The sequence below is a fragment of the Paraburkholderia sp. MM6662-R1 genome (genome assembly GCF_050436245.1).
GTDB lineage: Bacteria > Pseudomonadota > Gammaproteobacteria > Burkholderiales > Burkholderiaceae > Paraburkholderia > Paraburkholderia tuberum.
On sequence record NZ_JBNDLV010000001.1, the window covers coordinates 57,672 to 115,342 of the forward strand.

General features: G+C 62.6%; 44 protein-coding genes and 5 pseudogenes (2 of these 49 cut by a window edge). 31 read left to right on the top strand and 18 right to left on the bottom strand.

Annotation, left to right across the window (positions count from 1 at the left end; translation table 11 throughout):
* From OKW39_RS00240 to OKW39_RS00255, 4 genes are all read right to left on the bottom strand, one after another.
* Positions 1-632, bottom strand: the 5' portion of a protein-coding gene (locus OKW39_RS00240) for an MFS transporter (RefSeq protein WP_429561778.1). The gene continues 673 nt to the left of window position 1, outside the view; only the first 632 of its 1,305 coding nucleotides appear in the window; it begins with the start codon at positions 630-632; the stop codon falls past the left edge of the window.
* A 67-nt stretch (positions 633-699) separates the two neighbouring features.
* Positions 700-1,839 (bottom strand): CaiB/BaiF CoA transferase family protein, encoded by a 1,140-nt coding sequence (locus tag OKW39_RS00245; protein WP_429561779.1) that lies wholly within the window; start codon positions 1,837-1,839, stop codon positions 700-702.
* A gap of 14 nt (positions 1,840-1,853) precedes the next feature.
* Entirely contained in the window at positions 1,854-3,035 is a 1,182-nt protein-coding gene (locus OKW39_RS00250) for an acyl-CoA dehydrogenase family protein (protein WP_429561780.1), read from the bottom strand.
* A gap of 11 nt (positions 3,036-3,046) precedes the next feature.
* Positions 3,047-4,600: an AMP-binding protein gene (locus tag OKW39_RS00255; RefSeq protein WP_429561781.1), complete on the bottom strand. Its 1,554-nt coding sequence runs from the start codon at positions 4,598-4,600 to the stop codon at positions 3,047-3,049.
* Positions 4,601-4,699: 99 nt separating this feature from the next.
* On the opposite strand from OKW39_RS00255, the pseudogene OKW39_RS00260 reads away from it, so the two are divergent.
* Positions 4,700-5,591, top strand: a pseudogene (locus tag OKW39_RS00260) (LysR family transcriptional regulator).
* Positions 5,592-6,111: 520 nt separating this feature from the next.
* Here OKW39_RS00260 and OKW39_RS00265 read toward each other — a convergent pair.
* Positions 6,112-6,885, bottom strand: a complete 774-nt coding sequence (locus tag OKW39_RS00265) for an SDR family oxidoreductase (protein ID WP_429561782.1) — start codon at positions 6,883-6,885, stop codon at positions 6,112-6,114.
* A gap of 92 nt (positions 6,886-6,977) precedes the next feature.
* Between OKW39_RS00265 and OKW39_RS00270 the strand changes: the two genes are divergently transcribed.
* Both OKW39_RS00270 and OKW39_RS00275 read left to right on the top strand, forming a co-directional pair.
* Positions 6,978-7,613 carry a TetR/AcrR family transcriptional regulator gene (locus OKW39_RS00270; protein ID WP_429561783.1) on the top strand — a complete coding sequence of 212 codons (636 nt, stop codon included), beginning with the start codon at positions 6,978-6,980 and terminating at the stop codon, positions 7,611-7,613.
* 1,191 nt (positions 7,614-8,804) lie between these two features.
* A pseudogene (locus tag OKW39_RS00275) lies at positions 8,805-10,077 on the top strand (tyrosine-type recombinase/integrase).
* 14 nt (positions 10,078-10,091) lie between these two features.
* On the opposite strand, the gene OKW39_RS00280 reads toward OKW39_RS00275, so the two are convergent.
* The gene (locus OKW39_RS00280) at positions 10,092-13,067 is read right to left on the bottom strand and encodes a TrlF family AAA-like ATPase (protein ID WP_429563432.1); all 2,976 of its coding nucleotides are present in this window, start codon (positions 13,065-13,067) and stop codon (positions 10,092-10,094) included.
* A gap of 240 nt (positions 13,068-13,307) precedes the next feature.
* Between OKW39_RS00280 and OKW39_RS00285 the strand changes: the two genes are divergently transcribed.
* The 7 genes from OKW39_RS00285 to qatD all read left to right on the top strand — a co-directional run bounded on the left by OKW39_RS00285 (position 13,308) and on the right by qatD (position 20,569).
* Positions 13,308-13,625, top strand: a complete 318-nt coding sequence (locus tag OKW39_RS00285; RefSeq protein WP_184066133.1) for a helix-turn-helix transcriptional regulator — start codon at positions 13,308-13,310, stop codon at positions 13,623-13,625.
* On the top strand, positions 13,615-14,877 hold the full coding sequence (locus OKW39_RS00290) for a type II toxin-antitoxin system HipA family toxin (RefSeq protein ID WP_429561784.1): 1,263 nt from the start codon (positions 13,615-13,617) through the stop codon (positions 14,875-14,877). Before OKW39_RS00285 ends, OKW39_RS00290 begins: the two co-directional genes overlap by 11 nt.
* 74 nt (positions 14,878-14,951) lie before the next feature.
* Positions 14,952-15,536, top strand: coding sequence for a poly-gamma-glutamate hydrolase family protein (locus OKW39_RS00295; RefSeq protein WP_429561785.1), 585 nt, complete (start codon positions 14,952-14,954; stop codon positions 15,534-15,536).
* A gap of 20 nt (positions 15,537-15,556) precedes the next feature.
* Positions 15,557-17,521, top strand: coding sequence for a Qat anti-phage system ATPase QatA (gene qatA / locus OKW39_RS00300; protein WP_429561786.1), 1,965 nt, complete (start codon positions 15,557-15,559; stop codon positions 17,519-17,521).
* A complete protein-coding gene (gene qatB / locus OKW39_RS00305; RefSeq protein WP_429561787.1) occupies positions 17,521-18,411 on the top strand; it encodes a Qat anti-phage system associated protein QatB in 891 nt (296 codons plus the stop codon). The genes qatA and qatB overlap by 1 nt, the downstream gene beginning before the upstream one ends.
* On the top strand, positions 18,408-19,775 hold the full coding sequence (gene qatC, locus OKW39_RS00310; RefSeq protein WP_429561788.1) for a Qat anti-phage system QueC-like protein QatC: 1,368 nt from the start codon (positions 18,408-18,410) through the stop codon (positions 19,773-19,775). The genes qatB and qatC overlap by 4 nt, the downstream gene beginning before the upstream one ends.
* Before the next feature lie 14 nt (positions 19,776-19,789).
* Positions 19,790-20,569, top strand: coding sequence for a Qat anti-phage system TatD family nuclease QatD (gene qatD / locus OKW39_RS00315; protein WP_429561789.1), 780 nt, complete (start codon positions 19,790-19,792; stop codon positions 20,567-20,569).
* Positions 20,570-20,796: 227 nt separating this feature from the next.
* On the opposite strand, the gene OKW39_RS00320 is transcribed toward qatD, so the two are convergent.
* A complete protein-coding gene (locus tag OKW39_RS00320) occupies positions 20,797-21,372 on the bottom strand; it encodes a DUF1778 domain-containing protein (RefSeq protein WP_429561790.1) in 576 nt (191 codons plus the stop codon).
* 268 nt (positions 21,373-21,640) lie between these two features.
* Here OKW39_RS00320 and OKW39_RS00325 point away from each other — a divergent pair.
* Positions 21,641-22,983, top strand: a pseudogene (locus OKW39_RS00325) (IS4 family transposase).
* 315 nt (positions 22,984-23,298) lie between these two features.
* Positions 23,299-25,770 (top strand): DEAD/DEAH box helicase, encoded by a 2,472-nt coding sequence (locus tag OKW39_RS00330; RefSeq protein WP_429561791.1) that lies wholly within the window; start codon positions 23,299-23,301, stop codon positions 25,768-25,770.
* Between the two features lie 91 nt (positions 25,771-25,861).
* Here the strand turns inward: OKW39_RS00330 and OKW39_RS00335 are convergent, their stop codons facing one another.
* From OKW39_RS00335 to OKW39_RS00355, 5 genes are all read right to left on the bottom strand, one after another.
* Complete coding sequence (locus OKW39_RS00335) at positions 25,862-27,046, bottom strand: Wadjet anti-phage system protein JetD domain-containing protein (protein WP_090800543.1); 1,185 nt, start codon at positions 27,044-27,046, stop codon at positions 25,862-25,864.
* Positions 27,043-30,414: an ATP-binding protein gene (locus OKW39_RS00340; protein ID WP_429561792.1), complete on the bottom strand. Its 3,372-nt coding sequence runs from the start codon at positions 30,412-30,414 to the stop codon at positions 27,043-27,045. Before OKW39_RS00340 ends, OKW39_RS00335 begins: the two co-directional genes overlap by 4 nt.
* Positions 30,407-31,063, bottom strand: a complete 657-nt coding sequence (locus OKW39_RS00345) for a DUF4194 domain-containing protein (RefSeq protein WP_090800540.1) — start codon at positions 31,061-31,063, stop codon at positions 30,407-30,409. Before OKW39_RS00345 ends, OKW39_RS00340 begins: the two co-directional genes overlap by 8 nt.
* Before the next feature lie 2 nt (positions 31,064-31,065).
* The gene (locus OKW39_RS00350; protein ID WP_429561793.1) at positions 31,066-32,526 is read right to left on the bottom strand and encodes a DUF3375 domain-containing protein; all 1,461 of its coding nucleotides are present in this window, start codon (positions 32,524-32,526) and stop codon (positions 31,066-31,068) included.
* A 581-nt stretch (positions 32,527-33,107) separates the two neighbouring features.
* Positions 33,108-33,656: an amidohydrolase family protein gene (locus OKW39_RS00355; protein ID WP_429561794.1), complete on the bottom strand. Its 549-nt coding sequence runs from the start codon at positions 33,654-33,656 to the stop codon at positions 33,108-33,110.
* Between the two features lie 90 nt (positions 33,657-33,746).
* Here OKW39_RS00355 and OKW39_RS00360 point away from each other — a divergent pair.
* From OKW39_RS00360 to OKW39_RS00415, 12 genes and pseudogenes are all read left to right on the top strand, one after another.
* Positions 33,747-34,433: pseudogene (locus tag OKW39_RS00360) on the top strand (LysR substrate-binding domain-containing protein).
* Positions 34,434-34,553: 120 nt separating this feature from the next.
* Positions 34,554-35,153 carry a 2'-5' RNA ligase family protein gene (locus OKW39_RS00365; protein WP_429561795.1) on the top strand — a complete coding sequence of 200 codons (600 nt, stop codon included), beginning with the start codon at positions 34,554-34,556 and terminating at the stop codon, positions 35,151-35,153.
* Between the two features lie 508 nt (positions 35,154-35,661).
* Positions 35,662-36,063: a DnaJ family domain-containing protein gene (locus tag OKW39_RS00370; protein ID WP_187630389.1), complete on the top strand. Its 402-nt coding sequence runs from the start codon at positions 35,662-35,664 to the stop codon at positions 36,061-36,063.
* Entirely contained in the window at positions 36,060-36,779 is a 720-nt protein-coding gene (gene tadA, locus OKW39_RS00375) for a tRNA adenosine(34) deaminase TadA (RefSeq protein WP_429561796.1), read from the top strand. Before OKW39_RS00370 ends, tadA begins: the two co-directional genes overlap by 4 nt.
* A 26-nt stretch (positions 36,780-36,805) precedes the next feature.
* The gene (ldcA, locus tag OKW39_RS00380) at positions 36,806-37,732 is read left to right on the top strand and encodes a muramoyltetrapeptide carboxypeptidase (RefSeq protein ID WP_187610496.1); all 927 of its coding nucleotides are present in this window, start codon (positions 36,806-36,808) and stop codon (positions 37,730-37,732) included.
* Between the two features lie 320 nt (positions 37,733-38,052).
* Complete coding sequence (locus OKW39_RS00385) at positions 38,053-38,766, top strand: GntR family transcriptional regulator (protein ID WP_429334753.1); 714 nt, start codon at positions 38,053-38,055, stop codon at positions 38,764-38,766.
* A gap of 367 nt (positions 38,767-39,133) precedes the next feature.
* The gene (locus OKW39_RS00390; RefSeq protein ID WP_090800526.1) at positions 39,134-40,615 is read left to right on the top strand and encodes an NCS1 family nucleobase:cation symporter-1; all 1,482 of its coding nucleotides are present in this window, start codon (positions 39,134-39,136) and stop codon (positions 40,613-40,615) included.
* 48 nt (positions 40,616-40,663) lie between these two features.
* The gene (locus tag OKW39_RS00395) at positions 40,664-41,446 is read left to right on the top strand and encodes an aspartate/glutamate racemase family protein (RefSeq protein ID WP_429334751.1); all 783 of its coding nucleotides are present in this window, start codon (positions 40,664-40,666) and stop codon (positions 41,444-41,446) included.
* Positions 41,447-41,640: 194 nt separating this feature from the next.
* Positions 41,641-42,591, top strand: coding sequence for an allantoinase PuuE (gene puuE / locus OKW39_RS00400; protein ID WP_429561797.1), 951 nt, complete (start codon positions 41,641-41,643; stop codon positions 42,589-42,591).
* A complete protein-coding gene (uraD, locus tag OKW39_RS00405) occupies positions 42,588-43,109 on the top strand; it encodes a 2-oxo-4-hydroxy-4-carboxy-5-ureidoimidazoline decarboxylase (RefSeq protein ID WP_429561798.1) in 522 nt (173 codons plus the stop codon). The genes puuE and uraD overlap by 4 nt, the downstream gene beginning before the upstream one ends.
* A 67-nt stretch (positions 43,110-43,176) precedes the next feature.
* A complete protein-coding gene (alc, locus tag OKW39_RS00410; RefSeq protein WP_429334748.1) occupies positions 43,177-44,187 on the top strand; it encodes an allantoicase in 1,011 nt (336 codons plus the stop codon).
* On the top strand, positions 44,184-44,696 hold the full coding sequence (locus tag OKW39_RS00415; protein ID WP_429360909.1) for an ureidoglycolate lyase: 513 nt from the start codon (positions 44,184-44,186) through the stop codon (positions 44,694-44,696). Before alc ends, OKW39_RS00415 begins: the two co-directional genes overlap by 4 nt.
* A gap of 95 nt (positions 44,697-44,791) precedes the next feature.
* Here the strand turns inward: OKW39_RS00415 and OKW39_RS00420 are convergent, their stop codons facing one another.
* The 4 genes from OKW39_RS00420 to uraH all read right to left on the bottom strand — a co-directional run bounded on the left by OKW39_RS00420 (position 44,792) and on the right by uraH (position 48,367).
* Complete coding sequence (locus tag OKW39_RS00420; protein WP_429360910.1) at positions 44,792-46,138, bottom strand: type II toxin-antitoxin system HipA family toxin; 1,347 nt, start codon at positions 46,136-46,138, stop codon at positions 44,792-44,794.
* Positions 46,135-46,401 carry a helix-turn-helix domain-containing protein gene (locus OKW39_RS00425; RefSeq protein ID WP_090800516.1) on the bottom strand — a complete coding sequence of 89 codons (267 nt, stop codon included), beginning with the start codon at positions 46,399-46,401 and terminating at the stop codon, positions 46,135-46,137. The genes OKW39_RS00420 and OKW39_RS00425 overlap by 4 nt, the downstream gene beginning before the upstream one ends.
* Before the next feature lie 248 nt (positions 46,402-46,649).
* Positions 46,650-47,843, bottom strand: a complete 1,194-nt coding sequence (locus OKW39_RS00430; RefSeq protein ID WP_090800514.1) for a urate hydroxylase PuuD — start codon at positions 47,841-47,843, stop codon at positions 46,650-46,652.
* A gap of 170 nt (positions 47,844-48,013) precedes the next feature.
* Positions 48,014-48,367 carry a hydroxyisourate hydrolase gene (gene uraH, locus OKW39_RS00435; protein WP_090800513.1) on the bottom strand — a complete coding sequence of 118 codons (354 nt, stop codon included), beginning with the start codon at positions 48,365-48,367 and terminating at the stop codon, positions 48,014-48,016.
* Between the two features lie 504 nt (positions 48,368-48,871).
* Between uraH and OKW39_RS00440 the strand changes: the two genes are divergently transcribed.
* Positions 48,872-50,260 carry an 8-oxoguanine deaminase gene (locus OKW39_RS00440; protein ID WP_429561799.1) on the top strand — a complete coding sequence of 463 codons (1,389 nt, stop codon included), beginning with the start codon at positions 48,872-48,874 and terminating at the stop codon, positions 50,258-50,260.
* Positions 50,261-50,360: 100 nt separating this feature from the next.
* Here the strand turns inward: OKW39_RS00440 and OKW39_RS00445 are convergent, their stop codons facing one another.
* On the bottom strand, positions 50,361-51,293 hold the full coding sequence (locus tag OKW39_RS00445; RefSeq protein WP_090800510.1) for a LysR substrate-binding domain-containing protein: 933 nt from the start codon (positions 51,291-51,293) through the stop codon (positions 50,361-50,363).
* Between the two features lie 281 nt (positions 51,294-51,574).
* On the opposite strand from OKW39_RS00445, the gene OKW39_RS00450 reads away from it, so the two are divergent.
* From OKW39_RS00450 to OKW39_RS00465, 4 genes are all read left to right on the top strand, one after another.
* The gene (locus tag OKW39_RS00450) at positions 51,575-53,173 is read left to right on the top strand and encodes an ABC transporter ATP-binding protein (protein WP_429561800.1); all 1,599 of its coding nucleotides are present in this window, start codon (positions 51,575-51,577) and stop codon (positions 53,171-53,173) included.
* Positions 53,174-53,266: 93 nt separating this feature from the next.
* Positions 53,267-54,373 (top strand): ABC transporter permease, encoded by a 1,107-nt coding sequence (locus tag OKW39_RS00455; protein WP_090805345.1) that lies wholly within the window; start codon positions 53,267-53,269, stop codon positions 54,371-54,373.
* A 40-nt stretch (positions 54,374-54,413) separates the two neighbouring features.
* Positions 54,414-55,343, top strand: a complete 930-nt coding sequence (locus tag OKW39_RS00460; protein WP_018417701.1) for an ABC transporter permease — start codon at positions 54,414-54,416, stop codon at positions 55,341-55,343.
* A gap of 63 nt (positions 55,344-55,406) precedes the next feature.
* Positions 55,407-56,501, top strand: coding sequence for a BMP family ABC transporter substrate-binding protein (locus OKW39_RS00465; protein ID WP_090800506.1), 1,095 nt, complete (start codon positions 55,407-55,409; stop codon positions 56,499-56,501).
* Positions 56,502-56,610: 109 nt separating this feature from the next.
* On the opposite strand, the gene OKW39_RS00470 is transcribed toward OKW39_RS00465, so the two are convergent.
* A complete protein-coding gene (locus OKW39_RS00470) occupies positions 56,611-56,820 on the bottom strand; it encodes a dodecin (RefSeq protein ID WP_090800504.1) in 210 nt (69 codons plus the stop codon).
* 448 nt (positions 56,821-57,268) lie between these two features.
* Here OKW39_RS00470 and OKW39_RS00475 point away from each other — a divergent pair.
* A pseudogene (locus OKW39_RS00475) lies at positions 57,269-57,415 on the top strand (NAD(P)-dependent oxidoreductase); the annotation flags it as partial.
* Positions 57,416-57,508: 93 nt separating this feature from the next.
* Positions 57,509-57,671, top strand: partial view of an ABC-F family ATPase gene (locus OKW39_RS00480; RefSeq protein ID WP_090800503.1) — the 5' end (the start) only. The gene runs 1,430 nt beyond the window's last position; 163 of the gene's 1,593 nt are visible here — the first part of the coding sequence; its start codon is at positions 57,509-57,511; the stop codon falls past the right edge of the window.

Below are 57,671 nucleotides of genomic sequence, written 5' to 3' on the forward strand. Positions count from 1 at the left end.
AGAGCGTACGGGACGCGCGCCGTGCGACCGGGACGCACGGGACTCGACAAACGACCTTCCGCGCCGAACACGAGCCACGCGATGCACCAGAGGCAGCCTAGCGCGGACAGCACGAGAAAGTTTGCCCGCCAGCCCCAGTGTGCGGTGATGGCCGGAATGCTCAGTCCGGCGACCAGCAGACCGAGCGCGCTCCCCTGATGCAGCACGGCGACAGGCAGGTTGCGCCTGGCGTCCGGAAACCACTTGTAGAGCGCATGCACGGCGACCGGCGAGGTCGGTCCTTCGCCGGCGCCGAGCAGCACACGGCACGCGATGATGCTCCAGATCGAACTGGCGACCAGCATCGGCAATTGCAGCATGGCCCATGAGCCAGCCATCAGCAGCAGCAGCCATTTTGTCGAAGCGCGATTCGCCGCGAGGCCGCCCAGCACAGCGGAAATCGAAAACAACCAGTTGAGGCTGCCGCCAATCAGCCCGAACTGCGTGGGGGACAGGTGAAGCTCACGCATCATCGGGATGGATACGAGGCCGAGCACGACCTTGTCCAGAAAGTTTACGAGCATCATCAGCGCAAGCATGATCGCGATAAACCACGCCCGTGCCGGCCGGTACCGGTTATGTTGAATGGTCATTCGGGTTGTCTCCGTTATGGTGGGGACGTCTTTCGCGTCCCTGCGGTTGGTGTTGCTGAGGGCGGATCTAGCAGTCGTGCTGACCAAGCAGCGGGACGGTGTCGCTGGCGTCGGGCAGACCCGCTGAAAACTTCACGGGAAAGCGCACCGCCATGGTTGCGCCGTTAGCGAGTTCACGGACCATGCCGCGTTCGCGCACATGCGGATCGTGAAACAGCTCATGCGCATCGAGCAGCGGCGACACCGGCAGATCGAAAGACGCGAGCGAGTCGAGCCATTCGGCAAGCGTGCGCTGCAAGAACATCTGCGTGAGCAGCGAGTTGACCTCGCGCTTGAACTGCTGCCTGCCGAGGCGCGACGCGAAGCGATAGTCAGTCAACGCGGGATAGTCGGCTCCGAGCGCTTCGCACAGGTTCAGCCAGAACTTGTTTTCCAGGATTCCCAGCGCGAGATGCCGCCCGTCCCGCGTCTCGAAGATATCGTTCTCGGGCAGCACATTCGGCGATGCCAGCGGACGGTCCGCATATTCGCGTGACGTCCATGCGGCGGATGCGGTCCACGCCATCACACAGTCGTGTATCGACACGTCGAGATGCTGGCCGCGACCGCTCTGGCGCGCGCTCATGACCGCCACGGCCAGCGCGAGCGCGGCGTGACTCGATGCGGCATAGTCCGCAAGCCGCACCCGCGGGCGCGTAACCTGGTCGTCGACCTGAACCGGGATCGACCAGAAACCGCCGAGCGCCAGGTAATTGAGATCATGGCCAGGTCGAGCTGCGTACGGGCCGGTCTGCCCGAATCCGGAAATCGAGCACATGACGATGCGCGGATTCACTTCGGCGAGGGTCGCATAGTCGAGTCCAAGCCGTTTCATGACGCCTGGCCGGAAACCTTCGACCACCGCATCCGCATCGCGCACGAGCTCGAGCATGCTCGCCGTGCCGGCGGGACTCTTCAGGTCGAGGGCGACAGACCGTTTGCCCCGGTTGAGCTGGGCGAATATCTCGCGTCCGAGTTGACGTGCCGGATCGCCAGTGCCCGGCGGCTCGACCTTGACCACGTCCGCCCCCAGATGCATCAGCATCGACGTGGCGTGCGGTCCGGGTAGCAGTCGGCTTAAATCGACAATCCTGACGCCGTTCAGACAGGACCATTCTGGTTTGATCGGGGTCGTTTCCTCTTCCAGGCCGCCAGCATTCGTGCGCATGTTGCCTCCCTCTTTCAGGCCGGCGAGCCGGCCGGGTCGAGAATGACGCGGGCGATCGTATTGCGCTGGATCTCGCTCGTGCCCGTGAAAACGCGGAACATGCGCAGTTTCCGGAACGTCTGCTCGATCGGATGATGGCGCGTCACACCGACGTTGCCGTGGATCTGCACGGCCTTGTCCGCGATCTCGAAGCAGCGTTCCGACACGAACAGCTTGCAGGCCGCGGCCTTCATCCGCAGATCGGCGCCGGCCTCGGCGAGCGCCGCTGTATGCGTGATCATGCTTTCGCAGGCCCACAGCGCGGCGGCCATGTCGGCGAGCATGTGCTGGATCGCCTGAAAGCGCGCGATCGGACCGCCGAACTGCCGGCGCGTACGCGCATAGTCTAGCGACGCCTCGTAGGCCGCCGTGGCGAGGCCGAGCATCGTCGGGCAATGCAGCAGGCGGTTCACGTTGATACGCGACATGCCCAGCTTGAAACCATTGCCCTCGCCGCCGAACACGTTTGCGCGAGGCACGCGCACGTCGACGAAGCGGATGTCCGCGTCGATGTGCTGTCCCGACATCGGCACGTACTGCTGTTCGACCGTCACGCCAGGCAGGGCGAGATCGACGAGTACTGCGGTAATAGCGGGTGGCGTAGTGCTGGTATCCGTCACGCACATGACGATCGCGAAATCGGCAAACGGCGCGCCGCTGATGTAGTGCTTGATGCCATTGATCACGAGGTCGTCGCCGTCCACCACGGCCGAGGTGGTGATGCTTTGCGCATCCGAGCCCGAATGGGGTTCGGTCAGTGCGAAGCAGGTCGATTTCTCCCCGCGGATCACCGGCTCGAAATAGCGCACGAGCTGATCCGGCGTCGCGTACTTGAGCATGTTGCCGACGCGCGGTGGGCCACCCAGGTCACCGAGGACATGAGGCGCGAGCGCAGAACCGGATGCGGCCAGATCCGCCTTGAGTGCGCATTGTTCGGTGATCGACAACCCGCGGCCACCGAGCTTGACGGGCAGACAAGACGCGTAGAAGCCGAGTTGAGCGGAGCGGCGCCAGACACGGCGCAGCGTGTCGCGCGGCCAGACGTCTTCGCTGCCGAGGCCGAGTTCCTGCTCCAGCGGCAGCAATTCTTCCGCGATGAAACGGCGAATGCCCTCACGCGTTTCAATAAATGCCGGATTGTTCAGGTGATCGAACATGGTTGTCCCCTTCAGTTGACACGACGCGAGATGCCTTGCCAGTACTGCTCGCGAACCAGCTTGCGGGCGACCTTGCCGCTCGCATTCTTGGGCAGATCGGCGACGAAGCTCACGCTTCGCGGTAGTTTGTAGTCGGCCAGCCGGGCGCGGCAATGCGCGATGATTTCTTCGGCAGACGTATTGCGTCCGGACTTCAGCACGACGACCGCCTTGACGCTTTCGCCCCACTTCTCGTCGGGCACGCCGACCACGCATACTTCCATCACATCGGAATGCTGATACAGCGAGGCTTCGATTTCGGTGGGATACACGTTGAAGCCGCCGGAAATGATCATGTCTTTCTGGCGATCGACGAGGTAGATAAAGCCCTCTTCGTCGACGCGCGCGAGATCGCCGGTGCGCAGCCAGCCGTCGACGAGCACTTCACGCGTGAGTTCCTGCTCGCCCCAGTAGCCTTGGAACACGTCGGCGCCGCGAATGACGATCTCACCGATCGCATCGCCCATGACCTCGCGGCCGTGTTCGTCAACCACCAGGACTTCAGTCTCGCCGGTCGGCCGGCCGCACGATGCCAGCCTTTCGGGACGGTGCGCGATTGCGTCGGCATGATCGGCGATGCTCAGGCGCGTGACGCCCGAGGTCGACTCGCTCGCGCCGTAGCCTTGCGACAGCACCGGCCCGATCCGCGTCCATGCTTCCTCGATGCGCGCTGGCGCCATTGGCGCGGCGCCGTAGCCGAGCATCTTCAGGCTCTTGAGATTGGCGGTGTCCAGCGCAGCATCGTTGAGCAGCATGTTGATCATCGTGGGCACCATGAACACGTGCGTAATGCGGAGTCGTTCGATTTCCGCAAGAAAGTGCGCTGGCTCGAATGTGTCGAACAGCACGAGTGTGGCGCCCGAACAGAGGTACGGCTGCATCAACATGCCCGACGCGTGCGTGACCGGTCCGATGAGCGCCAGGCGGTCGCCGGGTTTCGCGGGACGGTCCATGCCCAACAGGATTTTGCGCAGCGACGCGAGGCGATTGCCGTAGGTCTGCATGGCCGCCTTGATCTTGCCGGTCGAACCGGACGAGAAGTGCAGCACGGCGAGGTCGTCGGACGACAGGGTGACATCGAGCAGGTTCGCGCTGGCCCGCGAAATCAGTGTTTCGTAGTCGGCATAGCCGTTCGCCGCTTCGCCAACAGAAATGAATGTTTCGACTGAACGGAAACCTGGCGAGCTGCGATCGTAAGTCGTGTATCCCGCTCCCGCGATCATCACGCGCGGTGCGCAATTCTCGACCACGTCGGCGGCTTCGTGCACCGTGAAGCGAGGATTCAACGCGGCCTTGACGAGCCCCGCCTTATAAAGCGCGCATTCGATCTCCACCAATTCCGTGCAGTTGCGGGCCTGAACCGCGACCCGGTCGCCTTTCGTCAGTCCAAGACCGAGTAATGCATTCGCGAGCCGGCTTGAGCGTTCGTCGAGTTGGCGGTACGTCAGCTCGCGCTCGCGATGCATGACCGCTACGGTGTCGCCCCAATAACGCGCGGCGCGGCGCAGAAAATAAGCAAAGGCCAATCGGTGTCTCCCGTTATCGATCTGGCTCTTAGTCTGTAAGATGCAGGGGATCACCACAATGAGGCGTTGGCTATAAAGTCATAGCCATCAGGAATGACGATGGAGACACGGGACCTGGAATATCTGCTTGCCGTCGAGAAGCACGGCGGCATTGGCCGTGCCGCCGAGGCACTAGGCATGAGCCAGCCGGCTTTGACCAAGGCGATTCAACGCGTGGAGGCGCAGGTTGGGCTGGGACTGTTCGAGCGCACGGCCAGCGGTATCGTGCCGACCCAGGCAGGGGCGCTGTTCATCGTACGTGCCCAGCGCATTGCGCTCGAATACGAAGACGCGCTGAAGGAAATGCATGCGATCCGGAGCGGCGAACAGGGCGTGCTTCGCATCGGTTATTCGCCAACGGTGCCAAACGCGCTGGTACTGGGCGCGTGCCGACAGTTGTTGAACGAACGCCCGGCCGCGCGTCTGCGACTGCGGCGCCGGCTCGCACGCGATCTGGTCGACCTCCTCATGGCGGGCGAACTCGATCTGGTCGTGGCGCCCGAGCCGACTCGCAGCGTAGGCGACGTTACCTTCGTCGAGCTCTTTCGCGACTCGCTCTCCGTGTTAGCCGATGAGGCGCATGCACTACATCGCAAGCGCAATCTACGGCTTGCGGATCTGGCAGGTCAGGAATGGTTGCTGCCTGGACCGAACATTCTGCTGCGGCAGCAAGTCGACGCGGCCTTCGAGGCGGCAGGGGCTCGGGCCGCCGAAGCTTCGCGTGGAAACCGATTTCGGTAGCACCTCGCTACTACATCTGCTGCGCGGCACGACGATGCTCTGCATAGCAGGCACCGAATCGTTCGAGAGTCTCGAGGGGCTGCGCGCGCTCAATCTCGACATGAACGAACTCGACTTGCGTCGACGTATTGGCGTGGTGTTCCGGACCGGGGCTTACCTCTCTCCGCTTGCCCAACGCATGGTGGCACTGCTACAGGAGCGGAGCAGCTGAACCGGCTAGAGGCGCATGTCATATTAAAATGGGCGAAGTTGCAGTGTTTTTGTGCCATCGTCCGCTCCCTGGACAAGAACGGACCGCCAAACGCGCTTTCCGAACGGCAGAAATTGGCCGACAGTACTCATCCACAGAAGCCGCCCGAAAGCGGCCGTCGATGATTTTCAACGGTCGCTCTACAGGACTTTCATTGAACTGGTGCTCTCGGCCACAAACGGACAGTGCCGCGCATGAAGCCAATGTCCGCAGCCCGCGCGGTTCCGGTCACAGGATCACTCGATCGCCACCGAGCAACTGTAGCTGACGCGGCTGTTTGCCATCAGGTGACGAGCCGATGGCCTGGAGATGAAATAGGACTCGCATCGGCCATTGCACACCACCAGAAGGCTTCGCCCATGGTGGGGGCTTGGAGTCGCGAGCGAGTCGCGCCATTTCTCTCGTTTAGTAGTGCACGTACGCATACGTCCACCACCCTTTATGCGCTGGCGCGACCTTTAATATCTAGCGGACGCAATGGTTAGAGGCGGGCACCGCCCGTCGCGTCGATCACCTGTCCCGTAGTCCAGCGTGCCTCATTCGATGCAAGGAAGGCGATGACGTCAGCCACATCGGCAGGTTGACCCACTCGCGAGAACACCGACATGGCCTCCGCGCCGGCGCGCGCCTCCGGTACCGTTATCCACGCCGCATTCATATCAGTCTCCGTCACGCCCGGCATGACCGTATTCACCGTGATGCCGCGAGGACCGAACTCAGGGGCAAGCGCCAGTGTGAGGGTTTCAAGGGCACCTTTCGACGCGGCGTAGGCAGGATGCGTTGGAGCCGCGACACGCGTAAAGCCCGTCGAAACGTTGATGATTCGTCCATTGTCTCGGATGTGATCTGCAACAGCCTGAATCAGGAAGAACGGTGCCTTGAAGTTGACGGTCATGACCTCGTCGAAGACGGACTCACTGGTCTGAGACAGGCGAATCGCCGGTGCTACGCCAGCATTGTTGACGAGAATGTCAAGCCGAGGTTCGCCCGTGGCGGCGATCGCGGCTGCCCTGAACTGCTCCCAGATACTGTCCGTTGCTTCTTTCCCGCGACCCAAGTCCGCATTGATGGCGACGGCTTTTGATCCGAGCGCCTCGATCTCGCGGATGGTGGCGTGAGCAGCATCCGCGTTGCTGGCGTAGTGCACACCGATGAGCGCGGCCCCTTCTCTCGCAAAGGCCAGTGCTACAGCACGGCCGATACCACGCGAGCTTCCTGTTATAAGGGCCACCTTGCTTGAAAGTTTTTCAGACATCGACCACTCCTTCTCGATAAAATTTATAGTGATCACTAGCATATTTATACTGGAAGCCACCGTCAACGATTTTTGTAGGACTCGATATAAAAATGAGCGAACCCGCCCGGAAACGTGGCAGACCGAGGTTGCTGGACCGCGATGTGGGGCTCGATGTCGCCGCGCGGCTGTTCTGGGAGCGTGGATACGAGGGCACGTCGATCGCCGACCTGACCCAGGCCATGGGTATTCCGCCGCCGTCCCTCTATGCAACGTTCGGTTCGAAGGAGGACCTTTACAGACAGGCGCTCGACCATATCAGCGAGCGTGAGAACAAGCAGTGTCTGGAAGCGCTGCAAGGGAAGATGCCGGCCTACGATGCGATAGCGTTCTACCTGCACGACGCCGCGGCACGCTTTACTGACCCGGGAAGGCCGCGCGGTTGCATGATTTCGAATGCTGTTCTTCAACATGCCGAAAAGAGCGAGTCTGTCGCCCAGACGGTCGCCGCGCGGCGGGAGCTTGCGCTACAGGCCATCAAGGTACGCTTCGACCGTGCCGTCGCCGAGGGCGAACTTGCCCCTGAGACCGACACCGAAGCTCTCGCACGCTTTTATTGCGCCGTTGTGCAAGGCATGTCGGCGCAAGCCTGTGACCGCGCATGCAGGGCAACACTGAAGCGGCTGGCTGATATTGCGTTGTCGGCATGGCCTTGGCCCCAAGGTCATCGCCGGAACCCGGTCCCGTGAGTGCATTGGTTTTCACCAAAGACGACACGGCTGTACCGCAGGGGTTCGGCTACAAGGAGTCAAGCGAGATCGATACGCGAACGACTACCTTCGCGCGCATGCCGGACCTTAGAAAGAGGTCGCAAAATGTCCGCAACGGGTCGCAAGTACTCGTTCGCTTTCCGTGGGACGAGTCATTCGCGACCACCGACCTGTGAATGACAGGAAAGCGCCCCATACCCGTCTGACCAGCACCGATCCTCGAATGACGGCATTGGCCGAACTCCAGTCTCCCTGTGCGAGTAGACGAATGGCCGTTGTACCTTGAAAGCCGACGTGGAGCGCGCCGGTACGACGGCCCGCCATGGAGGCGAACTCCGACTCAGCCCGACGCGTGCTAGCGTGTCCTAATCGGCTCTGAGAATCGCGCGGGCTCCCCGATGCGGGGTTTCGCGATACGCACAATTGCCCTTGACATGAGTTTGATCGCGCCTGCTGAAGATTGAGACACTTGCCAGTCGTGGTTGCGCAGCATCTTCCGGTCGAGCGGCCGCTGCGCTCGCCGGGGTTGCGGCACGGTTTGCATCGTATCCGGTCGGTAACATGGCCGCAGTTGGGATCATGGCTTCTTCAAGCTTTGCCAGGATCGCGCTGGAAAGTGCCTGACGGTATCGAAGACGGTATTCCCGAAGAAGTCGGCATTCGGATGCCCTGTGTTCGCGATGTTTGAACGAAAGTGCGCGTGGATTCTCTGTTGCAGTCTGTCCAGAGCTGAAAACTGCCGACTGGATTTTTCGGTATGGCTGACGGTATCGTCACTCCCGACCGGCCGGAGAAGCCGTATACACAAGGGTCCCCGTCACCGATTGACGATCGAGTGGGAGTAGGGGGAATGGATTTCCCCATATAAATCAATAGCGTGGAAAATCACTCAAAGATAGTTAACGAGAGTGTGATTCTTCTAGGTTGTTGATTCTAAAGGGTGCTTCGTGTGGGCTTTCACCCTTTAGGCACGCCCAGTCAGCGAAGCTGACGGTAAATTCGACGGGGTGCGCAAGCTCTTTTGGGTGGGGTTGGCGTAGCCTCGGAAGAACTACCGTCTGTGACGGTAGTTCTTCCTCTTAGACATCAGGATTTATTCGGGCTCGCAAGGGCATGTAGGTCTCATGATAGGTGACGGCAATTGGCCGTTTCAATCAGGAGACTATTCTCGTGCTTACAGACTTTGCCCTGCGGAACTTGAAACCCCGCGCGATCTTTTACAAGGTCGCCGATCGCGATGGCATGTACGCCGTCGTTTCGCCGAAAGGCACTATTACCTTCCGATACGACTACCGGATCAATGGCCGACGAGAGACGTTGACCATAGGCCGTTACGGCTTCGGAGGCATTTCACTAGCCGAAGCGCGAGAAAAACTGCGACGTGCCAGGCGGCTGCTGGGCGAGGGTACTTCGCCAGCGCTACAGAAGCAGCGAGAGAAGGGGCGTGGACCGGACACCCGGACTTTCAGCGATCATGCCACCCGGTGGCTTTATGGGGCCACCATGGCCGAGTCGACCCGCTCGATGCGAAAGGGCGTACTGGATCGCGACATCTTGCCGGCGTTCAATAAACGCCTTCTTGGCGAAATCCATGGGGAGGATCTACGCGCTCTGTGCATGCGCGTGAGAGCGCGAGGCGCACCAGCCACCGCCGTTCAAATTCGGGACCTTGTGAAGCAGATATATGGTTACGCGAATCAGCATGGGGAGAAGGTGGCAAATCCTGCTGATAGCGTAGATGCGGCTTCCATTGCGACTTTCGTGCCGAAGGATCGTGCCTTGTCTCCGCAGGAAATCCACCTGATGTCCACGCAATTAGAGTTCGTGGCTACCTATCCGACGATCCGGCTAGCGTTGCGCATGATCTTGCTGACGTTGGTGCGAAAGAGTGAACTGATCGAGGCGACTTGGGACGAGGTCGATTTCGAGAAGGCTACTTGGACGATTCCAAAGCAGCGAATGAAGGGGAGGAGGCCGCACGTGGTTTATCTCTCACGCCAGGCGCTCGACATTTTCGTGGCGTTGCATACCTGTGCGGCCGGTTCCAAGTTTGTCTTGCCGTCACGCTACAACGCTGACAGTTGCATGTCCAAGGCGACCCTGAACCGAGTCACGCAGCTCGTGGTCGGAGAGGGCCAAAGTCGCGGGCTTACCACTGGAGCCGTTTACCGTTCAGGACTTGCGCCGTACTGGATCTACGTTGCTGCACGAGTTGGGCTTCAACCGGGATTGGATCGAGAAGTGCCTGGCGCATGAAGACGGACGGTCCTCGCGCTCGATCTACAACAAGGCCGAGTACGCCGAGCAGCGGCGCCACATGTTGCAAGAGTGGGCGGACATGGTGGATGCCTGGATCAACGAGCAGATCTACGTTCCGAAGCTGCTTCCGGAAAACTTGGCGGCTCCCGTACATGTTGGTGGTGGTCATGGCTGGAGATCGTAGCTTCAGATCGCCGATCAAATAGTTACCCGTAAACGTTTGGCGCGTTCCTTGAAGGCGCGCTCCCCACCTTCGAGGATGTCGCACACGTGCTGTCGGATGAGTGGGTTTTCGAGACTGCCGCTCTCGTACGTAATGAGCGGCAACTGGCCGGGCCTGTGTGGCCCACACTGTGCCACGATCACCTGATCCGCATCGGTGTTCACCACCAAGTTGGCATTGTGCGTCACGATGACGATCTGGCGCCGCTTCTTGGCGTCGCGGAAACGATGCACCAGTTCTTGATAGATGGACTGAGGGTCCAAGTTCTCTTCGGGCTGATCGATGATCAGTGGTCGGTCATCTTCCGCATCGATGGCCAAGTACAGCAGCAGCAAGACGATGCCGCGTGTGCCAGGTGACAACTGCTCGATATCGACGCCGTCATACTGCAAGCCGTAGCCAACAGTGATGTGATCGGTGCTGTACAGCCAGTCCGAAATGTTGCGCGCCCATGCGCGGAACTCGGCGTTCTCCGGCATGTGGGTCCGGAGCGCAGCCTCATTGGCCTTGACGAAATCGAGCAGGGCTGTGGCGGCTTGCGTAGCGTCACCAGTTGCCCACGCCGCCATGAGCCCGGCGCGCGCCGCCCGCAGCAACTCGCCGCGCCCCTTGAAAGGACCGTTGGTTCGCAGGTCCAATAGATCTTCACCCTTGGCGGCCCACTGCGCAAGGTCCACATTTCGACGTACCGAGAACGACAGTTTCGACAACGAGCCTGCCGCCTCATCGATGCGCGTCTTGATAGGCGCGTAGAGATCCGCAAGTTCCCGCTCTTCCTCGACGATTGCTTCGAAGAGGGCGGCGTAGGCGCTGCGACGCGCGTCGACCAGCGCGCGGATGCGCTCGTCTGCGCCTTGGATGCGCTCGATCTGCTGCAGCACTTTTGTCAGCGTGGCCTCGGCTTTGGTGATCTTGTCCGAAAGAGTGGTGAAGCGTTTGGCGTTCTGTGCATCGACACCGACCAGCGTGCGCAGGCGAGCGAGTTCCCGCTCAAGGAGTGAGAGCGATTGATCCGCGAGATTCACGTCCACGGGGATCAGCGTGGCGGTCGGGTCGGGATTGCCCTGAGCCACCGCATCGGTTTTCGAGGGGCCTTGGAGCGCGGTGACAAGTAGGTTCGCCTGTTTGATGCGCTCGGTCAATAACGTGTCAACCGGGCCGGCATAGTCGAGCCGGAAGGCTTCCCAGTCAGGGGTACTGAGGCCGGCATGCTCACGCTCTTGCTTTAGGTCGGCGAGTAGAGATGGTGCCTGACGGGTGCGGAAGTCGCGCACGTCGTTTTGCAAGTGAAGCAGAGCCTGGTGTCGGCGCTTGGCTTGGTCTACTAGCTGACGCTTCGCATCGACCGCGAGCGAAACCTGTTCATGGCGCCTTGCGCGCTCTTCGTTGCCCTTGGCAACCAGCGACTTGCGGTCGGTCTTGTCCTTGTCGATAGCACGTTTCTTCTCGTCCCGGTCCTTCTCGAGCGCTTTGAGGCCATCTTTCTTGACACGTTCGTCGGTGAGGTCCGCGGATGCCCTGGTCAGGGCCTGTTGCTGACGTTCGCGCTTTTGACGGGACGTCTCCAGACGAAGGTCCAGCAGCTCCTGGAAAGAATCGGCACCTTGACGTTCGTTGAGCGGGTGGGCATTGAAGATCACGCGCTCGATTTCCGTGACCAAGGCATCATTCAAGCCTTCCGCCGAGCAGAGTTGGTCGACGAACTGCTGCGACAAGTACTGGACATACGGGCTGGCCAGCAAATCCTCCATGTCGGTCTGGTCGAGTTCGTTGCCAGTCTTTTCGCCAGACGCCCATTGCAACTCGGCTTTGCTGTCACTGAGATGTTGTTTCGCGCGCAGAATGAAAGAGCGCTCGTTCAAATGAGGGGAGAGCGCAAGACCGCCTGCCGCAATGAGATCGGCCAAGGCGGTTTTTCCCGAGCCCCGCGCGCCGATCACGGCAACCAGTCCCGCGTTCAGTTCAACGGCACCATTCGCGATCCAGGACGCATTCGTCACAGACAGCGAGTTGATGGCATGGCTGTCCAATGCGCCGCGCGGTGGCTCTGCGCTGATGGAAACACGCTCCTCAGGTTCGATGCAGGCCTGGCGCAGCGAGTCGAACATCAAGTCACCCTTGATCCAGCAGCGGCGGTCGCCATCAGGCTTACCGGCCTTTGCGAGCGAATGCGCGTCCGATCCGTGCAAACAAGGTTTGCATCCGTTGTACTGGCTTTCGAGTTCTTCGACGGTGGCCGATTCCTTACCTAGCCAGAAGCGGACCTGCTTGGGATTGGCGCTGAAGATGATGTGGGCAAGGCCCTCGACGTTCTTGCGCTGCGCCGCGAACGAGGCGGTGGTGTCGCGCAGGCCGGATGTTCCGTCCTTCTCCCCGCCGGCGACGGCGATTAGGGTGTTCTTCTTGACCCACTCGTTCTTTGACCATGCCTGCTTGAGCTGGTCGAAGTTCACCTTGAACTGATTGGCACCTTCGGACCGGGCCGCTTCGTCGTCCGTCAGGTCTGGTTTGTGGGCGCGGCCCAGGCGGATGAGGTCGCTGCGTTGGCAGCGGTAGGACTCGCCCAGATAGAGGAACTCAAACTCCAGCAGGAAGCGCTTGATCCGGTCGATGTGGTCGGCATCATGCGGCGAGAAGAGCAGGTGAACGTTGACCGCCGATGCCTTCGCGGTTTCGATCCCGAGTCGCAGCTCGACGTTGGGGAATATCAGACCCACGCCAAGCAAACGTCCACGGTGTTTTTCGTCGACGACCTGTTGGTAGCGTTCAATGCCGAAGTAGTCGGTGATACCCATCGCGCGAATCGGCGGATTCGACGCTTCGATGGCGTCCAGGAAGGCTGCCCAAGGATTTGGACCGACGTACTGGTCGTTCAGGGCGGTACCGGGTGTGTGAATGTGAGGGTCCCAGCGATGCCAGATCGAGCCTCGTTTGCTTTGCACGTCGAACATGTTGGCCACGGAGTCCTCTTTTGGTGTTCTTCTGAGGAGGGACGTACCCGCCACACTCCTGTTGCGTAGCCAGCGAGCGCGATGTTTGTCCATAAAATGCCTAAAATATAAGGCATTATTAAAGATTTTGCCTAATTCTTTGATTCTCTTCCACGCGTCAGAGTTGCGCTGCGCCTAAAAAAAGCCTAATATATCGGGCATAAATAACAGGTAATGCCTAGTTTAATGAGCAAATTCACGATGCCTACACAAGTCACTGAGCGGGTAGCTCGGCTGGGTCAGCGCATTCGGGTGGCGCGGATTCGGCGCGGCTGGTCGGTCGCCGATCTCGCAAGCAAGGCGGGAATCAACCGAAACACCCTCACGGCGCTGGAGCTCGGTAAGCCGGGTACGGCAGTCGGCGTGTGCCTCACGGTACTGTGGGCACTCGGCCTGGACAAGTCGCTGGACGCTGTCGCAGATCCCGACAGCGATCTCCACGGCAAGGCGCTCGAAGCGTCGCGCCGTCCGACTCGGGCGAGCAAGGCCCGCAAGGTGAGCGACGACTATGACTTCTGAGCGCGAGGCTTATGTCTACATTCAGCTGCCCGGCACGTTGGAAACGGTGCCGGCAGCGCTGCTTAGAGTGCAGACGCTACCCGACGGCACGCAGATTGGGCGGTTTCGCTACGGCGACCGTTACCTTCAGCGCCAGGAGGCGGTTGCACTCGATCCGTTCCAATTGCCTCTTGCCAAGGAAGTCTTCGAGTTCACCCAGCTCAAGGGGATTCCCGGTGCGGTTCGGGACGCCGGCCCCGACGCCTGGGGGCGGCGCGTGATCGAGCACAAGCTTGAGCGCAGCGCTGCTGACCTTCAGGAAATCGACTATTTGCTGCATGGACCGCAAGACGGAGCGGGGTACCTGAGCTTCGGGCTGAAGGCCGAACCGCCTGCGCCCAAGCGCCAGTACAACCGCACGCACCAACTGGCCGAGCTGATCGCGGCCACACAGGCGATCGAAGAGGGGCGCCCGGTGGCAGCCCATCTGCTTGAACAGCTCGATCCTGGCACCAGCATGGGTGGTGCACGGCCGAAGGCCACGATCGAGGACGCACAAAGTCTCTGGCTCGGCAAGTTTCCGGCCAGAGATGACCGCTTCAATCTGCAGCGGGTCGAATTTGCTACGCTCGATCTGGCTCGGCGATGCGGCCTGAACGTCACACAGGCACGGCTCCAGCGCGTCGGCGAGAGCGATGTGCTGATGTTGCAGCGCTTCGATCGCGACCACACCGACATGGGCTACCTTCGCTTCGGTCTTGTCAGCGGTTTGACCGTGCTCGACTGCGGGGATAGCCACCTGGACCGTGAACGCTGGTCCTACCCGCTGCTGGCCGACAACTTGCGCCGATGGTCTGACAAGCCAGAAGCCGACTGTGCCGAACTCTTCAGGCGGATGGTCTTCAATGCCGCCGTGACCAACAACGATGATCATCCCCGCAACCATGCCATGCTGCGCAGACAGAAGGGATGGCGGCTGTCACCGGCCTACGACCTCGTGCCCGCGCCCGTGGTCAGCCTGGAGAGGCGCGATTTGGCGTTGACCGTAGGCGATTACGGTCGCACGGCCAGCATCTACAACCTGCTGTCGCAGGCGGGGCGTTTCGGTTTGTCGGCGGAAGAAGCGCGCGGGCAGATCGATCGGCTCGTCGATGTCGTCCGGCATTGGCGCGACAGCTTCTTCGCCTGTGATGTGTCGGCCGAAGACATCGATTACATCGCTCCGGCCATCCTGCCTGACTGCTTCTTTTTCGAAAGGCGTCCCGATGCGTGAGGCGCAATGCCGACTGGCGACTGGGCAAGTCCAGTTCGCTACTCGAACCCGTCCTATCGCGACGTGGAGGTGCCATGAGTAGCCCAGCGGACAATTACAAGGGATTCACGGACTTGGCCAGCGCTCAGGTCGAAGGCACTGACTATCGAGTCCATGTGCGGGCAAACGCGGGTTCGACCGTGGCAGTAATAGCCCCCCATGGGGGCAGCATCGAGCAATACACGTCGGACGTTGCACGCGACGTTGCAGGAGAGGATTTCAATCTCTACCTGTTTGAAGGAATTCGTCAAGCCGGCAACTATTCCGCGCTCCATCTGACCAGCCACCGGTTTGACGAACCTCGATGTCTGGAGTTGCTGAGCAGCTGCAATCATGTGGTCGCGATACACGGATGTGGCGGTGACGTGCAACAGGCGCTCGTTGGGGGCCTCGATGAGTCCTTGAAGGCCGCTGTGGCGAGAGCCATCGCCGATCTCGGCATAGATACCCGGCTGCGAGGGCACCAATTCCCGGCAACCGACCCGAACAACATTTGCAATCGTGGGCGCCGCGGCGTTGGCGTGCAGATCGAGATGACGATGGCGCTGAGGCTGCACGGTCCGCGGGAGGCAATCTCTGTGGCCATCCGGTCGGTGCTGCTGGCGTTGCCGATGGCTTAACTGGGGGGAGGAAGAGACAAATGATTCTGATCGATAACGAGACCAAAGTTGACTTGCTCAACAACGAGGCGATCGCCAAGACCATCATCGAACTTTTGCGCGAGAAACCGGATCAGCCTGTCACGATTGGTGTTCACGGCGATTGGGGCGCTGGGAAATCCAGCGTCTTGGAGATGATCGAAGCAGGGTTCTCGGGTAAGGACGATGTGCTATGCCTGAAGTTCAACGGTTGGCGCTTCCAAGGGTTCGAGGATGCCAAGATTGCGTTGATCGAGGGCATCGTTACTGGCTTGGTCGAAAAACGCCCGGCAGTGACCAAGGCCGCCGGCGCGGTCAAGGATGTCTTCAATCGCATTGATTGGTTGAAGGTCGCGAAACGCGCAGGTGGCTTGGCGCTCACTGCATTCACTGGCATCCCGACGCCGGATCAGATCAGTGCCATCGTGGGGACGCTCGAAGGAATGTTCGCGGACCCCGGAAAGCTGGCGACGAAAGAGAACCTCACGTCCGCAATTGACGGTGTGAAGTCGATGTTGAAGCCGGCAGAAACCAAGAACGTTCCGGAGGAGGTCGAGGCCTTTCGCAAAGCGTTCGACAAGCTCCTGAAAGATGCGGGCATCAAGCAACTCATCGTACTGATTGACGACCTCGACCGTTGCTTGCCGGACACGGCTATAGAGACGCTCGAAGCGATCCGGCTGTTTGTGTTTACCGCACGCACAGCGTTCGTCGTTGCCGCGGACGAGGCAATGATCGAATACGCGGTGCGTAAACACTTCCCGGATCTGCCAGAGACCACGGGGCCGCGCGACTACGCTCGAAATTACCTGGAGAAACTGATCCAGGTTCCGTTTCGCATCCCGGCCTTGGGCGAGACTGAGACGCGCATCTACGTGACGCTGTTGCTGACAGGTGCTGAGATCGGCGACGAGGATACCGACTACGCAAAGCTCATTGCCGCTGCGCGGGAACGCCTCAAGCGGCCTTGGGAAAACGCCGGTCTCGACGCTGCGACCGTCAAGGCCGCACTCGGGACAAAAGCGGACAAGGCCAACAACGCGCTCGCGCTCAGCGACCAGATCGGTCCGATTCTGGCGAGTGGTGCCAAGGGCAATCCGCGCCAAATCAAGCGCTTCCTAAATACGTTGTTGTTGCGGGAGCGTACAGCGACCGCGCGCGGATTCGGCGCTGACATCACCTTGCCCGTGCTGGCGAAGCTGATGCTCGCCGAGCGCTTTATCCCACGGCTCTTTGAGCAGATCGCTTTTGTCTCGGCCATTCACCCAAAGGGCCTTTGCGAGGATCTTGAGATGCTGGAGAAAAGTCTCGCCGGCGATGGAGCCAGTGCCAAGAGTGACGGGAAGGCGGTTGCAGGGGATGCGCGCAAAGGCCCCAAGGCGATGGAAGCCGCTACGTCCGCACCGGAGAACGCCGTCCTCGCGGAGTGGAAGTCGTCGGACACGGTACGAGACTGGGCGCGCGTGCAGCCCTTGCTGTCTGGTATCGATCTTCGCCCGTACCTCTTTGTGACGAAGGACAAGAAGGACTACTTCGGTCCGGTGTCTGTCTTGGGACACTTGGCCAGCGTGGTGGAGAAGCTCTTCGGCGGAAAGATGATGGTTCAGGGCTATGAGGCCGAACTGAAGCTGCTTGTGCAGCCGGAAGCGGATAAGGTGTTCGAGGCGGTGCGAACCAAGATCATGGGCACCGGCGCCTTCGAAACCATGCCGGCCGGTATTGACGGGCTCATCGTGCTGGTGAAGGCGCAGCCTGGGTTGCAAAGCAAACTGCTGGACTTCCTGGAGGCGTTACCGAACAGCAAGTGCGGCCCGTGGGCCGTGCGCGGCTGGCACGGTGTCATTAAGGACGCGGAGTGTGTCGGGCGCCTGACGACGCTGCTGACGGAATGGAGCAAGCTGACCAACAACCCTGCACTCAAAACGGCCTCCGAGTTGACACTGAAAGACACGAAGGGAGTGCGCTGATGGGAACGTCGACAGCGTATGGCGGTCCGGGCGGCGGCACGCCACTGGTGCCTTCGTGGCTTGGAGATGCTGACGGCGGTGGCTCACCGCCGGCATCGCCCGCTGCGGGAGATGGGGCAAACGGCGATGGTCCTGCACCCGGTGATGGCGCCGCGCCCCCTGCCGTGCCAAACCGGCCGGCCATTCCGGCAGTGGCTGATCCTCAGCGCTTTTCCGGCGCACGCAGCAGTTTCACGCGATTTGCTGGCTCGGGGGGCACTGACCGCGCTAGCCTCGGACGCGCTGTCTCGCGGTACGTCTCCACGTCCGCAGGGGGCGCACGCCAGGCGGCTCAACGCATGGGAGCCTCACGCGGTTCCGGTGCGAGATTGCTTGGTTTCCTTGCGGATGCGCAAACCCGTGGTCTTCGAGAAGCGCTGCGCTCGTTGGATCTTGAGTCGCTCGCGGGACGACCGATCACCGAGATCTTTGTGGGCCTGGCTGACTACATCTGCCCTGGGGCGGGTACCGTCGATGAGGGCATCGCGCGCGAGGCCTATATTGAAACAATCATCGAGTTGACCACCGAAGGCTTGACCGACCTTTCGACCTTCACGCCGGACCAGATGCAAACAGTCTTCGAGTTGTATGCAACGCATGCGATTGAAGCTCGAATCTGCAACGACATCGGTACCAAGGCCGTGACGATGCCGACCGACGCACAGGCGGCGCATCGGGTGGAGGCGCAGTTGCGCGATTTCGTTCGTGGTGGAGTAAGCGATGCGCTCACGAGAGCGCGTGCCGAATCTCCGAACCTGACCTCGGAGCGCATCCAGTCGTTCGTGGACACCGTCTATGAATCCGCGTTCGCGATCCTTCAATCACTCGGTCAAGCGGAGGCCGACCTATGAAACGACAACTCCTGGCCGGCCGTTTCGGGCCTGACGATCACACTGAAATTCCCACGGCCGCGGACGAACAATTCACCTCGCTGCAGATGGTCGCAGGAGAAAAGTCGCTCGACCATGGCATTGGCGGTGCGCTAACGAGCTTAAAGAAGCTGGGTGTCTTCCCGTCGGAAATCGGCATTGACCTGCTGGTGGTTGCTGCGCACGTTCATGCTGCGGACACTCGTATTTCCCGCGCGGAACAGTCGCAAGACTCATGGACGCGGGAGATCCGCTTGGTCATTCCAGTCAGTGACCCGGCGCGCTGGGCGGGTGCGGTCCCAACGCTGGTGAAAGCCCTGAATTTCTTAACCGGCGATCGCTGGACGATTGGGTTTCGGGCGCGGCCGCCCCGGTTTGCGACCATTGCCCAAGAAGCACCCCCCACCTTGATTGCACCACCGTTCGATTCCGTGAGTCTGTTTTCAGGTGGCCTGGATAGTTTGATTGGCGCTATCGATTTGCTGGAGGTCGGATCGACACCGCTGCTGGTCAGTCACTTTGGGGAAGGCGCGACTAGCGATGCCCAAAGCAAGCTCTTCGCCGGCTTGAAGACGCACTACAGCAAGTCATTGTTCGAGCGTTTGCGCGTGGGCATGACATTCGTCGACGGTCTGGTCGAAAATGTCGGGTCGGAAAACAGCACGCGGGGTCGCTCGTTCTTGTTCTTTGCATTGGGCGTGTTTGCAGGGACAGGGCTGGGGAAGGCCTTCATTCTGCGCGTACCAGAGAACGGGCTGATCGCGTTGAACGTTCCCTTGGACCCATTGCGCCTTGGTTCGAACAGTACACGCACCACGCACCCGTACTACATGGCGCGTTGGAACGAACTGCTTGCAGAACTGGGGGTCAATGGGCGAATTGAGAATCCGTATTGGGAAAAGACGAAAGGGGAGATGACGTCAAGTTGCGGGAATCAAGCGCTGCTGACCAAACTTGCGTCGGATTCTCTGTCGTGTTCGTCTCCAACAAAGGGAAGGTGGCAGGGGCTCGGCATCGAGCATTGTGGGTACTGCTTGCCTTGCCTGATCCGGCGTGCCGCGTTGGATGGAGCATGGGGTGCGGGAGAGGATAAGACAACCTATACGGTGTCCGACCTTCGCGCCAAGACGCTGGACACGCGAGAATCTACGGGCAAGCAGGTGCGATCCTTTCAATACGCGATCGAACGCCTGCGTGGTCGGCCGCAGCTCGCAAACCTCCTGATCCACAAACCTGGCTCGCTTGCCGACGAGATTCCGCACCTCGATCAGCTCGCAGATGTTTACCGTCGAGGCCTTGCCGAAGTTGCGCGCCTGATCGATGGTGTCGAAACAAGGCCAAGTTGATGCCAGGATCGAACATGGCTACCACAGCAGGCCTCGTAGACTTTCATTGTCATCTGGATCTGTATCCCGATCACCAGGCAGTGGTTCAAGAGGCTGAAGATGCGGGCGTCTTCACACTGGCGGTGACGACTACTCCTAGGGCGTGGTCTCGCAACCATGAACTGGCCCAACGCACGCGTCACGTTCGCGCGGCGCTCGGACTGCATCCGCAGTTGGTCGCAGAGCGGGCAGGCGAAATCGATCTGTGGGATCGACATCTGTCAGAGACACGATATGTCGGCGAAGTGGGCCTCGACGCTGGACCACGCTTCTACAAGTCAATCGATCTGCAGAAGCAAGTCTTTCGGCATGTCCTGCAGCGTTGCGCGGAAGCGGGGGACAAGATCATCACGGTCCATAGCATCCGTGCTGCGAAGATCGTGCTCGATCACATCGAGTCGCATCTTCCACCGACACGGGGAAAAGTTGTGCTCCACTGGTTTACGGGTACGAAGGCGGAGGCGGTGCGCGCAATTGAGCTGGGGTGCTACTTCTCGATCAATGCGGCGATGCTGGACAACCAGCGACACTCGGCCATGGTGGCTACCATCCCGATCGACAGGTTGCTGACGGAGACGGATGGGCCTTTCACCAAGACTGGGTCGAGGCCTTCGAAGCCCGCAGATGTTGCAGTGGTTGTTGAAGCGCTGAGCAGGTTGCACGACGTTCCATCAGCTACGGTCGCGACGGCCGTACGAAACAACTTGCGCAGCTTGCTAGAAAACGGCGAGCGGATGCCACCAAAGGGCTTGTAGAGGACCGGATTCCTTTGCTCAGCAACCTTCTTTCACCGATGCACTAACCAAAAGACGAGGATAGCAACCATGCCACTCACAGAAAAAGAGATAGCGGACCTAAAGAAGCTGATCAAAGATAGAGCCGACAACTACCCTGACCTTGAAGGCATGGTTGCTGCGGGAAGGCTGTCCTATAAATTCGGTTGGTATGAAGCGAAGAGCAAGGAGGCATATGACGCCATCATTCAATATGCCACCTCGATTCGAGTGAGCAAAGACGGGAAGGCGCAGATCAAGGTAGCACGGCAGAGCAAGAGGCTGAAGGCGCTCGCGGACAAGTTGTGAGTCAAGCCAACTGTTCCGAGCCGTACTGACTGAAGAGAGAATTTTCCGGTATTCTTGAGACTGATTGATGATGGTGTCGAAAACGTAGCTCCCGCGCAAAGTGCTCCATCTCCCGCGCCAGCAAAAGATGTGCGCCCTTGACGGTAAAAGCGACGGTAGTGCCCCATGTTGATCAAGCCCGATCCCTTTAACCACGCGGGTTTGCGAGACCCATTGATGATCGAGTGGGTTTTCACGTCCATAAGACGTGCAAGACCCGCGTTTGCGACTTTCGGCGCGTTTAGCAATTCGGTGAACTGCTTAAATTTTTCCGAATCAAGCCCAAAGAAAGTGCGATCCAGGACGACGGCCTGAGCGCGCTCCCAAGCGGCCTCCAACATAAAGTCAGAGCGGTTTTTGCCAAGCAGGCTCGCTGCGTAATCGATCAGATCACGCTGCTCTGGCAAGGCGCGAAGATTAATAGGTGCGTCGCGCATGATGCACTCCATACTGTATATACGATAGATATACGTATGGCAGGGCAATGTATATCTGATGTCAATACGCGCCGTGGCAGAATCCGTCAAGTTTCAGCCTGGCGACTGGATCGAGAAGTGCCTGGATCGACGGGTAGAGCCATAGCGTTATACACATCTCGCTGCGGCAGCCGCCCGCGCCAGCAAGCCGTTTACATTCAATGACTTGAAAGCCGTGCTTGTAAACTTTGGCCGGATCGCGTCTACTCTCGTAATTTGGGCGGACGCGGTGACGAAGGCGGCACAGCAGTGGATCGAGCAGGAATTTGCGGGGCTGGACCTTGGCGACGCCCGCCTGGACAGGAGGGCAAAGAAATTGATGGAACGACTTGCGGCCAATCCGACGGCCAGTATCCCCCAGGCGGGCGATAGCTGGAGCGAGACGTGCGCGGCGTACCGATTTTTGCGCAATACGGATGTGGCCTGGGAAGCCATCCTGGAGCCGCATTGGGCGAGCACGCAGGAACGCATGCGCAGCCAGTCGGTCGTGCTGTGCATCCAGGACACCACCGAGCTTGATTTTAACGGCCAGGACATCGACGGTCTGGGGCCGTTGAACTACGAAGCAAGGCGCGGGCTGTACTTGCACCCGACCTATGCGGTGACGACCGAACGCGAACCGCTGGGCGTGCTCGATGCATGGATGTGGGCGCGCGAGGAGCTTGACGCCGATGGTGTACGTCCTGGGCCGAAAGAAAGCACGCGCTGGATCGAAGGCTACGAGCGCGTGGCGGAAATGGCGCCGGACATGCCGCACACGCGACTGGTGTACGTGGCCGACCGCGAGGCGGACATGGTGGAAATGATGCGCCGGGCGCACGAACTGGGCACGCCAGCGGACTGGCTGGTGCGCGCCCAACATGACCGCTGCCTGCCCGGCGGTGACGGCGCCAGGCTGTGGGCGAGTACAACCAGCGCTGAGCCCTTGGGTGAAATCACCTTCATGACCGGCGCCCGCGAGACTCAGAAGAGCCGCACCGTACGCCAGCAACTGTGGGCTCGCGAAGTCGAGATAGTGGACGGCGAACGCGGCAAGCTCAAGGTTCACTGCGTAATCGCACGCGAAGTGGGGGCGCCCGCTGGCATCAAGCCGATTGAGTGGCGTTTGCTGACCAACCGAGCCGTCGCAACCCAGGAAGACGCGGTCGAACTGATCAATTGGTACCGGGCCCGATGGGAAATCGAAATCTATTTCCATGTGCTCAAGAACGGCTGCGAAGTCGAGACCCTGCAATTGGCCGCTGTCGACCGGATCGAGCGTGCGCTGGCCTTTTCCTGGTAGTGGCATGGCGTGTGACGTATCTGATGCGCAAAGGCCGGACCTGTCCGGATCTGGATGCCGCCTTGTTCTTCGATCCGGACGAAATTCGTGGCGCCCACCTGCTGGCCAAAAAGAAGATGCCGACGCCGACGCCCACTGTGAATGAGGTCGTGCGGCTGATTGCGCAAATCGGTGGTTTCCTCGGCCGAAAGAGCGACGGTGAACCGGGTGCCAAGACCATCTGGCGAGGGCTCGATCAGGTACTCGCTGCCGCTGACACGCTACGCGCGCTCCGCGACGGGCTCGGCTAAGGACTTATGTATAACGCTATGGGGTAGAGCTACGTGCCGAAACTATTGCCCGAGAATGTGGTAATGCCGGTGCTGAGTGCCACCTTGTGTGTCGAATCTGCGGGCGATGGAGGACGAAGGCCCGGGATATACTGTGTGGCCTCTTTTTTACCGAGCCGGTAGGCAATCAAGGACGCCTTACGGACTCGATCCGGGGGGCGGATTCAGCCGTTGGCGGATTGACTTGACTGGATCTGCCCACGTGGGAGGCAATCCGAGACCCGCTGGACTTCGCATTTTTGGAGCGGGTCGGTCGCGCAAATATCACGTCAAGTCATGACTAGCAAACACTCTTCCACCAAGTCACGTCGATCCTCGAAGCTTTCCCGCATCCACGCCCCCGATCACATGTCGCCCGCCGACTGGCAGCGCGCCTTGCGTCGGCAATTCGGGCAAGAGCAAGCGTTCTCGCTGGAGAATCTCGGGACGGAGACGTATTTCTCCGAATTCCGCGTCGGCAATCCGGAGTCGAACTTCAGCTATCGCGTGTCGATTCGTGGGGCCTGCCCGGGCGACAACTTTTGCGACTGTCCCGATTACGCCACCAACGAACTCGGCACCTGCAAGCACATAGAATTTACCTTGTCGCGACTGCTGCGCAAGCGAGGCGCAAAGGCGGCCTTCGCCCGTGGTTATCAGCCCGCATTCTCGGAGCTGTATTTGCGAAACGAGGGAGGGCGAGCGGTCCATTTTCGCGCCGGCGCGGATTGTCCGGCAAAGGTAGCCAAAGCGGCCGCCGCTTTGTTCGACGAGTCTCGGCGATGGCATCTGCCGGAGGACCGTTTCGAAGATCTCGGGCGCTTTCTCTCCAGGGTGGCGAAGGCCGGGCACGAACTGCGCGCCCATGACGACGCGCTCGACTTCATCGCTGGCCGAAACGATGCGGCGCGCCGTGCCAGGATGCTCGACGGGCAGTTTCCGCAAGGCGGGGCGACGCCCTCGCTGAAGAAGCTGCTCAAGGTGCCGCTCTATCCGTACCAGGCCGAAGGCGCATTGTTCGCCGTGCGCGCCGGGCGCGCCTTGATCGGTGACGAAATGGGCCTCGGCAAGACGGTGCAGGCCGTCGCGGCGGCGGAAATCCTGATCCGGCATTTTGGCGTATCGAAAGTGCTGGTGATTTGCCCGACTTCGCTCAAGTATCAGTGGCAGAGCGAGATCACGCGGTTCTCCGGCCACGCTTCGAGGGTAGTCGCGGGCGGCCTTGCCCAGAGGCGGGGCGAATATGCGGCCCAGGATCTCTACAAGATCACCAACTATGAAAAGCTGAAATCGGACCTTGACATGATTTCCGCGTGGGCGCCGGAGCTGGTCATCGTCGACGAGGCGCAGCGCATCAAGAACTGGAACACCATTGCGGCGAAGGCTCTCAAGCGAATCGACAGCCCCTATGCCGTCGTGCTGACGGGAACGCCTCTCGAAAACAAGCTGGAAGAACTCGTTTCCATCGTTCAATTCGTCGACCAGCACCGTCTTGGGCCCACGTGGAAGCTGCTGCACGAACATCAGGTCAAGGACGAGGCGGGACGCGTGACGGGATACACGGGCCTCGAGAAGATCAGCCAGACCCTGGCACCGATCATGATACGGCGTCGCAAGTCCGAGGTGCTGCTGCAGTTGCCCGGGCGCACCGACCAGAATCTGCTGGTGCCCATGACCGAGCTGCAGATGGCGTATCACACGGAAAACGCGGACATCGTGGCCAAAATCGTCCGGCGCTGGCGTAACACCAGGTTTCTGTCGGATCAGGACCAGCGGCGCCTCACCTGTGCTTTGCAGAACATGCGCATGTCGTGCAACAGCACCTATCTGCTGGACCAGGAAACCGATCATGGCGTGAAGGCCGACGAGCTGGCGACGTTGTTCGAGTCGCTTTTCACGCAGCCGGACGAGAAAGTCGTGGTGTTCAGTCAATGGACGCGCACGCACGAGATAGTCATTCGCCGGCTCAAGAAGCTCGGCATCGGCTACGTCAGCTTCCATGGCGGCGTGCCGTCGGAAAATCGGCCCGCGCTGGTGCAGCGCTTCCGGGACGATTCGGACTGTCGGGTATTTCTGTCGACGGACGCAGGTAGCACGGGGCTCAACCTCCAGCACGCGTCGACGCTCGTGAACATGGATCTGCCGTGGAACCCGGCGGTGCTGGAACAGCGCATCGCGCGCATCTATCGGTTGGGCCAGAAAAAGCCGGTACAAGTCGTCAATTACATCGCGAAGGGAACGATCGAGGAGGGCATGCTGTCGGTGCTGGCTTTCAAGCGCTCGCTGGCGGAAGGCATCCTCGATGGCGGCGCCAGCGAAATTCTGCTCGGTGGTTCGCGCCTGACCCGCTTCATGAAGGATGTCGAAAACGTCGCGGGGCGCATGGGAGAGAGCGAGGTCATGGCCGCGGCGGAGGAAGCCGCGAGCGGCGCAGTCGTGTCCGGCGACGCGGCGCGTGACGCGAGCGTCGTGGAAACCGACCTCGCCGGTACCGGAGAGCGGCCTCAAGCTTCGACCATCGATACAGCGCAACCAGGCGCGTCCTTCGAACCGTGGTCAGGGTTGCTGCAGTTCGGCGCGGCGCTGGCGTCGGCGTTGAATGAGCCGGGCGATGGCGCGGTTGCCGCACACCCGTGGGTCGAGCGCGATGCCGTGACGGGCGCGCGAAGTCTCAGGTTGCCGCTGCCATCTCCCGAGACGGCAAGACGACTGGCTGAGGTGCTGTCGACGATCTCGGATGCTCTGCTGCGCAACGGCAGCGCAAACTAAAGTCGCTGAACGTGGGAGTTGGGGCAGGCATCTTCGAGGCGGCCTGCTTCGAGTCGTATTCGAGTTGTACCTGGCGGTGAGATGGGAAGTTCTAAGCGCAAGCCCGCTCTTCGAGCGCCGCCCTGACCCACCCGAATCCCACGCGCTCCTGCTCGAGCCGCAATCCATGGCGAATCCGGTTGTCGCGGAGGTCATCGAAGAGTTCCCGCTCTTTGGCAGTGAGCCGCGGCAGATCGCGCGTGACCTGATCGCCTTCTTCTCCCCAGAACGCTTCATGCGCCACCAGCGTCGCGCGGTCCATCAAGAACGATCCAACATGCGGGAACCGGCTGCGCAATTGATCGAGAATGGCGAAGCCGTGCGTGTCGATGTCGCCCCAGTAGTGGAGCGCACAGTCCGTGAGCCATCGCGCCGGCTCGAGAGCTTCCCAACCGTAGCCCGCCCCGAAGAGCACGATCGACTGCGGAACGTCGGGAAACGCCAAAAAATTTATCTCGTTTTCCGTAATGAACACGTGGCGGCATGGCAGTGTGAGGCGCGCGAAGCTGTCAGCGTCGAGTGCGATGTCGGGCCGGCCCATGCCGGGCAGAACGGCGAGCCTGTCATCGAGCGCGCGAAATCGAATCCGAGGCGGCTTCTCGCGGAACCCGTAGCGAGCAGCGAATTGGGCGGCGGCTGTCCGGCTGCTGTCGATTGACTCCGACGGCAGCACGAGATCGAGCCATTGGGCGAGGACGCCGCGCCGCGCCTCGATGAATTTCGTGTCGACGTTGGCGATTTCGGCTTGGCGAAGATATACGCCCGGCTGCGGATGTGCTTGCAGCCAATCGACGACTGCCAGCAGTCGTTCCCAATCGCCTGCGAATTCGAGTGCTTGCAACGGGCGCTGCGCAAGCCACGTGGTGAGCTTCGGCTGGCGGGAGCGTGTGATTTCGAGCAGCCGCTCGAACTGCGCTGCGTCGCGGCGCTTGCCGGCGACCGCGAGCGCATCGTCCAGACTGTCCACCCAAGCTGCTTGTGGCAAACGCTGCAGGCCGAGAATTCGATGATTGATTTCTCGCCATTCGATGCGTACGCGCGGTGTCGCGGCAATCTCCGCGATCCATGCGCGTACCGCGTCGAAGCGTTCGGCCAATTCGGACGAGCTCGGGCCTTTTATCGTCAGACGTAGCGGGAACAGCCCCTCGGTGCCGTCTACGAGGCTCCGCAGCCATTCGCCACGCTCCCATAGGCGCTGGAGGCGAACGCGCAGTTCGGCGGTCGTCGTCCAATTCATTGCTCGAACTCCGCCTTGCGCGCGCGGTACTCCTCGATCGACAGGTTGCGCAGCTTCGAGGCGCGTCCGCCCTCGTTCTGAACGAATCCGACGCTCGAAACGAACGGCTCGATGATGTGAATCTTCTGCAGCGGCGTGACGATCAGCAGTTGCAGGTTCAGTTTTTGAAACAATGTGAGACCGTATTGCGCCGATTCGTCGGAGCCTCGTCCAAACGCCTCGTCGATGACGACGAAGCGGAACGATCGAGAACGCACGGCGCCCCATTCGAGGCCGAACTGATAGGCGAGACTCGCGGCAAGGATCGTATAGGCGAGCTTTTCCTTCTGGCCGCCCGATTTACCGCCCGAGTCCGAATAGTGCTCGTATTCGCTGTCGTCCTCACGCCAACGCTCGCTGGCGGCGAACAGAAACCAGTTGCGCACGTCGGTCACTTTGGCGCGCCAGCGCCGGTCCTGCTCGGTCAACCCTTCGCGGCCGCGGAAGCGGTCAATGATCCGTTTGACTTGCAGGAACTTGGTCTCCGAGTATTGGCTATCGTCCGAGCCGGTGAGTTCGCCCTCGGTGCAAGCACGCAGGTCGCTCTGGAATTCGCGGATCTCCGCGTCGGGGCTGGACTGACTCTCGAGCACGATGTATCGGCCCGCGTTGTAGTCGATTTGTCGCAACGATTCGTTGATGCGTTCGATACGTTCCTTGATCGTTTGCCGTTCGCGGGCGAGCTGGGCGTGGAAGTTGGCGATCTCGTTGATCGTATTGACGTTGAGCAGCTCTTTGAAACGCGCTTCGAAGCGCGGCAGATCGTCCGCTTGCAGCCGCGCGAGCATGTCACGGTACTCTGAGGTGGCGTCGAGGCTCGCGTCGAAGTCGGCCGTTTCGAGCTTGTAGGCATCCTTGAAGGCCGCCATGGCCTTGACGATTTTTTCGGCAAGGCGGCCGAGCGACTTCGTTTCGTTGTCGATACGGGTTGTCAACGCCTCTCGCACGTCCCGCTCGCGGTTGTCGCATGACTCGACGGAAAGCTGGTGTTCGCCGAGAATCTCCGCTCGCAGCGCCTCGATTCGCTCGGCAAGTTCGGCATTCACTTGCGCAACGAGCGCGTGCGTCTCGTCGCGCAACGTTTGCGCTGCCTCCCGCCTGGCCAGGATACCGCCCAGTTCCGAGTCGGTTTCCGAGATCGCCGCTTCACTCTCTGTCAACGACGCTTGCGCCGAGTCCAATTGGGCCGTTAGCTCCGCGAGGGCGTCGCTTGCCGCTTCGAGGCGGGCTTTTTCGTCTGCCAGACGTGCGATCGCGGTCGCGCAGCTTCCCCAGTCGATGTCGCGGAAGTCGACGAACTCGCCGATGCGCGCAAGCGCTTCGAGCTGCTCGCGCACCTTCGCGTGCTCGCTTTGAGCTTCTCCAAGCTTCTGTCCGATCTCACCAAGCCGAACCTCGAGCGCTCGCCGTTGTGCTTCGAGGGCGGCAATTTTGGCCGTGTTGCTCCAACCCAGCACGTAGCGGCTGCGATCGTCAAGCGCGCGGCGGTCGTCTTTTTCGTGGCGCTCGCCAAGCGCTTTCGCCTGGCCCGCACGCGTGATCGCGCGCATCTCGCGCCGAAACTGCTCCTGCGTATCGCAGCATGCATAGTCGAACCGGCGGCCGATTTCGCGCTCGAGCCAGCCATAGAACAGCGAATCGGGCTTGATCGCGAGCTTGTGCGCGAGCGAGTGGCGGTGTAGCTCGACGGCCTCGGCTGCACGCGCGGCGCGTTCAGAACGCACGCGAAAGTAGACGAGCCGCCCCCGGAGATGAGTGCGATCGACCCACGCCGCGACGTTCGCATAGTGCTCGTCGGGCACGAGCAGCGACAGGCCGAAGTTGCGCAGGACGCGCTCGGCGGCGCCCTCCCAATCGCGCGCATCCTCTTGCACCTGAATGAGTTCGCCGGCGAACGGCAGGGCGTCTTCCTCCAGACCGAGCGCCGAGCATAAGCTCGCCCGCATCGCGACTTGTTCCTTCGGGATGTTGTTACGTCGAGCTTTCAGGCTCGCGATTTCGTCCTCTAGCAGATCACGCTGCGCTTTCCCTTCGCGAAAGGCCACGCTCCATTCGGTAATCGCATTTTGCCCTTGCGCTTCGTCGTCGACGAGCGAGCTGCGCCGCTCGGCCAGACGTTGGCGTTGGGAAGCGAATGCGGCCTCATCCGTGGCCTCGGTTTCGCCGAGCAGCGTAACGATGGCGGCATAGCGTTGCGCGCGTTCGCGGCGACGCGCGCTTTCTCGCTCGTGCTGGCGGATTTCGACCTCGAGTTGCGCGATGCGATCGCCGCCTTGTTCGGCCACGGCGCGGCGCAAATCGTCCACGCGCTGGCGCGCCTGGTCGCGCGCTTCTTCGTGCCGCGCCTTGCGTGATATTGCACGCGCGTGATCCTCGTCGAGCAATTGGAGGCGGCGCTCGATGAGGCCGAGCTTGAGCCCGGCGAAGTAGGGTTTCAGTGCTTCACGGCACGCTCGCCAGCCTTCGAGAACGTGTCCTTGCTCGCTGTGGCGATCGCAGTCGTCGACGAGCGGTGTCAGCAGTTCCACCTGGCGCTTGGCTTTCAGTACCGCCTCGTGCGCGCGATTCAGATCGTCGAAGTGAGTGATCAGTGCGTCGACGCGCGGTGCAACGTCGAACGGCTCAAGCATGTGGCTGCGTACGAAGTCGGTGAGATTGCCCACCGATTTCATCGATACCGTTTGATGGAAGAGCTCGAGCGCTTGCTCGTTTTCGATTCCGAAGCGCCGCCGGAACCAGGCGCTGTATTTCGGAAATGTGTCCTCGATTTCGGCACCCAGCCCGCGCAGCTTTTTGCGCAGCTGGGCGATGTCGGTGCCGAAGCGCGAGAAGTCAGCGGCGATCGAGAGATCGCGTTCGGCACAGACGAAGAATCGCGCGGGTTGAGCCTGTGCGTCTTTCATCCAGAACACCTGCGCGAGTGTGACTGTGGCATCGTACCCGGCGTTACGAAACACGCCCAAAATCACCGAATAGCTGTTATGGTCGCGCAGGCTCACGGGCCTGGCCGTCCCCGTGACCTCGTTGCGCTCCGACTTGTAGTAGCCAAGCACATACGAGCGTAACGTACGTTCCTTGCTGTCCGCGCCTGCCGCCTTGTTGTAGGCGATGCGCTGCGCGGGCACGAGGAGGGTGGTGATGGCGTCGACGAGCGTCGACTTGCCGGAGCCGATGTCTCCTGTCAGCAGGCCGTTGCGGCCATCGACCCGCAGCACCCAGACTCGTTGGTCGAAGGTTCCCCAATTGAAAACCTCGAGCCGCTCGAGGCGAAAGCCCGTCAGGGCGTCGTCGACGGCAAAATCGAGGCCGAGCGTACGCGGCTCATTCATCGCGACTCTCCTGTTGGTCAGAAACCGTCGAATCTTGAAGGTGGTGCGCCCGATAGCTCGCGAGCCGCGCGTCGAAATCGAGCAGCCATTGCGCATCGACGAACGCCTTGAGAATGCGCCGCACCTCGAATGTGGGCGGTCCGCTCGTGGTCTTCATCCGGCGTAGGAAGCCGAGCTCGACGATCTTGTTCACGTGCGTATCGATTTGATCGACCAGGCGCGCCTCGTTGGTGCTCGCGGGAAGGAATACGCGTACGAGCTCGACGATGTCCTCGCGCGCAAGGACGAGCCGCGTGTCGCCGCCGCCAGCATCCCATTCCGCCAGCTTCTTTCGCAGCAGCGCGAGCAGCAGGCTCACGGGGAACGAGAGTGGACGCCGGGCAACGAGCCGGGGTAGCTTAGCCTGTTCCCCATCGACTTCAGCGTCATGCGCGGCGCGGCTTTTTACGAAGGCGTAGCCTTCCGCCTCGTCCACGACGAGCTCGAGGCCAAGCACGGCGACGTAGTCGCGCGCGTGCGTCTGCAATTCGAGCAGTGCGGCCCAGAGGCGCTCGTTTCCATCACGATAAACCACGCCCTTGAGCAGCGCGATGGCAACTGTCGACAAATCGCCTCGACCAGGCGACGAGGCTTGCTGTTCTTCCGTCATCTCTACCTTGTGAAAATCACACGCGGCATCGTCGTGCGCTTAATGATTGGTGTTCCGTTGGCGTCGTTCGCCTGCCACTCGATCGTATCGGAAATGGTCTCGTCGACGGTCGCGCGAAATGATCCAGCTTCGGCGCTCAGTTGCAAATAGGCGACGAGCTCGGCGAGCCCATGCTCGAGAGGCTGCGAAGCGGTCAGTTCGGCAAGCGTCACTTGCGCCCGATCTTGCAGGCATCGGCGGATATGGCCTGCGAGGCGCGCGCGATCGACGACGATCTGCATGTAGAGTGCCGAGGCATCGAGGTTCGCCTCACCGGTTTCGATTGAGACGTTGGCAATGAGAGGGCGCAGCGCCGGCGCGTAAAGCGGGCGTTCCATCGGCAGCTCGATGTCAGTGGATGCGGTCTCGATCTCCATGACGGAGCCTGGTGGGGGCGCTTCGCGCAGCGCAAGCGCTTTCGTTTCGATACCGCGCAGAATGTCCATGATGCGGCGGTTTTCGAGCCACGCTTGATCGTCGAGGAAGCGTCGAAGCTGCTGCGAGAGCTGAGCTACCGTGCGCTGCGTATGCTCGCCGGCTTCCAGCCAGTCATAGTGGACGCGCTGCGTGCGCGCGTCGGGCCTCATTTCCATGACCGCCGGCAGCGCCAGCACGCGCTCGAGCCGTTTCGAGAGTTCCTCTTGACGGCGGCTCGACATCAGGAAGTCCCAAAACGCCCGGAAGCTGCTGCCCTGGTCCGAATCGGCGATCGCGTCGCGCTCGCCCATGATTTCCTCGATGAGCGCACCCTTCGATCCTTCCCAGAGCGCGATTCGCTCGCGCACATGTCGGTCCAGCAGCCGAAAGTTTTGTTCGACTTCACGGAAATCCGTGAGCAGGTCGCGCGCCATCTGCATGAATTGCTGAAAGCGGTCCTTGAGCGCGGCATCGTCGAGCAGCCGAACGTCACCGGCCTCCACGCGGGCGATTTCTTCGTCGATCTGGCCGCGCCGCGTGTGGAGCTCGGCAAGACGCTTTTCGGGGTCCGCCTCGCTGCCTTCGCCCATCTGCCGCAGCAGCTCGAAAAGTGTCAAGAGCCTCGATTCCGTGCCGACAAAGCTGCGTTCCGTCAGCGTGCCGAGCCACGCGATCGCTTTCTCCGTGGCGGGCGTCAGGTCGAATTGCGGTTCATCGGAACCTTGGCGATAGTACTTGCGCAACCATCCCTTTTCAGGGCTGGCCCAGTCGTTCAGATACTCGAGCGCCGGCTTCGGGAAGGCGTCATCGCCGAGTTGTTCGCGCAACGCGTAAAGCTCATCTTCGAGTGCTTCGGCAAGAAGCGGAGCCGCCACCACGCGCACGTTTGGCGCGACGAACACGCGGTGCAGGAAGCTGACGGCGAGCGGCGCGTGGTCGGAGCGTAACAGGCGCCAAGCGGGATGGCGCGTGCGCAGCGCATCGAGGGTAGGGTAGTCGAGGGGCATCGGTGCGAGATGACGGGTTCGGCACCCCTGAGGAGATCGCCGAACTTTGGCTCAAAAGGCCAGTATCCTACTCCGACTGTCATCCCAATTTTGCAAGGCTCCGCTCTGGAATGAGTCTCACGGTGTTTCTGGCGGTGTACGTGGGCGCCCGCGCAGGGGTTCGCTCACGGTATCGACGACGGTATCGGATCGGCTTCAGATGCTCGGTCTTGCTGGCTTTTTAAACGGAGCGGGTGCCGATTGTCCAATGCCGTGCAATGGAAGCCATTAACTGCCGAGCCAGAATTTCGGTATGACTGACGGTATCGACGCCGCGTGACCAGGCGGAAACGCCGTTCTTACAAGGCTCCAGCCGGCTGATTGACGATCGGGTGGGCGTGATTGGACGTCCCGCACGTACCGGCACGATCGGAGGACCTGATGCGCCGGAATACGCTGGCAATTGTTCTCGCAACGACACCTCGCCCTTGCACCGCGCGCGACGACTACCGCGGCGCTCGCGCGATCAGCTCGTCGAGCAGCGCCGCGTAGGTGGCGACCAGCTGACGGTTCCCGGCAGGTAGCTGCCGCCGCGACTCGCGTCAGAACCCGAAGACCCGCCGCGCGTTGTTGCCGCGGATCGCGTCGCATTGCTCCTTCGGCAGACGCGCGGTGTTGGCGAACGCGCCGCGAATGTCGTACACCTGATGCGGCCAGTCGGTGCCGAACATCACGCGATCCGCGCCGACCACCGAGACGAGAAATTCGAGCGACGCCGGGCTATACGTGATGCAGTCGTAGTAGATATGGCGCAGATAATCGATCGGCTTGCGCTTCATCTTGCGACGTTGCGGGATCTCGATCTCGTTGCCTTTCTCGAAGCGGCCCGCCAGATAAGGCAACGCGCCGCCCGCATGTGACGCGATGAGCTTCAGATCCGGATACTGATCGAAGAAGCCTTCGAAGATCATCCGCGTGATGGCGAGCGTCGTGTCGAGAACAACTCGCGCGGATAGTGCATCACGACGCGCGAGAACGGCACCTTCACACGCGCGCCGAGCTTCTGGAACGCCTCGGTTTCGGGCAGGTTGCGGCGGATATAGAAGCCGACCGGGCCGATCAGCAGACCAAGCAGGAACGGAATGCGCCATGCCCACGACTCGAGCGCCTCATGCGTGAACAGATGCGTGAGCGCGCTGCCCATCGCGACCGCGCATGAAATCCTGCCGACCGTCGAGCGGATGCTGCGTGATCTCGAGTCGATCCGGTCGAGCGTGAAGGAGCTGGCCGGGCGCGAGCGCGGTCGGCTGCGCTTCGCGGCGACGCCGTCGATCGCGGCGGCGATCGTGCCGAAACTGCTCGCCGAATATCGCGCGCTGTACCCGAATATCGAGGTCTCGGTCGACGACGCCGCGCCCGATCGCCTGACCGCGTCGACGCTGACAGGCGACGTCGAGTTCGGCATCGGCACGATCAGCGAGCGCCCCGACGGCATCACGCTGCAATGCCTCGCGCGCGACAACTTGTGCGCGATCTGCCGCAAGGATTCGGTACTCGCGAAAAAGCGGCGTGTGAGCTGGAAGGATGCGCTGCAGTATCCGTAGATCGGCATCAAGTCGACGAGCGGCATCCGCAAGTTGATCGACGAAACGTTGTTCACGCTCGGCATGCGCAAGGCGGTCGAGTACGAAGTGTCCTATATGACGACCGGGCTTTCGATGGTGCAGGCCGGTCTTGGCATCGCGATTTTTCCGGGCATTCTGCTCGGGTCGTTTCCACATCGCGATCTGCTCGCGCGCAGGCTCGAAGCGCCGCTCGTCACACGCGACGTGAATCTGATCCGACGCGCCGAGCATTCGCTGTCGCCGGCGGCCGAGTCGTTTATCGAGCTTTGGTACAAACGCATCGGCAAGCCGGCCGATCTGTAGCGCGTCGCAGTTGCACACGGCCTGTCATACTGTATGAATATACAGTATCATGACTGCAATGGGCCGCTTGTGCGGCGGTGTGCGGATCGACGGAAAGAATCATTGAAGGAACGAGGCGCGATGCCTGAACAACTGTGGTTGCCCGGGCTCGAGGCGCCGTCCCCGCCCACCGACGGGCTCTTTTTCGCGGTCTATCCCGATGCCAATACCGCGGCCGGTATCGCGAAGTTCGCGCAGCAGCTTTGTGTGGAGGCGCGCGCGCGCAGCGGCGTGCGCGGCAAACCGCTCGCGGCGAACCGCTTGCACGTCACGCTCAGGCATCTCGGCAATTTCGCGGGCGGCTTGCCGGCGGATGTGGTCGAGGCGGCGAAACGGGCGGGCGCGGCGGTCAGCATGGCGCCATTTACGGTCGAATTCGACGCGGTCGCCAGCTTCGCGAAAAGGCCGCGGCTCGGGCCGGCGGTGCTGGTGGGCGAGCACGGTGTGCACGGACTGCAGGCGCTTCACGATGCGCTCGAAGCGGGCTTGCGCGACGACGGCATCGAGCCCGACGCACGTTTTACGCCGCACATGACGTTGGCGTATGGGATGCAGTGGATCGAGCGCCATACGGCCGCGGCGGCGTGCTGGAACGTGCGCGAGTTTGCGCTGATGCACAGCCTGCTGGGACGGACCAGACATATCGTCCTCGCGCGTTGGCCGTTAGTGGGGCCGAGCTGAGGGAGGGGCGTAGGCCACCTCGGTAACGAATTCGCGGCTGTTTCGCGAGGCGCCGGCTAGAACGGCACGCTCGTCCCGCAGCCCCCGGCATAGGCGCCGCCGCTCGCCGCGGCGCCGCCGCAAAAAACGCCGCAGCCGGAAAGCAGCGCGGCCGCGGTAATCGCCGCCAGCGCGCTACGCACGCCGATCCGCCGAGACGCTTGCTGGCCCCCTCGCACTGGCTGCGCGGCGCACATCGGATGCGGTTCCGCGACGGGAAGAGCACTGGGACGGCCGATCGGTTTGAATGGCATGGCGGCGTCAAATTCGACGAGAGGGAACCTCTGCGTGCCGCGCCGGTTAAGCGCCGCGCGCGTTGTGCGACTTGATGACTTCCTCTAAGTCCACGCTGAAGCACCGTCAAATGCCGGGTTGCCGGCAAATCGGCGCCTTTTATGCCGTCAAGTGAGCACGGAGCGTCCGTGCGCTCCCTGATAGAATGCTCGGGCCGCAACGTTGTGGATTGCAGATGAAATTGCTTGATGCGCTTGTCGAACAGCGTATTGCCGCCGCCGCCGCGCGCGGAGAGTTCGACGACTTGCCGGGAGCGGGCGCGCCGCTAGCCCTCGACGACGATGCGTTGGTGCCGGAAGAGGTGCGCGTCGCCAACCGGATTCTGAAAAATGCGGGCTTCGTGCCGCCCGCCGTCGAGCAGCTTCGCGCGTTGCGCGATCTGCAAACGGAGCTGAATGCCGTGAGCGATCAGCCGACCCGTTGCCGTCTTCAGGCGCGCATGCTCGCGCTCGATATGGCGCTCGAATCGCTGCGCGGCGGCCCGATGATCCTGCCGCGCGAATATTGCCGCCGCATCGCGGAGCGTCTCTCTGAGCGCGTGGGCAATGTCGATGTGGCCGCCGCGGGTTCGCAGTGAACGAGCCGCTCCCGTGTGCCGCCTCGATCGGCTCTTCTGCGCAAGCCGAGGCCGGTGAGAAATCCGTTGGCGCTTGCATCGGCGCGGTCTTCGCACCGGCGGCTGATCACCCGATGGCCGCTGCCGCCATCCCTCCCGGAAATTCCGACGCTCCCATCATCTCCGAACGCGACCTGCGCTTCATGGCGCTCGCTCAGGCCGCCGCCGAAGAAGCGCGCGCAGCCGGCGAAGTACCGGTCGGCGCGGTGCTCGTGCGCGGCGACGAAGTCATCGCCACGGGCTTCAATCATCCGATCGGCGCGCATGATCCGTCCGCGCACGCCGAAATGGTTGCGCTGCGCGCAGCCGCGCAGTCGCTCCAAAACTACCGTCTGCCGGGTTGCGAACTCTATGTGACGCTCGAGCCTTGCCTGATGTGCGCCGGCGCGATCATGCACGCGCGCATCGCCCGTGTCGTGTTCGGCGCGCGCGATCCAAAAACCGGCGCGTGCGGCAGCGTGGTCGATGCGTTCGCGAATCCTCAGTTGAACCATCACACGACGGTCAGCGGCGGCGTCCTCGAAGCCGAATGCGGTGCCGCGCTCAGGTCGTTTTTTGCCGAGCGGCGTCGGACGGGTCGCGCAGCCCGTGCGGCGGCGCGCGGCGAAACCGCCGAAGCGGCCGTGGACACCGCCACACCCTCCAGCAGCGAACCGCCCCCAACCACGCCGCTCTAAAACAACAACGCCCAACGGGTCTCGCCATGACCGCATCTCGCACCATCGAACTGATTGCGCCATCCGGCTATCCGCATGATCCGGAGGTGCTGCATCGCGCGCTGCATCGGCTGCGTGCGCAGGGGCATCGAGTCGACGGCGAGGAGGCCGCGAAGCGCCGCTACCAACGCTTCGCGGGCACCGACGGCGAGCGCGCGGCCGATCTGAACCGGCTCGCCGATCCATCGCGTGAGCTGCCCGATGTCGTGTTGGCCGTGCGCGGCGGCTACGGCGCGGTGCGGATTCTGCACGGTCTCGACTACGAGGGGCTGCAGCGGCGGCTCGCCGATCAGCCGATAGCGCTGGTCGGTCACAGCGACTTCACCGCGATCCAACTGGCGCTGCTCGCGCGCGCCGGCTTGAAGACCTTCGGCGGCCCGATGCTGATGAGTGATTTCGGCGCCGAGCAGCTCAGCGAATTCACGATGCGGCATTTCTGGTCGGCGTTGACGCAGCCGACCATCACGGTCGCGAGCGACACGCCGCAAGCGCAGAGCGTCGACGTAACGGGCACGCTGTGGGGCGGCAATCTGGCGGTGGTGGCGTCGCTTGTCGGCACGCCGTACATGCCGCCGGTGCGGGGCGGCATCCTGTTCGTCGAGGACGTCAACGAGCAGCCGTTCCGCATCGAGCGGATGATCTATCAACTGCATCTGGCCGGCATCCTTGCGCAGCAGAAGGCGCTCGTGCTCGGTGATTTCTCGGGCGGCAAGCCGTACGACTACGACAACGGCTACGACCTGCACGCGATGGTCGAGCAAGTGCGCTCGCTGATCGGCATTCCTGTCGTGACGGGGCTGCAGTTCGGGCACGTTCATAACATGGTGACGCTGCCGGTCGGCGCGGACGCGCATCTGGTCGCCAATGCGCATGGCTTCAGGCTGACGGCGTCGGGCTATCCGAGCATTGGCTGAAGCCGTCGTGGGCGGGGCGGAGGCGGGCGGATCGCCCGCTTTTTATTGCGTCAGTAACGCAACTAACTGTCAGTATTTCCACACTCACCACCTCCCACACCCGTCACCAATGTTTTCAGTTTTTGTTGACAAAACCTGGCTGCCAGTAGTCGTCTTGGCATTATAAAAACCGGGTAAGATTCCCGCCAGACAGCCGCGCAGCTCGGATCACAGGGCTCCTGATGACGCAACGCAGCACAAAAACTGTCGAAGATCGACGCAAAAATTGTTGACAATATTTGTGTCCGTCCTATGATGACCAACATACCGAGACGCCAACCATGTCCGACCCCGAATCCGTCGCGAACAGTTCGAAGCCCGAAGCAATCGCCGAGCGCATCCGCGCGGCGATCCTCGAGCACCGGCTGGCACCCGGCGCGAAGCTCACCGAAGCTCAGCTATGCGAAGTATTCGGTGTGAAGCGCGGCCCCATCCGCCAGGCGCTGTCGCAGCTGGCGAGTGAGCGCCTCGTCGATCTCGAGCCGAATCGTGGCGCGTTCGTCGCGAGTCCGTCGTTGCAGGAGGTGCACGAGGTGTTCGAAATGCGCCGCATCATCGAGCTGGCCGTCGTCGAAAAGATCTGTAGCGGACACGGCATGCGGCGTCTGAAGAACATCGGCGGCATGATCGGCCGGGAACGCAGGGCATTCGAAACGCGGGATTTTCCGGCATGGATCCGCTTGTCGGGCGAGTTTCATACGGAGCTCGCGAACCTGACCGGCAACTCAGTGTTGTGCGATTGCCTGAACGGGCTGGTCGCGCGTTCCACGCTGATTTCCGCGCTGTACGAATCGCTCGGACGCAGCCCGTGCTCGTTCGAGGACCACGAAGCGATTCTCGCCGCGCTCGACGCCGGCGATGCGAAGCAGGCGGCCGCGCTGATGTCGCGCCATCTGCAAAGCGTCGAGTTGAAGATGCTGGAGCGCCCCGCGCGCGGGGCAGCGGATCTGCATGAAGTATTCGGCGCGCTTGCGTCGAAAGAAGCATCCACCTAGACAGCCGAAGCCGACTCCACCCCAGGCTGAGGCAAGCAGCAGGCGAGCGCCCGTTCGTGGTGCGCGCCGCACTGAATTGAACTGAACCGATAGATGCACGGCCAGGCGGCCTCGCGTGAGCGCCGCGGGCCTGAACATGCACGTCCGTCGCGACACGACGGAGCTCGGGTAGCGACGCATCGCCGGAAAGCCGCGGCGGTTGGCGATGCGACAACCACAAGTACGTCAGTACGGAGACACGCGCGGCACGGTCCGGGACCACGACGCCGACTTCTTCGACCCATGCGGGACGAGAAGCGAGCAACTGGCATGGCCGATGCAATGTCCGTCGATGCTCTTTCGACGGTCCCTATCCAAAGGAGGAATCATGGCTCAGTTCAGTGCAGCGCCAGGCAGTCACCCCATCTCCAACTATCCGGACGGTACGGCTCAAACCGATCCGTCGATGCCGGCCGGCTACAGCGAGCGGCTCTACAACAAGGACCTCGCGCCGCTGCGCGCGCAGAACTGGAGCGCGTACAACATCTTCGCGTTCTGGATGTCGGACGTGCATAGCGTGGGTGGCTATGTATTCGCGGGGAGTCTGTTCGCGCTCGGCCTGACGAGCTGGCAGGTGCTGGTGTCGCTGCTGATCGGCATCACGCTAGTGAACGTGCTGTGCAACCTGATCGCGAAGCCGAGCCAGCTGAACGGCGTGCCGTATCCGGTCGCGTGCCGCGCGACCTTCGGCGTGCTCGGCGCGAATGTCCCCGCAGTGATCCGCGGCCTGATCGCGGTCGCGTGGTATGGCATCCAGACCTATCTCGCGTCGAGCGCGCTCGTGATCGTCGTGCTGAAGTTCGTGCCGCAACTGCTGCCGTACGCGGACGTGCATCGGCATGGCCTGCTCGGTCTGTCGACGCTCGGCTGGGCGGGCTTCATGCTGCTGTGGGTACTGCAGGCGCTGGTGTTCTGGCACGGCATGGAGACCATCAAGAAGTTCATCGACTTCGCCGGGCCAGCCGTCTACGTCGTGATGTTCATTCTCGCCGGCTACATGGTGTATCGCGCGGGTTGGCGCAACATCGGCATCAACCTCGGCGGCGTCAAATATCACGGCATGGAAGTGGTACCGGTGATGATCACGGCGATCTCGCTGGTGGTGTCGTACTTCTCCGGACCGATGCTGAATTTCGGTGACTTCTCGCGCTACGGCAGGAGCTTTCGCAGCGTCAAGCGCGGCAACTTCTGGGGCCTGCCGGTCAACTTCCTCGCGTTCTCGCTCGTCACGGTGATCACGACCGCGGCCACGCTGCCGGTGTTCGGCGAACTGATCACGGACCCGGTCGAGACGGTGGGCCGCATCGACTATCCGATGGCCGTGATTCTCGGCGCGCTGACCTTCACGATCGCGACGATCGGCATCAACATCGTCGCGAACTTCGTGTCGCCGGCCTTCGACTTCTCGAACGTTGCACCGCGTCTGATCAGCTGGCGCGCGGGCGGCATGCTCGCGGCGGTCGCGTCGGTGTTCATCACGCCGTGGAACCTGTTCAACAATCCGGCCGTGATCCACTACACGCTCGACGTGCTCGGCAGCTTCATCGGGCCTTTGTACGGCGTCCTGATCGTCGACTTCTACCTCGTCAAGCGTCAGAAGATCGTGCTCGACGATCTGTACACGGTCGCGCCGAGCGGCTCGTACTGGTATCGCAACGGCGTCAACTATCGCGCGGTGGCCGCGTTGCTGCCGGCCGCGCTGATCGCGGTGATCTGCGTGATGGTGCCGGGGCTCGACGGCTGCGCGAATTTCTCGTGGTTCATCGGCGCGGGACTCGGCATGCTGTTTTACCGGATGCTCGCACGCTGAGTTTCACGGGCTTTCGTCGCTGCAATAACGAGTCGAACAGGAGTCGCCATGCGTATCAAACTGATCAATCCGAACACGACGCGCCGCATGACCGAGGCGATGGGGCGCTGCGCGCGCGACGTCGCCGCGCCCGGCACCGAAGTGATCGCCGTCAATCCGACGATGGGGCCGCCGTCGATCGAGGGCTATTACGACGAAGCGCTCGCCACGCCCGGTCTGCTCGCCGACGTGGAGGCGGGCGAACGGGACGGCTGTGACGGCTACGTGATCGCGTGCTTCGGCGACCCCGGTCTCTATGCGGCCCGCGAGTTGGCGCGCGGCCCGGTGATCGGCATCGCCGAGGCGGCGATGCACGCGGCGAGCGTGCTCGCGCCGGGCTTTTCGGTCGTGACGACGCTCGCGCGCACCTGCGGCATGGCCTGGCATCTGGCCGAGCGCTACGGCATGAAGCGCTTCTGCCGCAACGTGCGTGCGACCGACGTCGCCGTGCTCGATCTCGACCAGCCGGGCTCGGCGGCGCGCCGCATCATCCTCGACGAATGCCGGCGCGCGCTCGCCGAGGACGGCTCGGACGCGATCGTGCTCGGCTGCGCGGGCATGGCCGAACTGTGCGCGGAGATCGAGGATGCGCTCGGCGCGCCGGTGATCGAAGGCGTGACGGCGGCCGTCAAATGGACCGAGGCGCTGGTGACGCTGCGTCTCGCGACGGCCAAGCGCGGCGACTACGCGCGGCCGCTCGCGAAGCGCTACGACGGCGCGCTCGCGTCGTTCAGCCCCGGTCCGCTGCGGGTAAACGCCGAGTCGGCGGACACGCACATACACTCGCTGTAACACGCACTATCTGCCCGGCTGTATGGGCGCACCGGGGTGTTTTCGCTACACTGGGTCAACTCGGCGCTGCGGTTTCCGCAGCCGCCGAAGCCGCCTGTTGCGTGGCTACACGTGTGAACCCCGCACCGTTGCCGAGGGGTTTCGAACCGCGTTCACGCGCATTCCTGGTCCCGTCACTACGCATCCGTCAAACCATGCCACTCGACCCGAACTACCCACGCGATCTGATCGGCTACGGCCGCCACCCGGTGCATCCGAACTGGCCGGGGCGAGCGCGCGTTGCGGTGCAATTCGTCCTCAATTACGAAGAGGGCGGCGAAAACTGCGTGCTGCACGGCGATCCCGGTTCCGAGCAGTTCCTGTCGGAGATCGTGGGCGCGGCGGCGTATCCGGCGCGGCACATGAGCATGGAGTCGATCTACGAATACGGCTCGCGCGCGGGCGTGTGGCGCATTCTGCGCGAATTCGAAAGGCGCGACCTGCCGCTGACGGTGTTCGGCGTCGGCATGGCGATCGAACGGCATCCAGAAGTTGCGCGGGCGTTCGTCGAACTCGGACATGAGATCGCGTGCCACGGCTATCGCTGGATTCACTATCAGGACATGTCGCCGGAGGAGGAGGCGCAGCACATGCGCCTCGGCGTGGAGGCGATCGAGCGCGTGACCGGCGTGCGGCCGCTCGGCTGGTACACCGGCCGCGACAGTCCGAATACCCATCGGCTGGTCGCCGAATATGGCGGCTTCCTGTACGACTCCGATTACTACGGCGACGACCTGCCGTTCTGGATGGACGTCGAGGTGGCGGGCGGCAAGACCGTGCCGCAACTGATCGTGCCGTACACGCTCGACACCAACGACATGCGCTTCGCCACCCCGCAAGGCTTCAACACCGCGGACCACTTCTTCACCTACCTGCGCGACGCATTCGATGTGCTGTACGAAGAGGGCGACGAAGTGCCGAAGATGCTGTCGATCGGCATGCACTGCCGGCTGCTCGGGCGGCCGGGGCGTTTCCGGGCGCTGCAGCGCTTTCTCGACCACATCGAGCAGCACGATCGCGTGTGGGTGTCGCGGCGCGTCGATATCGCCCGGCACTGGCACGAAACTCATCCTTACCAGCAAGACAACCGCGAGGCTGCGGCATGAAGGCGATGCAATACACCCTGGACCAACTCAACAGGATCTCGACCGACGCGTTCGTCGCGGCGCTGTCGGGCGTCTTCGAGCACTCGCCGTGGATCGCCGAAGTCGCGGCGCGGGAGCGGCCGTTCGCGAGCATCGACGAGCTGCATCGCAGGATGTCGCAGATCGTCGAAACGTCTGGCGAGGACAAGCAGCTCGCGCTGATCAGCGCGCACCCGGAGCTGGCCGGCAAGGCCGCGGTGCGCGGCGAGCTGACCGCCGAGTCGACGCGCGAGCAAAGCGGCGCGGGTCTCGCGCAATGCACGCAGGAAGAGTTCGACAAGCTGCATGCGCTCAATCACGCGTATCGCGAGAAATTCGGTTTTCCGTTCATTCTCGCGGTGCGCGGCTACGACCGCCACGGCATCATCGCGGACTTCGAATCGCGCGTGAACAACAGCCGCGCCGACGAACTGCGCGCGAGCCTCGATCAGATCTATCGCATTGCACGTTTGCGGCTCGACGACCTGATCGGCGCGTGACGCGCATTGCGTCACGCAGCGAGCCGTAACGTTTTTCCCGCACCAATCGATCTCAAGGACGACAAAGATGGCACTTCCGATTCTCGACCCCAACGCACCGGAATTCACGCGCCGTTACGTGAACCTGGCGGACCCGCGTCTGGGCGCGCAGGCGCTCGAGGCCAGCGACGAATTCTTCGCGCCGAAGGACCGCATGCTGAATCCGGAACCGGCCGTCTTCATTCCGGGCAAGTACGACGACAACGGCAAGTGGATGGACGGCTGGGAAACGCGTCGCAAGCGCACGACCGGCTACGACTGGTGCATCGTCAAGCTCGCGCGGCCCGGCGTGATCAAGGGACTCGACCTCGACACGAGCCACTTCACCGGCAACTTCCCGCCGGCGGCGTCGGTGGAAGCGGCGCGCGTTGCGGATGGCGAGCCGGATCAGGCGACGCAATGGACCGAGATCGTGCCGTCGACCACGTTGCAGGGCAATAGCCACCACTACCTCGAAGTCGGCGACGCGAGCGCGTATACGCATCTGCGCGTGAACATCTATCCGGACGGCGGCATCGCGCGTCTGCGTGTTTACGGTCAGCCGCAGGTCGACTGGGCCGGCGCGAGCCGCACCGAGCAGTTCGATCTCGCGGCGATGGAAAACGGCGCGTATCTGGTCGGCGCGAACAACCAGCACTTCGGCGCGGCCTCGACGCTGCTGATGCCGGGTCGCGGCGTGAATATGGGCGACGGCTGGGAAACGCGTCGTCGTCGCGAGCCGGGCAACGACTGGGCGATCATCGCGCTCGCGCAGCCGGGCGTGATCCGCAAGATCGAAGTCGACACCGCGCACTTCAAGGGCAATTATCCGGATCGCTGCTCGATCCAGGCCGCGTACGTGAAGGGCGGGACCGACAGCTCGCTCGTCACGCAGGCGATGTTCTGGCCGGTGCTGCTCGGCGAACAGAAACTGCAGATGGACGAGCAGCATTTCTTCGAGAGCGAGATCGCGGCGCTCGGGCCCGTTACGCATGTGCGCTTCAACATCTATCCGGACGGTGGCGTGTCGCGTCTGCGTCTGTGGGGTACGCTCGAATGAAAACGCTCGCCATCGAAGCGCTGACGAAAGCGGCGTTCGCCGCATTCGGCGACGTGATCGAACTCGAAGGCGCGAAGCAGATTCCGATCAACCTCGGCACGACGATCCGCTATCACGACCTCGCGAAAGTCGACGTGGCCGACGAGCACGGCCGCACGCTCGTCAATCTGTTTCGTGGCCAGCCGCGCACGCTGCCGTTCGAAGTGAAGATGCTCGAGCGTCATCCGCTTGGCAGCCAGGCGTTCGTGCCGCTCAACGACAAGCCGTATCTGGTCGTCGTCGCGCCCGCGGGCGAACTCGACACGACGCGGATCCGCGCGTTCGTCACCACTGGCTGGCAGGGCGTCAACTACGCGAAAGGCGTGTGGCACCATCCGCTGATCGCATTGGGCGAGACGAGCGACTTTATCGTCGTCGATCGTGGCGGCGAGGGGCTCAATCTGAACGAGCAGGATCTGGTGGAGTCGCTGTGGCTCACGGAAGATGCGCTGAGCGCGGTGGCGGTTTGATGGCGATGCAGCTGCCGGGTCGCCGGCAGCGTTGTGGTTCGAAGAACAGGCCCGCGACGTGCGTTACGTCGTGGGCTTTTTTGCATGGATGGCGATCACTTGCGCCTGCCAAGCAGCGGCGAATGCCCAATGACTTCCCTTGACCGCTCGGGCGGCTCCGGCGCCGAAAATCCCGCTGCTTCGATAGCCGGCTTGAGCCCCCTGAATTGCAGGCTTTTCTTCGGCGAGCGCAGCGATGTCATGCCGTCGTCCCATGCATGCAGCATCTGCTTGGCGAGCGCACGCCACTGCGGTTCGTTGCGCGCTGCTTCGATCAACTCGTGGCCGACGTCGACAGCGGAGTCGCACAGCGCTTCAACCATCTGCGCATATTGCCGCGGGGCGATGCCCATGCGTGTGTTGAAAAATCGTTCCAGCGTTTTACCGGCTGCCCAGGTTTTGCGGCCGTCGACAGGCAGCCCGGGCGGATTGGCTGCGAAGCGCGGATAAGCCTGGGTCGTCACGACATCGTAGACGGGCGTGAACGCAACATCGTCGACCGAGGTATAGAACAGTGCGACGTTCTTGGTGTGGCAGTCCGCATTGCGCACGACGTAGTTCGTCAGCAAATGCCAGCCGAGCTGCTGGAGTTGCATCCGCATGGTGTCGCGATCGAGCAGATACGCTCTTGCCGCGTTGAGCATTTTCTCGCTCGTCGAATGGTATTTTTCGTGCGGCGGCAAGCCGAGCAGACCGCACAAGTCTTCGACGCCATACGCCGGCAGTCCCTGCGCGTCGACATCGAAGCGCTCGACGACGAGCGCCCTGCCATCGTCCGACATCCGCGTGCGTGCAACGGGCGCCACCCCCAGCCGCTCCAGCACCCGCATCGAATGGAACTCGTTGAAACCGAGAAAGGGCGTGTTGTCGTCCGAACCTTTGACGATGTGACGGCTCGTTCGAATCGTCGGCTTACCGAGCTGCAACGGTGTCGATGCGGCAGACTGCGCCTGCGGCGCGATGAACTTCGGCACGACGCCCGAAATGGCCGCTCGCGCGTATTCACGGACGAGTTGCGCGAAATGTTCGGCGGTGTTGTCGCCGTGCAGGATGTGCTGGACGTCGAGCGCCTGGAGTTCGGTGCCCGGCGCCACGCCTTCGGGCGTCACGGTGACCCGGCCGATCCCCATCGAGCCCACGACGGCGAGCAGTGACAGATCGGTTCCGTCGAGCAAGGGCCCGAATTGCTCGCGGATCAGATTCAGCAGATAGCCTTCGGGCAGGTTCTGCCGGAAAAACGGATGCAGGTCGCGTGGCCAGCGCCAAGGCTCTTCGCGCACCGGCATCGTCAGGCTAACGAAGTCGGCCGCGCTCGCATCGCCGTGATATTTGAGGACATAGTCGTCGCGCTCGCGAAACAGCGTGGCAACGTTCTTGCCTAGCACCTGAACGTCGAGCTTCACGGCTGCGCGTCCGGGCTGCGCTGTTCAGCGAGGATGTCTTCCAGCGTGCGGCCATGTCCATGCGCGACGAACTTGAGGTCGTAACCGGCAACCTCGAGCAGGCGCACCAGCACGGACACGCTCATATCGTTCCTGGCGAGGGTTTCCATCCGCGCGACGGTCGTGCGGGCCACGCCCGCGCGGCGCCCAAGTTCTTCCTGCGATAGTTTGCTGTCGCGTCGCACGGCTTTCAGCATGTCCGAGACATCGGCGAGGGTGGTCATTTGTAGCCTCAGGGCGTCAAACGCAATGTATTTGACATTTATTGTAGCCCAAGAGACACAACAAGGTTATTCGCATTTGTGTCTCCAAGGCTACATTTTATGTATCGTTGCCGATTTTTGTAGCCCAAGGGCGACAAATTCAGCACGTCACCTTCCCAAACAACAACGGGCTTGCCGCTCTCGCGACAAGCCCGCTTCGCACTCCAGCCTCTGCCTCGGCACCGGCTCCGTGATCCGGACAGACGTCCTTACTTCGCCGCGCCGCCTTCGAACCACGCGGCGATCTTCATCCGCTCGTCGTCGGTCATATGCGTGACGTTGCCGAGCGGCATCGCCTTCAACGTGACCGCCTGCTGGTAAATGCGCTGCGCGTTCTGCGAAATTTCGTCGGGCGTATCCATCAGCACGCCGGCGGGCGCGCTGCCCATCATCGTCGGATGCGCGGAGTGACAGGCCACGCAGCGTTGCTGCAGCACCGGCGCGATGTCGGCGACCTTCAGCGTCGGCGCGTTGGCGGCCTGCGCCTGCGGCACCACCGGACGCGGCATGGTCCACACGAGCGCCGTGCACATCAGCGCGACGCCGACGATCGGCAGATACCACAACACCTGGCCGCGATGGCGCATCACGAAGAACTGACGGATCAGCGCGCCGGCCAGCATGATGACGACGAGCACCGCCCAGTTGTACGGATGCGTGTAGGTCATCGCGTAGTGGTTCGACAGCATCGCGAACACGACCGGCAGCGTGAAATACGTGTTGTGCACCGAGCGCTGCTTGCCGCGCTTACCGTAGATCGGGTTCGGCGTGTCGCCCTTCAGCATCGCGTCGACCATCTTGCGCTGGCCCGGAATGATCACGAAGAACACGTTGGCCGACATGATCGTCGCGAGCATCGCGCCCATGATCAGATATGCTGCGCGGCCCGCGAAGATATGGCAGGCGAGATACGCCGCGATCAGCACATAAACGCCGACGCAGATGCCGAGAAGTTTGTCGCGTGTGCCGAGAATGCGGCACAGCGAGTCGTAGACGATCCAGCCGGCCCCGAGGAAGCCGATTGCCGAGGCGACGGCGACCACCGGCCCCATGTCGAGCACGTTCCTGTCGATCAGGTAGGTGCTCGGCGAGAACAGATACAGCACGGTAAAGAGACCGAAGCCCGACAGCCACGTCGTGTACGACGGCCATTTCGACCAGTGCAGGTCTTCGGGCATTTCGGGCGGCGCGACCGTGTACTTCTGCATGTTGTAGAAGCCGCCGCCGTGCACGTGCCACAACTCGCCGAACACGCCGCGACGGCGCTGGTTCGGATCGGTCGGCGGCTTCAGGCTATTGTCGAGCGCGACGAAATAGAACGATTCGCCGATCCATGCAATGGCGGCGACGACGTGGAACCAGCGAATCGCGAGGTTCAACCAGTCGGTGATAAAGCCTTCCATGAAACTCCTCCACTTCTGATTCGTTGCGCGCGCGATGACGTTCGACGTCGTCGGTCATCGCGCCGACTGCGGATAGAAGACGCAGCGCGGGTTGTTATGGGTATCGCGGGGCGCTTGTGCCTGTTTGGGTCTGTTCGTGCCGCTTCGGACGCGGCTCGCATCCAGCAGGGCTAGCTGCCCCGATACGTGCTGTACGAAAACGGCGACACCAGCAGCGGCACGTGATAGTGCGCGTCGGCATCGGCGACGCCAAAGCGCAGCACGACGCGATCGACGAAGCGTGGTTCCGGCACCTTCGTGCCGAGCGAGGCGAAGTAGTCGCCCGCGCCGAACACGAGTTCGTACTCGCCCGCGACGAGCGCGTCGCCTTCGAGCAGCGGCTCGTCGCAGCGGCCGTCGTGATTGGTGAGCGTGGTTTTGAGCGCGCGGCGCGTGTCGCCCGCGAGCGCGAAGAGTTCGACCTTGATGCCTGCGCCGGGACGGCCGTTCGCGGTGTCGAGCACGTGGGTAGTGAGCTTGCCCATTCGCAATTGTCCTTGTGTGAATGCGAGGTGTCGGCGGCGGCCCGATCCATTACGTTTGCGGCGGATCGAGGCTCCACGTCAGTGGCTACATACCCGTCGGCGAATCGAAGCGAGCGCCGTGGCAGCCATTGTAGAAAGGATGCTCTGTCCCGAGCGCGAGCGATAGGAAAGATAATAGTTCGCGCATGATGGACAGCCAGACGAAAGCCGCGCCGGCTCATCGGCCGATCGTACCGGCGCCAAAAATGCACCACTATATTGGCGGTGTGAAGTTGGGTATCGCAACCGCGCGGGTTGTCAGCGGGATTTTGGCTACCGAAGGTAAGCACTGTGCGGCGCGACCCACCCGTGCAAAGGCAGGCCTTTGGCACGGACAACCCCGAAGACGGCGACTCACGCTGGGTAACCGGGCCAATGGCGTTCAACGGAACGCGACGGCACGGTGGCGTGCCGCCGCATCGCGTTCGAACGGCTTTGCATGCAGGCAATCAGGCGGACACACGAATGACGATGAATGAAGCACTGAAACAACCCGGTAAGACGATGCTCGTGAAGCACGCGGACGTGCTGGTCACGATGGATGACGAGCGGCGCGAACTGCGCGACGCCGGGCTGTATATCGAGGACAACCGGATCGTCGCGGTCGGACCGACCGCGCAACTGCCGCAATCGGCCGACCAGGTACTCGACCTGCACGGCCATCTCGTGATTCCGGGCCTCGTCAACACGCATCACCACATGTACCAGAGCCTCACGCGCGCGATTCCCGCCGCGCAGAACGCCGAGTTGTTCGGCTGGCTCACGAACCTGTACAAAGTGTGGGCGAACCTCACGCCTGACATGATCGAAGTATCGACGCTGACCGCGATGGCCGAGCTGCTGCTGTCGGGCTGCACGACGTCGAGCGACCATTTGTATATCTATCCGAACGGCAGCCGTCTCGACGACAGCATCGCGGCCGCGCGCCGAATCGGCATGCGCTTTCATGCGGCGCGCGGCAGCATGAGCGTGGGACGCAAGGACGGCGGCCTGCCGCCCGATTCGGTGGTCGAGCGCGAAGCGGACATCCTGAAAGACACGCAGCGTCTGATCGAGACGTATCACGACGATGGGCGCTACTCCATGCTGCGCGTCGTCGTGGCGCCGTGCTCGCCGTTTTCGGTGAGCCGCGACCTGATGCGCGAATCGGCGGCGCTCGCGCGCCAGTACGGCGTGTCGCTGCATACGCATCTGGCGGAGAACCTCAACGACGTCGCGTACAGCCGCCAGAAGTTCGGCATGACGCCGGCCGAGTATGCGCACGATCTCGGCTGGGTCGGCCATGACGTATGGCATGCGCACTGCGTGCAACTCGACGACGCGGGCATTGCGCTGTTCGCGCGCACCGGCACCGGCGTCGCGCACTGTCCGTGCTCGAATATGCGGCTCGCGTCGGGCATCGCGCCGGTCAAGCGCATGCGGCTCGCGGGCGTGCCGGTTGGGCTCGGCGTCGACGGTTCGGCGTCGAACGACGGTGCGCAGATGGTCGCCGAAGTGCGCCAGGCGCTGTTGCTGCAGCGCGTCGGTTTTGGGCCCGATGCGATGACCGCGCGCGAGGCGCTCGAAATCGCGACCCTGGGTGGTGCGCGCGTGCTCAATCGCGACGACATCGGCGCGCTCGCCCCCGGCATGGCCGCGGATTTCGTCGCGTTCGATCTGCGTGAGCCGCATTTTGCCGGCGCGCTGCACGATCCGGTGGCGGCTCTGGTATTCTGCGCGCCGTCGCAGGTCAGCTATAGCGTGATCGACGGCAAGGTGGTGGTGAAGAATGGGCAGTTGGCGACGCTCGAACTCGGGCCGGTGATCGAGCGGCATAACGCGCTCGCGCGGCAGCTTTACGAGGCGGCCGCTTGAGCTCGAGCGGAACGGGCGGCACTCGCGCCGCGCCGCGCGCAAGCCGCGAGTCGCTGATCCATGAGCGGCAGCGCCAGTGCGATCGGCGCCGCATGCGGCGTCAGCACTTGTCGATCAACGTCCGGGTCGCCTCGCCAACCACGCCGCGCAGCCAGCGCACTTCGTCGGAGTAATGCACGCGCTCGTGCCACAGCTGGTAGTACTGCATCGGCGGAAAGTCGAGCGGCGCGGGCATCACGGTCAGCGGCAGAAACTTCGCGTAGTAGTCGGCAAAGAGGCGCGTCGTCGTGAAGATCAGATCGGATTTGATCAGCACGTACGGCGCGAGATTGAAGTAGGGCAACGTGACGACCACATGGCGCTTGAGCCGCTCGCGCGCGAGATGCACGTCGATCGCGCCGCGCTGGCCGACCGAATACGGCGTCGGCGCGAGATGTGGCGCGTTCAGGTACTGGTCGAGCGTGAGCCCGCCGCGTTTGGCGAACGGATGCGTGTTGCTCATCAGGCACACGATCTGATCGACGAACAGGTTCGACAGATGCAACTGCTCGGGCGGCTCCGGCCAGTTGCCGACCACGATGTCGAGCTTGCCGTCCTCGAGCGCGAGTTCGTAGTCGAACGCGGGGCCGAGCGAATGGAATTCGAGCGTCGCGTTCGGTGCGGCCTTGCGGAAACGTTCGACGACCGTCGGCACGAACAGCACGTTCAGGTAGTCGGGACAGCCGATCCGGTAGCAGCGGATCGACGTGGCCGGATCGAAGTTGTGCTGCTGGAACTTGATGCGCTCGATTTCGCGCAGCGCGTTCTGCACCGGTTCGAGCAGGCGCAGACCGTACTCGGTCGGCACCATGCCGGACTTGCCGCGCACCAGCAGCGGGTCGCCGGTGATGTCGCGCAGACGGCGCAGCGCCGCGCTGATGGCGGGTTGGGACTGGTTCAGTTTGACGGCGGCGCGGGTGACGCTGCGCTCCATCAGTAGCGTGTGCAACACGCGCAGCAGGTACGTGTCGATCGCCTCGCGTTGCTGGCTCATGGATTCTCCGAATATATGTGCAGGCTGATCGAACTAACGTGGGGGCATATGCGTTTTAATATGGACGAAAAACGGCGTCAAGGGCGACATACCCGCAGAGCTTGTAGCGGCGGGGGTTTGCGGGAATTTTGTCAACTCGACTGAGTGGGGCGAATTAGGTATTGTCATCCGGTTGTGGTGACGGATCGCCCGCCGGCGGGGCGGACCGATAGTCCGCAATCCGGCGGCAATCCGGCGGCAAGCAGGCGGCAAGCAGCGTCACGAACGCACTACGGAATCTCATGAGCGACACTCCACTTAGCGACGGCGCGCAACTCACCGGCCAGGCGGTGCCTCGGCTCGCGCTGACGGGCATCACGAAGCAGTACCCGGCCGTGCGCGCCAACGACGAAGTCACGCTCGTCGTCGCGCCCGGCGAAATCCACGCGGTGCTCGGCGAGAACGGCGCGGGCAAGAGCACGCTGATGAAGATCATCTACGGCGCCGTGCGACCCGACGCCGGCGAGATCCGTTGGGAAGGCGAGACGGTCGACATCGCGAGTCCGGCGGCCGCCCGCAAGCTCGGCGTCGGCATGGTGTTCCAGCACTTCTCGCTGTTCGAGACGCTGACGGTCGGCGAAAACATCGCGCTCGCGCTCGACGAACCGTTCGAGCTGAAGACGTTGGCCAAACGCATTCGCGAGGTGTCGGCCGACTATGGGCTCGACATCGATCCGCAGCGGCATGTCCACAGCCTCACCGTCGGCGAGCGGCAGCGTGTCGAAATCGTGCGCTGCCTGCTGCAGAATCCGCGTCTGTTGATCATGGACGAACCGACCTCGGTGCTGACGCCGCAGGCGGTCCGCAAGCTCTTCACGACGCTGCGCCGGCTCGCGGCCGAGGGCTGCAGCATCCTCTACATCAGCCACAAGCTCGACGAAATCCAGGAGTTGTGCGACACCGCGACGGTGATGCGCGGCGGTCGCGTGACCGGCCATGTGACGCCGAAGAACGAGACGCATGCCTCGCTCGCGCAGTTGATGGTCGGCCACTCGCTGCCGGACTACACGCGGCGCGAGCACAAGCCGGGCGCGGTGCTGCTCGACGTCAGGCAGTTGTCGGTCGCGAGCGACGATCCGTTCGGCACCTCGTTGCGCGACGTGTCGTTCAGCGTGCATGCGGGCGAGATCTTCGGCATTGCCGGTGTGTCGGGCAACGGGCAGGCGGAACTGCTCGCGGCGTTGTCCGGCGAGAAGCGCGCTGAACAACGCAGCCTGCCGGCCGACGCGATCACGATCTGCGGCAAACCGGCCGCGCGCCTCGGCGCGGGCGGGCGGCGCGCGCTCGGCTTCGGCTTCGTGCCTGAAGAGCGGCTCGGCCGCGGCGCGGTGCCGGCGATGAGCCTCGCCGATAACGCGCTGCTCACCGCGCATCGGCAGAGCATGGTCAACTCGGGCTGGATCAAAACGGGTGTGATGCGCGCATTCGCGAAGCGCTGCATCGACGCGTTCGACGTGCGCTGCGGCGGCCCCGACGCGCTCGCGCAGAGTCTCTCGGGCGGCAATCTGCAGAAATACATCATGGGCCGCGAGATTTTGCAGGCGCCGAAGGTGCTCGTGGTCGCGCAGCCGACGTGGGGCGTCGATGTCGGCGCGTCGGCGTTCATCCGTCAGCAACTGCTCGATCTGTCGGCGCGCGGCGTTGCGATTCTGGTGATCTCGGAGGAACTGGACGAGCTGTTCGATATCTGCGATCGCATCGCGGTGCTCGCGGGCGGGCGGCTTTCGCCGGTGCGCGCGACCGGTGCGACCAACGCCGAGGAAATCGGCCGCTGGATGGCGGGGCTGTTCGGCGACCGCGAGGGCGCGGCGCCCGCGGCGGATCAACCGGCGCATGCATGAGGCGAGGCGTTGCCCGCCGGCCACGCCAGGACGCTAACCACGCACGCGAATGCGGACCCTGAAGAACAGAACCCGAACAAATACACGCTACCCATGATGCTTCCCTATCGACTCGAAGCCCGCACGTCGCCGTCGCGCACGATGCAGCTCGCCGTGCCGCTGATCGCCGCGTTGCTGACGCTCGCGATCGGCTTCCTGATCTTCGGCCTCGTCGGCCGCGACCCGTTGCAGGCGATGCACGGGTTTTTCATCGAGCCGCTGTCGAGCATCAACGGCTGGTCGGAGCTGCTGCTGAAGGCGTCGCCGCTGTGCCTGATCGGCCTCGGTCTCGCGATCGGCTACCGCGCGAACGTGTGGAACATCGGCGCCGAAGGGCAGATGCTGCTCGGCGGCATCGCGGCGAGCGGCGTCGCGATCTATTTCGATCAGGCGAGCGGCTGGTGGATCCTGCCGACCATGATGGCGGCCGGCATCCTCGGCGGCATGGCGTGGGCCGCGATTCCCGCGTTTCTGAAGAGCCGCTTCAATACCAACGAGATTCTCGTGAGCCTGATGCTCACGTACGTCGCGACGCAACTGCTGATCTATCTCGTGAGCGGCCCGTGGCGCGATCCGCAGGGCATGAACTTCCCGCTGTCGGAGATGTTCAGCGGCGACGCGCTGTTTCCGACGCTGTATGGCGACTGGCACTGGAAATTTCTGCGTGGCACGCGCCTGAACGCGTCCGTGTTCCTCACGCTGATCGCGATTCCGCTCGTCTGGCTGTTCATGCGCAAGAGCTTCGCGGGCTACCGGATGAACGTCGGCGGACTTGCGCCGCTCGCCGCGCGTTATGCCGGTTTCTCCGACAAGAAGACGATCTGGACGTCGCTGCTGATTAGCGGCGGCCTCGCGGGCCTCGCCGGTATGGGCGAAATCGCCGGTCCGATCGGCCAGTTGCAGGCGACGTGGTCGCCGGGCTACGGCTTCACCGCGATCATCGTCGTGTTCGTCGGCAGACTGCATCCGCTCGGCATCGTGCTCGCCAGTCTGCTGATGGCGTTGCTGTATCTCGGCGGCGAAGCGGTGCAGACCTCGATGCAATTGCCGCAGGCGCTCTCGGGCGTATTCCAGGGGCTGCTGCTGTTCTGCCTGCTCGGCGCCGACCTGTTCGTGAACTACCGCGTGCGGCGCCGCTCGGCCGCAGCAGTGGCTCGTTAAGTTTGCCAATCAGCTCGCTAAATCCGCTTTCAGACTCGATATGGATATCCAGCAAGCCAGCGCGCTCACGTCGAGCGCGATCACCGCGGCGATCCCGCTGATGTTCGCGGGCGCCGGCGAACTCGTCGCCGAAAAATCGGGCGTACTCAATCTTGGCGTGGAAGGGATGATGCTGATGGGCGCCGTCAGCGGCTACGCGGTCACGTCGATCACCGGCAGCCCGTGGCTCGGCGTGCTCGCCGCGATCGGCGCCGGTCTCGCGATGTCGCTGCTGTTCGCGTTCCTCACGCTGACGATGCTCGCCAACCAGGTCGCGACCGGCCTGTCGCTGACGATCTTCGGCATCGGGCTGTCCGCGTACGTCGGCAAGCCGTACACGTCGGCGGCGGTGCGCGCGACGATCGATACGTGGACGATCCCCGGCCTGTCGAACATCCCGGTGCTCGGCCCCGCGCTGTTTACCCTCACGCCGCTCGATTACCTCGCGTTCCTGATGTTCGCCGCGATCGGCTGGTTCCTCTATCGCACGCGCGCGGGACTCGTGCTGCGCTCGGTCGGCGAATCGCCGCAGGTCGCGCATTCGGTCGGCTTTCCGGTGGTCGGCGTGCGCTATGGGGCGGTCGCGTTCGGCGGCGGCATGGCGGGGCTCGCGGGCGGCTACTATTCGATCGTCAATCTGCACCTGTGGCAGGAGAACCTGACCTCGGGCCGCGGCTGGATCGCGCTCGCACTCGTGGTGTTCGCGACGTGGCGCCCTGGGCGACTGCTGATCGGCTCGCTGCTGTTCGGCGCGGTGACGGGGCTGCAGTTCTATGCGCAGGCGATCGGTGTGCCGGTGCCGACGCAGTTCCTCGCGATGCTGCCGTACGTCGCGACGATCGTCGTGCTCGCGCTGATCTCGCGCAATCCGAACACGATTCGCCTGAATGCACCCGCGTCGCTCGGCAAGCCGTTTTTCTCGGCGGGCTGACGGCGACACAGGTTCTTTATCGATCCGCTCAAACTATTCGCTCATCACGACAGGGGAGAAAACATGAAGAGAAGAAATCTGCTGACCGCTTTCGCTTGGGGTGCGGCGTCGCTGGCGCTTGCGGCGCCGCTCGCGCAAACCGCGCAGGCCGCCGACGTGCCGGGCGTCGCGTTCGTCTATCTCGGCAATCCGGGCGATGCCGGCTGGACCTACGCGCACGACCAGGGCTCGCGGGAAGCCGAAGCGAAGTTCGGCAACAGGATCAAGATCACGCGCGTCGAGAACGTGCCCGAATCGGCCGACTCCGAGCGCGTGTTCCGCGATCTCGCGAACAAGGGCAACAAGATCATCTTCGGCACGAGCTTTGGCTACCAGGACTTCGAGCTGAAGGTCGCGAAGGACTTCCCGGACACCATCTTCCTGCACGCGACCGGCTACAAGAAGGCGCCGAACTTCGGCACCTACGACGTGCGCATGTACCAGGGCGCGTATCTGGCCGGCGTCGCCGCGGGCTACGTGACGAAGAGCAACACGCTCGGCTTCGTCGCGTCGGTGCCGATTCCGGAAGTGGTGCGCAACATCAACGCGTTCACGCTCGGCGCGCGCTCGGTGAATCCGAAGGTGCATACGAAGGTGATCTGGATCAACAGCTGGTTCGATCCGGGCAAGGAAAAGCAGGCCGCCGAAACGCTGATCGGCCAGGGCGCCGACGTGCTGCTGCAGAACACCGATTCGAGCGCGACGCTCGCGACCGCGTCGGAGAAGCACGTGCACGCGTTCGGCTGGGATTCGGACATGAAGAAGTTCGGTCCTGATGCGCATCTCGGCTCGGTGGTCGCGCACTGGGGCGTGTACTACAGCGCGGTGATCCAGCAGGTGCTCGACGGCAAGTGGACGAACGCTCCGGTGTGGTGGGGCATTCCGCAGAAGGCCGTCAACCTCGAGGACCTGAACACGTCGGCGATTCCGGCCGATGGGCAGAAGCAGGTTGCCGCGAAGCGCGACGAACTCGCGAGCGGCAAGCGCGACGTGTTCACGGGCCCGATCAAGGATCAGTCGGGCACGGTGAAGGTGCCTGCAGGCAAGACGCTGACCGATCCGGAACTGCAGCGCCTGAACTGGTACGTGGAGGGTGTCGACGGGTCGCTGCCGAAGTAAATCGGGCGGTCCGTTGTTGAAAAAAAGCTGCGTCCAGCCCCGCCTGGACGCAGCTTTTCCGTTTGCGGCTTGCGCGTGGCAACGGGCAAGCGTGTCGTGCGGTCGCCGCTCACTCCTCGATGCGCAGGCCGACCTTCAACGTTACCTGCCAGTACGCGACCTTGCCGTTCTCGATCTGGCCGCGCGTTTCCGTGACCTCGAACCAGTGCAGATTGCGCAGCGTTTCCGACGCTTTGGCAATCGCGGTGGTGATGGCGTCGTCGATCGATTTCTTCGACGAACCGGTCAGTTCGATCTTCTTGTAAACGTGTTCTGACATGAGTTCCTCCTTGGTGTGCGCCGCTGGTCAGTAAAACGCTGCTCGGAAACGTGCATGGAAAAAGTATAGGCAACGGTTCGCGCAGTCCGACGGACAGATGCCTCCTTGCCAGCACAATCGCCTGCGGGGCGGACCAGACGTCGCCGCTCGAACCATCGATACCGCACATCGCATGCCCGGTATCGCGCGACTTCAGCGACTGGCGCGGTCGCTATCATCTGTACGCAACATAAGCGATTCAATCTGATAGCCGACGAGGTTCGAACGTGGAAACTGGTTTTTGCGGCCCCGGCCTGATGGGCGCGCCGATGATCCGGCACCTGCTGCGCCGCGCCGCATGCGCTGGATCGTCGATCATTCGAGCATTGCGCCGGCCGCGACGCGCGCGCTGGCGCGGCGGGTGGCGGATTTCGGCGAGGCGGGCGGGGGGCGGACGGCGCGGCGGGGGAGCGCCTACGAGGCCGGCACGCCGATGCCGGTCGCGTCGACGGTCCAGCAATTGCTGCGACTGGGTGCCGCGATGGGGCTCGCCGACGCGGATTTTTCGGCCTTCATCGACATTCTGCAGACGCCGCGCGGCGGCTCGAGCGGGTGACGCGGGCCGCACCGGAACAACTGTCCGGTTGAAATCTCCAAACCTGCTAAAATATTAGGTTTTTCGCCGATATCACATTCAAAGGGACGCGCTGTGCTGTCTACTGCCAATATCACCATGCAATTCGGGCCGAAGCCCCTCTTCGAGAACATTTCGGTCAAATTTGGGGGAGGGAATCGCTATGGCCTGATCGGTGCGAACGGCTGCGGTAAATCCACCTTCATGAAGATTCTCGGCTCGGATCTCGAGCCCAGCT

Bases quoted from the DNA above. Each gene is read 5' to 3' on its own strand.
- OKW39_RS00265 (WP_429561782.1), bottom strand. From the start codon at position 6,885: ATGTCTGAAAAACTTTCAAGCAAGGTGGCCCTTATAACAGGAAGCTCG.
- OKW39_RS00470 (WP_090800504.1), bottom strand. From the start codon at position 56,820: ATGTCAGAACACGTTTACAAGAAGATCGAACTGACCGGTTCGTCGAAG.
- OKW39_RS00365 (WP_429561795.1), top strand. From the start codon at position 34,554: ATGCCTGAACAACTGTGGTTGCCCGGGCTCGAGGCGCCGTCCCCGCCC.
- OKW39_RS00355 (WP_429561794.1), bottom strand. From the start codon at position 33,656: ATGGCGCATTCCGTTCCTGCTTGGTCTGCTGATCGGCCCGGTCGGCTT.
- OKW39_RS00345 (WP_090800540.1), bottom strand. From the start codon at position 31,063: ATGACGGAAGAACAGCAAGCCTCGTCGCCTGGTCGAGGCGATTTGTCG.
- OKW39_RS00465 (WP_090800506.1), top strand. From the start codon at position 55,407: ATGAAGAGAAGAAATCTGCTGACCGCTTTCGCTTGGGGTGCGGCGTCG.
- OKW39_RS00350 (WP_429561793.1), bottom strand. From the start codon at position 32,526: ATGCCCCTCGACTACCCTACCCTCGATGCGCTGCGCACGCGCCATCCC.
- qatD (WP_429561789.1), top strand. From the start codon at position 19,790: ATGGCTACCACAGCAGGCCTCGTAGACTTTCATTGTCATCTGGATCTG.
- ldcA (WP_187610496.1), top strand. From the start codon at position 36,806: ATGACCGCATCTCGCACCATCGAACTGATTGCGCCATCCGGCTATCCG.
- qatA (WP_429561786.1), top strand. From the start codon at position 15,557: ATGATTCTGATCGATAACGAGACCAAAGTTGACTTGCTCAACAACGAG.
- OKW39_RS00270 (WP_429561783.1), top strand. From the start codon at position 6,978: ATGAGCGAACCCGCCCGGAAACGTGGCAGACCGAGGTTGCTGGACCGC.
- OKW39_RS00245 (WP_429561779.1), bottom strand. From the start codon at position 1,839: ATGCGCACGAATGCTGGCGGCCTGGAAGAGGAAACGACCCCGATCAAA.
- OKW39_RS00285 (WP_184066133.1), top strand. From the start codon at position 13,308: ATGCCTACACAAGTCACTGAGCGGGTAGCTCGGCTGGGTCAGCGCATT.
- OKW39_RS00335 (WP_090800543.1), bottom strand. From the start codon at position 27,046: ATGAATTGGACGACGACCGCCGAACTGCGCGTTCGCCTCCAGCGCCTA.
- OKW39_RS00445 (WP_090800510.1), bottom strand. From the start codon at position 51,293: ATGAGCCAGCAACGCGAGGCGATCGACACGTACCTGCTGCGCGTGTTG.
- OKW39_RS00430 (WP_090800514.1), bottom strand. From the start codon at position 47,843: ATGGAAGGCTTTATCACCGACTGGTTGAACCTCGCGATTCGCTGGTTC.
- OKW39_RS00450 (WP_429561800.1), top strand. From the start codon at position 51,575: ATGAGCGACACTCCACTTAGCGACGGCGCGCAACTCACCGGCCAGGCG.
- OKW39_RS00455 (WP_090805345.1), top strand. From the start codon at position 53,267: ATGATGCTTCCCTATCGACTCGAAGCCCGCACGTCGCCGTCGCGCACG.
- OKW39_RS00460 (WP_018417701.1), top strand. From the start codon at position 54,414: ATGGATATCCAGCAAGCCAGCGCGCTCACGTCGAGCGCGATCACCGCG.
- OKW39_RS00250 (WP_429561780.1), bottom strand. From the start codon at position 3,035: ATGTTCGATCACCTGAACAATCCGGCATTTATTGAAACGCGTGAGGGC.
- OKW39_RS00340 (WP_429561792.1), bottom strand. From the start codon at position 30,414: ATGAATGAGCCGCGTACGCTCGGCCTCGATTTTGCCGTCGACGACGCC.
- OKW39_RS00385 (WP_429334753.1), top strand. From the start codon at position 38,053: ATGTCCGACCCCGAATCCGTCGCGAACAGTTCGAAGCCCGAAGCAATC.
- OKW39_RS00395 (WP_429334751.1), top strand. From the start codon at position 40,664: ATGCGTATCAAACTGATCAATCCGAACACGACGCGCCGCATGACCGAG.
- OKW39_RS00290 (WP_429561784.1), top strand. From the start codon at position 13,615: ATGACTTCTGAGCGCGAGGCTTATGTCTACATTCAGCTGCCCGGCACG.
- uraH (WP_090800513.1), bottom strand. From the start codon at position 48,367: ATGGGCAAGCTCACTACCCACGTGCTCGACACCGCGAACGGCCGTCCC.
- qatB (WP_429561787.1), top strand. From the start codon at position 17,521: ATGGGAACGTCGACAGCGTATGGCGGTCCGGGCGGCGGCACGCCACTG.
- OKW39_RS00330 (WP_429561791.1), top strand. From the start codon at position 23,299: ATGACTAGCAAACACTCTTCCACCAAGTCACGTCGATCCTCGAAGCTT.
- OKW39_RS00280 (WP_429563432.1), bottom strand. From the start codon at position 13,067: ATGTTCGACGTGCAAAGCAAACGAGGCTCGATCTGGCATCGCTGGGAC.
- OKW39_RS00320 (WP_429561790.1), bottom strand. From the start codon at position 21,372: ATGCGCGACGCACCTATTAATCTTCGCGCCTTGCCAGAGCAGCGTGAT.
- alc (WP_429334748.1), top strand. From the start codon at position 43,177: ATGGCACTTCCGATTCTCGACCCCAACGCACCGGAATTCACGCGCCGT.
- OKW39_RS00440 (WP_429561799.1), top strand. From the start codon at position 48,872: ATGACGATGAATGAAGCACTGAAACAACCCGGTAAGACGATGCTCGTG.
- qatC (WP_429561788.1), top strand. From the start codon at position 18,408: ATGAAACGACAACTCCTGGCCGGCCGTTTCGGGCCTGACGATCACACT.
- OKW39_RS00295 (WP_429561785.1), top strand. From the start codon at position 14,952: ATGAGTAGCCCAGCGGACAATTACAAGGGATTCACGGACTTGGCCAGC.
- OKW39_RS00425 (WP_090800516.1), bottom strand. From the start codon at position 46,401: ATGACCACCCTCGCCGATGTCTCGGACATGCTGAAAGCCGTGCGACGC.
- OKW39_RS00370 (WP_187630389.1), top strand. From the start codon at position 35,662: ATGAAATTGCTTGATGCGCTTGTCGAACAGCGTATTGCCGCCGCCGCC.
- OKW39_RS00390 (WP_090800526.1), top strand. From the start codon at position 39,134: ATGGCTCAGTTCAGTGCAGCGCCAGGCAGTCACCCCATCTCCAACTAT.
- puuE (WP_429561797.1), top strand. From the start codon at position 41,641: ATGCCACTCGACCCGAACTACCCACGCGATCTGATCGGCTACGGCCGC.
- uraD (WP_429561798.1), top strand. From the start codon at position 42,588: ATGAAGGCGATGCAATACACCCTGGACCAACTCAACAGGATCTCGACC.
- OKW39_RS00415 (WP_429360909.1), top strand. From the start codon at position 44,184: ATGAAAACGCTCGCCATCGAAGCGCTGACGAAAGCGGCGTTCGCCGCA.